This is a genomic window from Kitasatospora sp. NBC_01250 (genome assembly GCF_036226465.1).
Classification (GTDB): domain Bacteria; phylum Actinomycetota; class Actinomycetes; order Streptomycetales; family Streptomycetaceae; genus Kitasatospora.
This window is the reverse complement of sequence record NZ_CP108476.1, coordinates 4,514,321-4,571,030: the sequence shown is the minus strand read 5'-3', so window position 1 is coordinate 4,571,030 and position 56,710 is coordinate 4,514,321. Positions and strand designations below refer to the sequence as shown.

The 56,710-nt window shown below is 72.3% G+C and carries 50 protein-coding genes and 1 tRNA gene (2 of these 51 cut by a window edge); 31 read left to right on the top strand and 20 right to left on the bottom strand.

Features of this window, described 5'->3' with window-relative positions:
* Positions 1-421, top strand: the final stretch of a protein-coding gene (locus OG500_RS18965; RefSeq protein WP_329581810.1) for a hypothetical protein. 695 nt of this gene lie to the left of the window's left edge; 421 of the gene's 1,116 nt are visible here — the last part of the coding sequence; the start codon falls outside the window, past its left edge; its stop codon occupies positions 419-421.
* Between the two features lie 84 nt (positions 422-505).
* Here OG500_RS18965 and OG500_RS18960 read toward each other — a convergent pair whose 3' ends face one another.
* Positions 506-1,720, bottom strand: a complete 1,215-nt coding sequence (locus OG500_RS18960; RefSeq protein ID WP_329581807.1) for an alpha/beta hydrolase family protein — start codon at positions 1,718-1,720, stop codon at positions 506-508.
* A gap of 134 nt (positions 1,721-1,854) precedes the next feature.
* On the opposite strand from OG500_RS18960, the gene OG500_RS18955 reads away from it, so the two are divergent.
* The 5 genes from OG500_RS18955 to OG500_RS18935 all read left to right on the top strand — a co-directional run bounded on the left by OG500_RS18955 (position 1,855) and on the right by OG500_RS18935 (position 6,786).
* Positions 1,855-2,472 (top strand): TetR-like C-terminal domain-containing protein, encoded by a 618-nt coding sequence (locus OG500_RS18955; protein WP_329581804.1) that lies wholly within the window; start codon positions 1,855-1,857, stop codon positions 2,470-2,472.
* 204 nt (positions 2,473-2,676) lie between these two features.
* Positions 2,677-4,143 (top strand): MFS transporter, encoded by a 1,467-nt coding sequence (locus OG500_RS18950; protein WP_327067883.1) that lies wholly within the window; start codon positions 2,677-2,679, stop codon positions 4,141-4,143.
* 226 nt (positions 4,144-4,369) lie between these two features.
* A complete protein-coding gene (locus OG500_RS18945; protein WP_329581800.1) occupies positions 4,370-5,563 on the top strand; it encodes a cytochrome P450 in 1,194 nt (397 codons plus the stop codon).
* A 55-nt stretch (positions 5,564-5,618) separates the two neighbouring features.
* Positions 5,619-5,993 (top strand): PaaI family thioesterase, encoded by a 375-nt coding sequence (locus OG500_RS18940; protein ID WP_327071600.1) that lies wholly within the window; start codon positions 5,619-5,621, stop codon positions 5,991-5,993.
* Between the two features lie 163 nt (positions 5,994-6,156).
* Positions 6,157-6,786: a helix-turn-helix domain-containing protein gene (locus OG500_RS18935; RefSeq protein WP_329581797.1), complete on the top strand. Its 630-nt coding sequence runs from the start codon at positions 6,157-6,159 to the stop codon at positions 6,784-6,786.
* Between the two features lie 81 nt (positions 6,787-6,867).
* On the opposite strand, the gene OG500_RS18930 is transcribed toward OG500_RS18935, so the two are convergent.
* From OG500_RS18930 to OG500_RS18895, 8 genes are all read right to left on the bottom strand, one after another.
* A complete protein-coding gene (locus tag OG500_RS18930) occupies positions 6,868-8,427 on the bottom strand; it encodes an MmgE/PrpD family protein (RefSeq protein ID WP_327067880.1) in 1,560 nt (519 codons plus the stop codon).
* A 123-nt stretch (positions 8,428-8,550) separates the two neighbouring features.
* A complete protein-coding gene (locus OG500_RS18925; RefSeq protein WP_327067879.1) occupies positions 8,551-8,919 on the bottom strand; it encodes a nuclear transport factor 2 family protein in 369 nt (122 codons plus the stop codon).
* 153 nt (positions 8,920-9,072) lie between these two features.
* A complete protein-coding gene (locus OG500_RS18920; protein ID WP_327067878.1) occupies positions 9,073-10,023 on the bottom strand; it encodes a diacylglycerol/lipid kinase family protein in 951 nt (316 codons plus the stop codon).
* 177 nt (positions 10,024-10,200) lie between these two features.
* Positions 10,201-10,962 (bottom strand): thioesterase II family protein, encoded by a 762-nt coding sequence (locus OG500_RS18915; RefSeq protein WP_327071599.1) that lies wholly within the window; start codon positions 10,960-10,962, stop codon positions 10,201-10,203.
* Between the two features lie 20 nt (positions 10,963-10,982).
* On the bottom strand, positions 10,983-11,996 hold the full coding sequence (locus OG500_RS18910; RefSeq protein WP_327067877.1) for an LLM class flavin-dependent oxidoreductase: 1,014 nt from the start codon (positions 11,994-11,996) through the stop codon (positions 10,983-10,985).
* 49 nt (positions 11,997-12,045) lie between these two features.
* On the bottom strand, positions 12,046-13,632 hold the full coding sequence (locus OG500_RS18905) for a fatty acid--CoA ligase (RefSeq protein WP_442789180.1): 1,587 nt from the start codon (positions 13,630-13,632) through the stop codon (positions 12,046-12,048).
* Positions 13,633-13,668: 36 nt separating this feature from the next.
* Entirely contained in the window at positions 13,669-19,428 is a 5,760-nt protein-coding gene (locus OG500_RS18900) for an SDR family oxidoreductase (protein ID WP_329581792.1), read from the bottom strand.
* A gap of 57 nt (positions 19,429-19,485) precedes the next feature.
* Entirely contained in the window at positions 19,486-19,833 is a 348-nt protein-coding gene (locus OG500_RS18895) for an acyl carrier protein (protein WP_327067874.1), read from the bottom strand.
* A gap of 265 nt (positions 19,834-20,098) precedes the next feature.
* Here OG500_RS18895 and OG500_RS18890 point away from each other — a divergent pair, with 265 nt between their 5' ends.
* The 12 genes from OG500_RS18890 (at position 20,099) to serS (ending at position 32,462) form a co-directional block, all read left to right on the top strand.
* Complete coding sequence (locus OG500_RS18890; protein ID WP_327071598.1) at positions 20,099-21,769, top strand: aldehyde dehydrogenase family protein; 1,671 nt, start codon at positions 20,099-20,101, stop codon at positions 21,767-21,769.
* 39 nt (positions 21,770-21,808) lie between these two features.
* On the top strand, positions 21,809-22,945 hold the full coding sequence (locus tag OG500_RS18885; protein ID WP_327067873.1) for an acyl-CoA dehydrogenase family protein: 1,137 nt from the start codon (positions 21,809-21,811) through the stop codon (positions 22,943-22,945).
* A gap of 43 nt (positions 22,946-22,988) precedes the next feature.
* Positions 22,989-24,302 (top strand): aspartate aminotransferase family protein, encoded by a 1,314-nt coding sequence (locus OG500_RS18880; protein WP_327067872.1) that lies wholly within the window; start codon positions 22,989-22,991, stop codon positions 24,300-24,302.
* Positions 24,289-24,771, top strand: coding sequence for a type II toxin-antitoxin system RatA family toxin (locus tag OG500_RS18875; protein WP_327067871.1), 483 nt, complete (start codon positions 24,289-24,291; stop codon positions 24,769-24,771). The genes OG500_RS18880 and OG500_RS18875 overlap by 14 nt, the downstream gene beginning before the upstream one ends.
* A gap of 24 nt (positions 24,772-24,795) precedes the next feature.
* Entirely contained in the window at positions 24,796-25,407 is a 612-nt protein-coding gene (locus OG500_RS18870; protein ID WP_329581787.1) for a hypothetical protein, read from the top strand.
* A complete protein-coding gene (locus tag OG500_RS18865; protein ID WP_329581784.1) occupies positions 25,404-25,991 on the top strand; it encodes a flavin reductase family protein in 588 nt (195 codons plus the stop codon). The genes OG500_RS18870 and OG500_RS18865 overlap by 4 nt, the downstream gene beginning before the upstream one ends.
* Positions 25,988-26,971: a VlmB-like protein gene (locus OG500_RS18860; RefSeq protein ID WP_327067868.1), complete on the top strand. Its 984-nt coding sequence runs from the start codon at positions 25,988-25,990 to the stop codon at positions 26,969-26,971. Before OG500_RS18865 ends, OG500_RS18860 begins: the two co-directional genes overlap by 4 nt.
* On the top strand, positions 26,968-27,981 hold the full coding sequence (locus tag OG500_RS18855; RefSeq protein ID WP_329581781.1) for a beta-ketoacyl-ACP synthase III: 1,014 nt from the start codon (positions 26,968-26,970) through the stop codon (positions 27,979-27,981). The genes OG500_RS18860 and OG500_RS18855 overlap by 4 nt, the downstream gene beginning before the upstream one ends.
* A gap of 63 nt (positions 27,982-28,044) precedes the next feature.
* Complete coding sequence (locus tag OG500_RS18850) at positions 28,045-28,278, top strand: acyl carrier protein (protein ID WP_327067866.1); 234 nt, start codon at positions 28,045-28,047, stop codon at positions 28,276-28,278.
* The gene (locus OG500_RS18845) at positions 28,278-29,498 is read left to right on the top strand and encodes a beta-ketoacyl-[acyl-carrier-protein] synthase family protein (protein WP_329581776.1); all 1,221 of its coding nucleotides are present in this window, start codon (positions 28,278-28,280) and stop codon (positions 29,496-29,498) included. The genes OG500_RS18850 and OG500_RS18845 overlap by 1 nt, the downstream gene beginning before the upstream one ends.
* 41 nt (positions 29,499-29,539) lie before the next feature.
* Positions 29,540-31,183, top strand: coding sequence for an APC family permease (locus tag OG500_RS18840; protein WP_329581774.1), 1,644 nt, complete (start codon positions 29,540-29,542; stop codon positions 31,181-31,183).
* Positions 31,176-32,462: a serine--tRNA ligase gene (gene serS, locus OG500_RS18835; protein WP_329581772.1), complete on the top strand. Its 1,287-nt coding sequence runs from the start codon at positions 31,176-31,178 to the stop codon at positions 32,460-32,462. The genes OG500_RS18840 and serS overlap by 8 nt, the downstream gene beginning before the upstream one ends.
* Positions 32,463-32,782: 320 nt before the next feature.
* On the opposite strand, the gene OG500_RS18830 is transcribed toward serS, so the two are convergent.
* Positions 32,783-33,508, bottom strand: a complete 726-nt coding sequence (locus OG500_RS18830; protein ID WP_329581770.1) for an AfsR/SARP family transcriptional regulator — start codon at positions 33,506-33,508, stop codon at positions 32,783-32,785.
* A gap of 467 nt (positions 33,509-33,975) precedes the next feature.
* Between OG500_RS18830 and OG500_RS18825 the strand changes: the two genes are divergently transcribed.
* The 3 genes from OG500_RS18825 to OG500_RS18815 all read left to right on the top strand — a co-directional run bounded on the left by OG500_RS18825 (position 33,976) and on the right by OG500_RS18815 (position 37,406).
* Positions 33,976-35,322, top strand: a complete 1,347-nt coding sequence (locus OG500_RS18825; protein ID WP_329581768.1) for a radical SAM/SPASM domain-containing protein — start codon at positions 33,976-33,978, stop codon at positions 35,320-35,322.
* A gap of 201 nt (positions 35,323-35,523) precedes the next feature.
* The gene (locus OG500_RS18820) at positions 35,524-36,135 is read left to right on the top strand and encodes a helix-turn-helix domain-containing protein (RefSeq protein WP_329581766.1); all 612 of its coding nucleotides are present in this window, start codon (positions 35,524-35,526) and stop codon (positions 36,133-36,135) included.
* The gene (locus tag OG500_RS18815) at positions 36,132-37,406 is read left to right on the top strand and encodes an MFS transporter (RefSeq protein ID WP_329581763.1); all 1,275 of its coding nucleotides are present in this window, start codon (positions 36,132-36,134) and stop codon (positions 37,404-37,406) included. The genes OG500_RS18820 and OG500_RS18815 overlap by 4 nt, the downstream gene beginning before the upstream one ends.
* Positions 37,407-37,738: 332 nt before the next feature.
* On the opposite strand, the gene fabI is transcribed toward OG500_RS18815, so the two are convergent.
* From fabI to OG500_RS18790, 5 genes are all read right to left on the bottom strand, one after another.
* Entirely contained in the window at positions 37,739-38,509 is a 771-nt protein-coding gene (gene fabI, locus OG500_RS18810; protein ID WP_329581760.1) for an enoyl-ACP reductase FabI, read from the bottom strand.
* Positions 38,510-38,573: 64 nt separating this feature from the next.
* On the bottom strand, positions 38,574-39,959 hold the full coding sequence (locus OG500_RS18805) for an MFS transporter (RefSeq protein ID WP_329581757.1): 1,386 nt from the start codon (positions 39,957-39,959) through the stop codon (positions 38,574-38,576).
* Positions 39,960-40,139: 180 nt separating this feature from the next.
* Positions 40,140-41,243 carry a fatty acid desaturase family protein gene (locus tag OG500_RS18800; RefSeq protein WP_327067855.1) on the bottom strand — a complete coding sequence of 368 codons (1,104 nt, stop codon included), beginning with the start codon at positions 41,241-41,243 and terminating at the stop codon, positions 40,140-40,142.
* A 287-nt stretch (positions 41,244-41,530) separates the two neighbouring features.
* Entirely contained in the window at positions 41,531-41,713 is a 183-nt protein-coding gene (locus OG500_RS18795; RefSeq protein WP_327067854.1) for a hypothetical protein, read from the bottom strand.
* Between the two features lie 88 nt (positions 41,714-41,801).
* Positions 41,802-42,794 (bottom strand): DUF2156 domain-containing protein, encoded by a 993-nt coding sequence (locus OG500_RS18790; RefSeq protein WP_327067853.1) that lies wholly within the window; start codon positions 42,792-42,794, stop codon positions 41,802-41,804.
* A 174-nt stretch (positions 42,795-42,968) separates the two neighbouring features.
* Here OG500_RS18790 and OG500_RS18785 point away from each other — a divergent pair.
* A tRNA-Gln gene (locus OG500_RS18785) sits at positions 42,969-43,065 on the top strand.
* Positions 43,066-43,507: 442 nt separating this feature from the next.
* Here OG500_RS18785 and OG500_RS18780 read toward each other — a convergent pair.
* Positions 43,508-43,855, bottom strand: a complete 348-nt coding sequence (locus OG500_RS18780; protein WP_327067852.1) for a hypothetical protein — start codon at positions 43,853-43,855, stop codon at positions 43,508-43,510.
* Positions 43,856-43,998: 143 nt separating this feature from the next.
* On the opposite strand from OG500_RS18780, the gene OG500_RS18775 reads away from it, so the two are divergent.
* The 7 genes from OG500_RS18775 (at position 43,999) to OG500_RS18745 (ending at position 50,713) form a co-directional block, all read left to right on the top strand.
* A complete protein-coding gene (locus OG500_RS18775; protein WP_327067851.1) occupies positions 43,999-44,994 on the top strand; it encodes a helix-turn-helix transcriptional regulator in 996 nt (331 codons plus the stop codon).
* Positions 44,995-45,551: 557 nt separating this feature from the next.
* Entirely contained in the window at positions 45,552-45,734 is a 183-nt protein-coding gene (locus OG500_RS18770) for a hypothetical protein (protein WP_327067850.1), read from the top strand.
* A 339-nt stretch (positions 45,735-46,073) separates the two neighbouring features.
* A complete protein-coding gene (locus OG500_RS18765) occupies positions 46,074-46,841 on the top strand; it encodes an AfsR/SARP family transcriptional regulator (RefSeq protein WP_329581750.1) in 768 nt (255 codons plus the stop codon).
* A gap of 171 nt (positions 46,842-47,012) precedes the next feature.
* Positions 47,013-48,557 carry an acyl-CoA carboxylase subunit beta gene (locus OG500_RS18760; RefSeq protein ID WP_329581747.1) on the top strand — a complete coding sequence of 515 codons (1,545 nt, stop codon included), beginning with the start codon at positions 47,013-47,015 and terminating at the stop codon, positions 48,555-48,557.
* Positions 48,558-48,568: 11 nt separating this feature from the next.
* Positions 48,569-48,760: an acyl-CoA carboxylase epsilon subunit gene (locus OG500_RS18755; protein ID WP_327067847.1), complete on the top strand. Its 192-nt coding sequence runs from the start codon at positions 48,569-48,571 to the stop codon at positions 48,758-48,760.
* A gap of 109 nt (positions 48,761-48,869) precedes the next feature.
* On the top strand, positions 48,870-49,628 hold the full coding sequence (locus OG500_RS18750) for a serine hydrolase (RefSeq protein ID WP_327067846.1): 759 nt from the start codon (positions 48,870-48,872) through the stop codon (positions 49,626-49,628).
* A complete protein-coding gene (locus OG500_RS18745; protein ID WP_329581742.1) occupies positions 49,625-50,713 on the top strand; it encodes a serine hydrolase domain-containing protein in 1,089 nt (362 codons plus the stop codon). The genes OG500_RS18750 and OG500_RS18745 overlap by 4 nt, the downstream gene beginning before the upstream one ends.
* A 110-nt stretch (positions 50,714-50,823) precedes the next feature.
* Here OG500_RS18745 and OG500_RS18740 read toward each other — a convergent pair whose 3' ends face one another.
* On the bottom strand, positions 50,824-51,219 hold the full coding sequence (locus OG500_RS18740) for a hypothetical protein (RefSeq protein ID WP_329581738.1): 396 nt from the start codon (positions 51,217-51,219) through the stop codon (positions 50,824-50,826).
* A gap of 43 nt (positions 51,220-51,262) precedes the next feature.
* Complete coding sequence (locus tag OG500_RS18735) at positions 51,263-52,552, bottom strand: cytochrome P450 (RefSeq protein WP_329581735.1); 1,290 nt, start codon at positions 52,550-52,552, stop codon at positions 51,263-51,265.
* Positions 52,553-52,742: 190 nt separating this feature from the next.
* On the opposite strand from OG500_RS18735, the gene OG500_RS18730 reads away from it, so the two are divergent.
* Positions 52,743-53,747 (top strand): ketopantoate reductase family protein, encoded by a 1,005-nt coding sequence (locus OG500_RS18730; RefSeq protein WP_329581733.1) that lies wholly within the window; start codon positions 52,743-52,745, stop codon positions 53,745-53,747.
* A 74-nt stretch (positions 53,748-53,821) separates the two neighbouring features.
* On the opposite strand, the gene OG500_RS18725 is transcribed toward OG500_RS18730, so the two are convergent.
* The gene (locus tag OG500_RS18725) at positions 53,822-54,823 is read right to left on the bottom strand and encodes an Lrp/AsnC family transcriptional regulator (protein ID WP_327067841.1); all 1,002 of its coding nucleotides are present in this window, start codon (positions 54,821-54,823) and stop codon (positions 53,822-53,824) included.
* 158 nt (positions 54,824-54,981) lie between these two features.
* Here OG500_RS18725 and OG500_RS18720 point away from each other — a divergent pair, with 158 nt between their 5' ends.
* On the top strand, positions 54,982-56,454 hold the full coding sequence (locus OG500_RS18720) for an MFS transporter (protein ID WP_329581729.1): 1,473 nt from the start codon (positions 54,982-54,984) through the stop codon (positions 56,452-56,454).
* Positions 56,455-56,549: 95 nt separating this feature from the next.
* Here the strand turns inward: OG500_RS18720 and OG500_RS18715 are convergent, their stop codons facing one another.
* Positions 56,550-56,710, bottom strand: partial view of a DUF4132 domain-containing protein gene (locus OG500_RS18715; protein ID WP_329581726.1) — the 3' portion only. The gene runs 1,579 nt beyond the window's last position; 161 of the gene's 1,740 nt are visible here — the last part of the coding sequence; the start codon falls outside the window, past its right edge; it ends in the stop codon at positions 56,550-56,552.

The following is a 56,710-nucleotide window of genomic DNA, read 5'->3' as shown; positions in this document are numbered from 1 at the left end:
GATCCAGGCGGCGCTGGTCGCGCTCGTGCTGGACATCGACACCCCCGCCCTCCGTGACCTCGCCGGCCTGACCCGCTGCGAGGAGTCGCAGGCCCGCGATCTCTTCGTGAGGGTCGTCGAGGAACTCGGCCTCGCCGAGGGGATCCCGGTGGCTGACGAGGATGCGCGCTGGGCTCTGGTGCGCTGGTGGTTGCAGCTCATCGACAACGGCAGCATGAACGCGATCGAGGGCGGCAGGCTGATCACGTACGAGGGCTGGCAGCCGCTCGGGTGTCCGGAGGCCCTGGTGCCGTTCCGTGTCTGGACCAGCGAATACGACGACTGGGAGGACGGCTGGGGCACGCCCCGGGGCGTCTTCGGGCAACGGATCGCCGACGAGGCCAGGGCTCTCCTTGCCGGGCCCTGGCCGCCGATGGGGTGAGCACGGGCGACGGTTTCCGTCGCCGTGCGCGGCCCGGCTCGGGAGGGTGGTCCTCGGGAGGGTGATCCCTGGGCCGGGCCTCTGTCAGCTGGTGGGGTGGGTGGTGGACAGGGTGGTGTCGAGCCAGTCGAAGGTGAGTTGCTGGAAGCGGGCCATGGCGCCCATGTGGCAGTGCTCGCCGGCGCCCTCGGCCTCGGGGAGGGTGATGAGGGTGTGCGGGCAGGTGAGGGCGGCCTGGACCTCCTGCGGCTGGCCGTGGAAGAACTGGTCGTTCTCGGCGTCGAGGACGAGGGTGGGGCAGTCGATGAGGTGGGCGACGCCGTCGAGGGTGTAGTCGGTGGTGCGGCGGACGTAGTCGGCGGGGGAGGTGGCGCCGAAGGTCCAGACGCCGTTGCGCAGGGCCCAGCGGAGCTGGGTGCTGGTCCGCATGAGCAGGTTCAGGACGGGGTTGGCGAGGTCGTCGCGGCCGCTCTGGACCCAGTCCCACAGGAACGGCGGCATGAAGCGGGTGTGGGCCTGGCCGAAGCTGTAGAGGCCGTCGTCCAGGACCAGGGCGGCCAGGCGGTGGTCGTGGGCGGCGGCGCGGGCGACCAGGTAGCCGCCGAGGCTGTAGCCCAGCAGGACCAGGCGGTCGGGGGCGATCTCGGGGCGGGTCAGCGCGTAGTCGACCACCGGGGTGACCACGGCCTCCCAGTCCGGGCGGAAGACCATGCCCTGCTCGCGCAGCGCCGCCCCCTGGCCCGGGCCGTCGTAGGCCAGCACGTTGTAGCCGCGGCGCAGCGCGGCGGCGCCGATGACGAAGTAGGCCTCCTCCAGGGTCGAGTCGAAGCCGCTGGTGAAGACGACGGTGGGGCGGGGGGTGCCGGAGTCGTCGACGAGGAAGAGGTAGCCGGGCAGGCTGGTGTCCTCGTAGGGGATGCGCACGGCCTCGACGGGGGTGTCCATCAGGGAGGCGGCGGTCGCGAAGGTCTCGCGGGAGAGGCCGGAGAGGAGCTTGACCTCGGGGTCGTCGGCGGGGTCGTCGCGGCGGTAGAACTCGGCGGTGCGGTAGTAGTTCGAGGCGCGCAGCAGGGCCTCGCGGGCGCTGACCCGGTGGCCGGTCGCCAGGGCGCGGTTGCCGATGGCGTGGACGCGCTCGGCGGTGCTGCGCCACTCGCGCAGCCAGGCCTCCTCGTCGCCCTCGGGGATGTTCCGGGCGGCGGTGACGACCTCGCCCAGGTCGGCGCCGCCGTCGTTGGCGAAGCCGGCGGCGCGCAGGGCCTCGAAGGAGAAGGACTCGTCCTCGAACAGGAATCGCATGGGGTGCTCCTGAATGGTCGGGCTGGCCGATGGGGTGCTTTATCGAGACGGAACGGGTTCGTCTCGGCTACGGGAACGACAGTAGCCCTCGCCTAGTCGAGACGCAAGCGTTCCGCCTGGTGTAGGTTCGGGGCATGTCCAGCTCACTCACGCCCCAGACGCCCGCCCCCGAACGCCGGCTCCCCGGCGGGCCCGTGCTCCAGGACTCGGTGACGGCGGCGATCTCGGCCGCCTTCTTCGAGGAGCTGGCCTCGGTCGGCTACGCGCGGCTCTCCCTGGAGGCCGTCGCCAAGCGGGCCGGGGCGGGCAAGGCCGCGATCTACCGCCGTTGGCCGTCCAAACTGGAGATGACCGTCGCCCTGGTCTGCGCGGTCGCGGTCGACGGACCCGAACTCGCCGACAGCGGGAGCCTGCGCGGCGACGTGCTCGCCCTCCTCACGGAGTCCGCCGCCGCGCTGCGCCACCGGCTGCCGTCGAAGATCATCCCCGACCTGCTCGCCGAGGCCACCCGCAACCCCGAGCTGGCCCAGGCGCTCTTCGGCGCCGTCCGCGACACCCGCCGTGCCAAGGCCACGAGCATGCTGGAGCGGGCGGTCGCACGCGGCGAACTCCCCGAGGACGTCGACCGCGAACTCGCGCTCGACTTCCTCGCCGGCCCCCTCTACTGGCGCCTCGCGGTGGTCCACACCCCGACCGGGCCCGACTACCTCGACCGGCTCGCCGACAAGCTGCTCGCCGCCTTCGCCGCCTGATGAGGAGAGGGGCGGACCGGCTGCGGCCGGGGGTGCGTGCGCTGCGTCATCGGATGTCAGCGCCGCGTCAGCGGGCTTTGGTTGCATGGACGGGTGTGGGCGCCGTGTGACCTCGCTGGGGGCGAGAGCGGAAACGGGTCGGACGGAGTCAGCGCTGTTTCTTCACAGTGATTGCCCCAAGTCATGACTCAGGGAGGGCTCGACATGACCACCGAAGCAGAAGTGAAAAGCGGCGCGGCCGAGGCTGCGGCGCCCCCGGAGGGTTCGGCGGGCAAGCCGGCCTGGGGGGCGCTCCTGGTGGTGCTGGCCGGTCTGTTCATCACCAATCTTGATTTCTTCATCGTCAATGTGGCCATCCCGTCGCTGCAGAAGGGGATGCACGCGAGCCCGGCGCAGATCCAGCTCGTCGCCGCCACCTTCAACATCGGTCTGTCGGCCATGCTGATCACCGGTGGCCGGCTGGGCGACCTCTACGGACGGCGGCGGATCTTCTCGGTCGGCCTGGCGCTGTTCGCCCTCTCCTCGCTGGTGTGCGGCATCGCGCCGAACATGATCGAGCTGATCATCGCCCGCGGGGTCCAGGGTGCGGCTGCCGCGCTGGTGATCCCGCAGGTGCTGGGCATCCTGACCACGGCCTACGAGGGCAAGAACCGGGTCACCGCGTTCAACGCCTACGGGCTGGCGCTCGGTGCCTCGGCGGTGTTCGGGCAGCTGGTCGGCGGTCTGCTGATCAAGGCGAACATCTTCGGCCTGGACTGGCGGACCATCTTCCTGATCAACGTGCCGATCGGTGTGGTGGTCCTGCTGCTGGCGCCGAAGAAGGTGCCCGAGTCGAAGTCCGACGGCCGCACCGGGCTGGACCTGGTCGGTTCCGTCCTGGTCACCGCGGGCCTGACCGCGATCGTGCTGCCGCTGGTGCTCGGCCGCCAGCAGGGCTGGCCCACCTGGACCTGGGAGTGCCTGATCGCCGCGGTCCCGCTGCTGGCCGCCTTCTGGCTGCTGCAGCGCCGGCTGGTGGCGCGTGACAAGTCGCCGCTGGTCAACCCCGCGATGTTCGGTGACCGCTCGTTCAGTGTCGGGGTGGCGGCCATCTTCGGCGTCTTCTCGGTGATGGCCTCCTTCTTCCTGGTGCTCGCGCTCTACCTGCAGGAGGGCCGCGGCACCGGGGCGCTCACCTCGGGTCTGCTCTTCATGCCGCTGGGCCTGGGCTTCTTCCTCGCCTCCACCCAGGCTCCCCGGGTCGCGGCGAAGCTGGGGCGGCAGGTGCTGGCGCTGGGCGTGCTGGTGCAGGCGCTGGGCTACGTGGCGCTCGCCGAGACCGCCTCGGAGCTGCACCACAGCGGTTCGGTGGTCTGGTGCATCCCGGCGATGGTGATCTGCGGCGCCGGCATGGGCCTGGTCGTCGCGCCGCTCACCTCGCTGGTGCTGGCGGGTGTCCGGCCGCAGTACGCGGCCGCCGCCTCCGGGGTGTTCTCCACCGCGCAGGAGATGGGCAACGCCGTGGGCATCGCGATCATCGGCGTGGTCTTCTTCACCGTGGCCGGCCACCACAGCGGCACCAACGGCTACCCCGGCGCGTTCGGTACCGCCCTGTTCGTGCAGGCGGGGATCTGCGTGCTGGTCGCCGCCCTGGTGCAGTTGCTGCCCCGGCCGTCCGCCCCGCAGGGGTGAGCTGAGCAGAACGGTGCAGGACCGCCTGGCCGGCGGGGGCTTCGGAGCAGACTCCGGAGCGCCCGCCGGCCTTCGCGCGTGCTGCGGGGAGCGTGATGCAGGGGCCACGTGCCGGGGGCCGGGGGAGCGGGAGCGAGTCAGTCGGAGATCAGTTCGAGGTCAGAGCATCGGCGCAGCATGGTGGTTGTCCACTGATGCCACCCCACCGCAGCCAGAGGTACCAGCCGTGTCTGACACCATCGAGGCGTTCTCCGCCTGGCCCATGCCGCGTTCCTGCCCCTACTCGCCGCCCGACGCCTACCGCGCGCTGCGCGACCAGCCGCCGCTGAAGGTGCGGATACGGGACGGTGAGGCCTGGCTGGTGACGCGGCACGACCAGGTGCGCCAGGTGCTGACCGACCCGCGCTTCAGCGCGGACGACCAGCAGCCCGGCTTCCCGATCCGCATCCAACTGCCGCCCGAGCCCGGCGTCATGTCCTTCAACCGGATGGACGACCCGGAGCACGGACGGCTGCGCCGGATGGCGATGACCGAGTTCACCGCCCGCCGCACCCGCGCCATGCGCCCGGAGGTCGAGCTGCTGGTGGACCGGCTGCTCGACGAGCTGGCGGCGGGCCCGCGCCCGGTCGACCTGGTCGACAACTTCGCCGTCCGGCTGCCCTCGCTGGTGATCGCCCGGATGCTCGGCGTCCCGGAGGAGGACGAGCACGCCTTCACCGAGCAGAGCCGCACCATCCTGTCCCAGGAGGCCAGCGGCGAGGAGATCCTCGCGGCCTTCGTGGAGATGTCCCAGTACCTGGACCGCCTGACCACGCAGAAGGAGCGCGACCCGCAGGACGACATGCTCAGCCGGCTGGCGCAGCGGTACGTGGCGACCGGCGAGCTGACCCATCAGGAACTGGTCGCCATGGGGCGGTTCTTCCTGGTGGCCGGCCACGAGACCACCGCGCACCAGATCAGCCTGAGCGTGCTGAGCCTGCTGCGCGACCCCGAGCAGCTGGCCCACCTGCGCGAGGACCCCGAGCTGTTCAGGCCGGCCGTCGACGAGCTGCTGCGCTACTGGTCGATCTCGCAGGACAACCAGGTGCGGGCGGCGATCGAGGACGTCGAGCTCGGTGGCGCCCGGATCGCCAAGGGCGAGGGCGTGATCGTGGCGATCCCCAGCGCCAACCACGACGAGTCGGTCTTCCCCGACGCGCACCGGCTGGACGTGCAGCGGGACGCGCGGGCGCACATCGCCTTCGGCCACGGCCCGCACCTGTGCCCGGGCGCACCGCTGGCCAGGATGGAGCTGGAGGTCTGCCTGCGCGCGCTGTTCACCCGGTTCCCCACGCTGCGCCTCGCGGTGGACGAGGCGAAGGTGGACTTCCGGGAGAACACCATCGTCTACGGTCTGAACCAACTGCCCGTCACCTGGTAGGGAGTGACCCGTGTCGTCGTCCGAAGCCGTGCCGCCCGAGGCCCTGCTCGAACTGATGCCGTACGCCGTCGGGCTCGGGGTGCGGCTGTCCGCCGCCTCGGCCGGCGAGGTGCGCGGCGAACTGGACTGGGCGCCGCGGCTGTGCACCGCGGGCGGGGTCCTGCACGGCGGCGCGCTGATGTCGCTGGCGGACGCGGTGGGCGCGGTGTGCGCCTTCCTCAACCTGCCCGAGGGGGCCTCGACCAGCACGGTGGAGTCCTCGACCCACTTCTTCCGGGCGGTCCGCGGCGGGACGGTCGCCGCGCTCGCCACGCCGCTGCACACCGGGCGCTCGTTCGTCACGGTGCAGACCGAGCTGTACGGCGAGCAGGGGCGACTGGTGGGCCGCACCACGCAGACCCAGGCGGTACAGGTGCGCCGGCCGGACTGAGCGCGCCCAAAGGCCCGTTGGACGCGGCCGGCGGACAGGGAGAACCCGTCCGCCGGCCGCGTCAGAGGCGTGTCAGCGCCGCGCACCACACTGGTCCCGCCACGCACCGGGGCAGCTGAGCGCCCAGGGCCGGTCCGGCTGTGATCCAGGAGGTGTGGACGCCTTGCCCAAGCAGGCTCGGGGCCTGAAGACGCGCGGCCTGGTGCTCGACGCCGCCGCACGGGAGTTCGCGCAGTACGGGTACGCCGAGGCGAACCTGCAGCGGATCGCGGACCGGATCGGCATGACCAAGGGCGCGCTCTACGCCCACTTCGCCACCAAGGAGGAGCTGGCCGAGGTCTTCGCCGGCCATCTCGCCCAGGCGGGCGAGGAGTTGCTGGCCGACCAGCAGATCGGCTCCGGGGAGCCGCTGGAGGGGCTGCGGGCGCTGATGCTGGGCGCGGCCTCGCTGCTCCAGCAGGACGACTGGGCGCACGCGGCGTTCCGGCTGGCCGTGGAGGAGGCGTGCGCGACGGGCGTACCGCCGGCGCTGCCGGTCCGGATCGGCTGCGCGGTACGGCAGTTGGTGGCGCGGGCGCAGCAGGGGCGGGGGTGCGGGGCGGCGGTGGACCCGGCGGTGCCGGCGGACCTGGTCGTGGCGGTGCTGTTCGGGGCCTACGGGACCGGGGCGGCGCTGGAGCGGGCGGGGCTGCGCACGAGGGTGGCGGGGCTGTGGGAGCTGCTGGCCACGACGCTGGGCGCGGCCGGCAGCGCCGGCGCCGCCCGGACCCGCGTGGAGCTCTGGCGGTACTGACGGCGGCCGGCGGCACGGACAGTGACACGGACCGAGGCACGGACTGCGGCACGGACCGCGGCACGGACAGCGGCCGGCCGGTCAGCCCAGGAACGCCGCCTCGACCCAGCGGCGCACCGCGCGCGGACGCATCCGGTGCAGGCTGGCGGCGGTGTCGGCGACCCGCTGCGGGCCGCCCACGGAGAGGAACTTCTGGCGCATCATCTCGGCGTGGTTCACCCGGGTGTCCGGCCCGGCCGCGCCGATCGGGATGAGGCGGGAGCGGGTGATGGTGCGGCCGTCCTTCATCCGCACCACGACGCGGGCGCCGGTGGCCTTGGTCGACCCGGTGAAGTCGGGGGTCTCGCCGCCGAGGGTGCCCACCAGCTCGACCAGTTCGTCGCCGCCGAAGCCGCGCAGCCAGGGCAGCGCGCGGGCACCGGCCTCGCGCACCGCCTCGCCGAACGGCGCGTCGGAGGCGAAGAGTTCGCGGGTCATCGCGGTGTCGTGCTCGAGCCGGATGCGGCGGGCCAGGTTCCAGCGGGCGGGGTCGTCCAGCAGTGGCGAGGAGAAGTCGTCCACGCCGAACTCCCCGGTCAGCAGCGTGGTGGCGACCGGGTAGGGCACGTCCAGCACGAGTGCGCCCAGCGGGGATCCGGGGCCGCAGATGTAGGCGGAGGCGCGCTGGCCGGCGAAGAGCGTGTAGAGCGAGGCCTCGACCACGATGTCCGCGACGTCCTCGGGGCGGATCGGCCCCAGGACCCGGTGGATCTCCGCGGCGCAGTCGATCGCCGCGTCGATGCCGGGGCCGCCGGGGTGCACCTTGAACGAGAGGGTGTCGGTGTGCCAGCGCCGGCCCAGTCCCTTGGCGACCGCCTGGGGGAGCGGGACGGTGGCGAACCGGGCGAGGAAGCCGTCCTCGTGCTCGATGATGTCGGGGGCGCCGCGCAGTCCGGCGATCGCGCCGTCGCAGGCGTCCATGGCGGTGCGCACCGGGGTGAAGGTGTTGAACAGGCGCGCGTCGCTCGCCAGGAAGCCGCGCATCAGCGGCCAGTTGGGCATGGCCAGGGCGAGGCCGAAGGCGTCCTCCCAGACCCGGCCCGGCGCCCGGTCGCAGTGCAGCCGCCCGGCGACCGCGCCGGCCAGGTGGGTGTGCACCGCGCTCTGGCCGCGCAGCGGGCCCAGGGTGGCCGAGGCGGTGATCCGCGCGGCGCACTCGTTGGCGGCCACCACCGCGGTGAGCAGCGAAAGGCCGTCCAGCTGGCGCGCGTAGGCGTAGGCGAGCGGGACGGCGACGGTGGAGTTGGACAGGTGGCCGGCGTAGGCGGTGTCGTCCAGGTTGAGCCAGGAGCCGAGTGCCGCGAACATGGCGGCGGAGGCGCGGGGGTCGGGCTGCAGCGGGTGGCCGAAGGCGGCGACCAGCCGGCGGCCCAGCGGGTGTGCCAGCCCGGCGCGGATCGAGGCCGCCTGGGAGAGCACCTGACTGGCCGCCAGTTTCAGTACCCGGCAGGGTATGTCGGTGGGGCGCAGGGCCGCGGCCCACTGCGCCAGCTCCCGCAGCGGGGTGTCGGCCGAGGCCCTCGGGTGGCGCGGCCCGCCGCCGGGTCGTTGCCACTCCTCGCAGAGGGCGGACAGCACGTCCTCGCTCAGGACCGACGCCATGACTGTGTCACATCCCTTGTCCGGTACGGGTCTTGACAGCAGAGCGGGAGCTGCCGGGTACGGGGGTGGGACCCGGCAGCTCCACGCGGTGGTCGGGGCGCCCTCAGGCGGCGCCCCGACCGGTCAGGCGGCCGGCAGCTTGTCGAGGAAGCCGTAGACGCCGGTGATCCGGCCGTCCTCGTTGGTGACGGCGACGTCGAAGCCGATCGCGATCGGCTCGGCACCCGCCTCGGTCACCAGGCCCCACTGGAACCGGGCGATGTTGTGGTGGGTGTCGACGGTGCCGAGCAGCTCGAAGGAGAGGCCCTTGAACTGGTCGCGGGCGCCGGTGAGGACGGCCGCGATGCCCTCGTGGCCCGCCACGGCGGCCAGCGGGTCGATGTACGGGGCGTCCGCGGTGAAGAGCTCGGCGATGGCGGCTGCGCGGTTGTCGGCGTCCGCCTCGTTCCAGATGGCGAGGTAGCGGTTGACGGTCTCGACCAGGTCGCTCATGGTGTGTCCCTTCGGTACGGGGTTCGCATACGGGTAACGGGTGGCGCAACGGTGTGCCGCTGGTGCGGCGGCGCGGTGCGGATGGCTGCCGCACCGGGGTGACCGGCTGCCGCGGGTGCACGCTCGGGCGTGCCGACGGCGGTGCCGGAAGCTCTATTCGGCCGGTGCCCAGGCGGCCAGGGCACCGGGCATGACCTCGAAGGTCGCGCGGGAGCCGAGGTCCTCCTGGTACTCCCCGTCGTGTTCGAGGGGGAGCCGCTCACCGTCGGTGCGCTCGACGGTGATCCGCCGGCCGCGGGCGTAGACGGTGGCGGGGTGGGTCAGGTGGGCGGCCTGGAGGGTGAGGGCCGGCACCTCGGCGGCCGGCACGTCGCCGATGACGCAGACGTCGAGCAGGCCGTCGTCGAGCAGCGAGTGCGGCAGCACCAGGTACTGCCCGCCGCGGTAGCGGCCGCCGCCGACGTTGGCCAGCGTGGTCGGGCCCTCGTGCACCACCTTGCCGTCGACGGTGACCCGGCCCGGGTAGGGCCGGTAGCCGCGCGCGGTCTCGGCGTAGGCCCGGGCGTAGCGGGCCCGGCCGCTCTCCGGCACGCTGCGGGCGGTGATCAGCGAGTCGGCGATCACGCCGGAACAGCCGCCGAGGTAGACCACCCGGTCGGTCTCGACGAGTCTGGCCAGGTCGAGGCGGCGCAGCCGGGAGCCGCCGCCCGGGCCGGAGTCGGCCAGCACCGACTTGAGGGTCTCGGCCCAGAAGCGGTCGCCCCACAGCATCCGGTAACCGGAGTTGCCGGTGCCGCCGGGGACGACGAACAGGGCCGCCCGGCTGCCGGCGGCCTCGACCAGCCCCTGCACCACCTCGCGCACGGTGCCGTCGCCGCCGATCGCGACGACGAGGTCCGGTGCGCCCTCGGTGCGCTCCAGGGCGCGGCGGACCGCGGTGGTCGCGTCACCGGGGCCGGTGGTGCTGTGGACCTCGGCGTGCCGCAGGTAGTCGGCGCAGAGTTCCTCGACCTCGTAGACCAGCTGCGGGTTGTGCGAGCCCGAGGCCGGGTTGGCGACGATGAGGGCCCGGGACGGGCCAGCCGCGTGGATGGGATCGGCCATCTCCGGGACTCCTCCTTCGGTCGATGGATCCAGTCGGTGCATCGGGTGGCGGGCCGGGGTTCCGGTGTGGCCGCCGCATCGCTTCTGTTCCGACTATGGCGAACGGTCCTGACGGCGGCCTGACGCGCGACTGACTGAGCGTCAGTTCATGCACGCGCCAGGCCCAGGGCCGCCGTCTCAGCGGGACGCCACCAGGCGCTGCAGCCGGTGCGCGAAGTGGCTGGTGACGGCCTGGGCGTGGCTGTCGATGTAGAAGTGGCCGCCGGCGTACTCGTTGTGGCCCAGGTAGCTGGGGGTGCGCTCGGCCCAGTGGCTCATGGCGTCCGGGCGCTCCTGCAGCGGGTCCGAACGGCCGCCGTAGGAGGCCAGCGGGCACTCGACCTTGGCGCCGTCGTCGACGTACTGGGCGGCCACCCGCAGGTCTGCCCGCAGCGCCGGCACGACCAGGGCGAGCATCTGCGGGTTGTCGTAGACCTCGGCGGGGAACGAGCCCAGCTTCTTGATCCACTCGACCATCTCGGCGTCGGGCATCCGGCTCTGCTCCTCGGTGGGCTGGAAGAAGCCCTCCGGGGACCAGCCCGACATGCCGATCATGATCGGCTTCGGGCCGCCCTCCTGCTCCAGCTTGATGGTCAGCCGGAACGCCAGCTGGGCGCCGAGGCAGTGGCCGAAGAAGGCGAAGGGACGGTCGTCCAGGTCGTCGAGGACGGCGTCGTAGAGCGCGTCCAGCAGCGGGTCCCAGTCCTCGTAGCTCTCCTCGTAGCGCCGGTTGTGCCGGCCGGGCAGGGTCACCGCCTGCGGGGCGATGTCGGCGGGCAGCAGGGACTCCCAGTCGCGGTAGATGACCGCGCCGCTGCCGGCGTGCGGCAGCATGAACAGCCGCACGGAGGCCTCCGGCGAGGGTTCCACCGGATGGAACCAGTGGCCGGCCTTCGACATCTCCTGGCCCAGGACAACGGTCACGATGCACTCCCAACGGCGATGGTCGGTGCGCCGAGCGCGCGCACTGCGGGCAGCAGCACCTCGGCGATCTCCTGAAGGTGCGGTTGCGGGTCGTAGGACCCGATCCGGATCACGATGTGGCGGGCGCCGGCCCGCACGTAGCCGGCCAGCCACTCGGCGCAGCGCTCGGCGCTGCCCCAGCCGTAGGCCTGGATGGCGGCCATCTGTGCCAGCGAACGGCCGTAGTAGTGGCCGATGTAGTGCTCCAGCTCGGCCTTGGCCGCGGCCTCGTCGCGGTTGACGGTGATCGTGGCGTAGAGCGCGGGGGTCACCGCGTCCGGGGCGCGGCCGGCCTCGACGCTCAGCTCGGCGAGCCGCTCGCGGGCGCTCGCGTAGGCCTCGGTGGAGGGCAGGAACGGCAGCCAGCCGTCGTAGTCGCGGGCGACCCGGGCCAGCACCTTGGGCGTGTCGCTGCCGGCCAGCCAGAGCGGCGGGCCGCCGGGGGTGCTGGGTCGCGGCAGCCGGTCCAGGCCCTCGGCCTGCCAGTACCTGCCCTCGAAGGAGGTCGGCGCGCCGGGCTCGCCCGCGTGCCAGGCCCGCCGCCACAGCGCGGTGATCTCGTCCAGCCGGCCGACCCGGCCGGCGAAGGAGGCGCCGACCGAGGCGAACTCGGCCTCGGTCTCGGGCATCGGGAAGCCCGAGCCCAGGCCGAGCACCAGGCGGCGGGCGGCCACGTGGTCCAGGCTGGCGATCAGGTTGGCGCCGATCAGCGGGTGGCGCAGGGCGGGGGTCAGCGCGGCGGTGCCGACCGTGATCCGGCTGGTCACCGCCGCGGCGGCGGAGAGCACGACCAGCGGGTCCAGCCGGGGGCGGGCGGTGAGCGAGTCGCCCGCCCAGAGCGAGTCGAATCCGAGCGACTCGGCCTGCCGTGCGAAGTCGAGCAGCGGCGCGGCCGAGTAGCCGCCGCTGATGGCCTGCTCCCGGGTCGGCAGCAGGATGCCCAGCTGGGGTGGCCCGGCGGACGAGGACATGACGGTCTCCGATCGTGGAAGGGCTGATGATGCGTCAGAAACGTTGCCTTCAAACGGCTTTCTGCAGGCCCTCACGGACGGTGCGGCGCAGCACCTTGCCGGAGGGATTGCGCGGCAGCTCGTCGACGATGTGGTAGCCGGTGGGGATCTTGTAGTCGGCCAGCCGGCCGCGCAGCGACAGCATCAGCTCGCGCGCGGTGGCGGTGTGGCCGGGGCGCAGCACCACGCAGGCGTGCACGCTCTCGCCCCAGCGGGTGTCGGGCAGGCCCACCACGGCGGCGTCGGCCACCGCCGGGTGGTTGCCCAGCTCCATCTCCACCTCGACCGGGTAGATGTTCTGGCCGGCCACGATGATGGTGTCGTTCATCCGGTCGCACAGGTAGACGTACCCGGCCACGTCCAGGTAGCCGGCGTCGCCCATGTGCAGCCAGTCGCCCACCAGGGTCCGCGCCGTCGCCTCGGGCAGGTTCCAGTAGCCGAGCATCCGGGAGGGGGTGCGGATGCAGATCTGCCCGATCCGGCCGGGCGGCAGCTCCTCGCCGTCCGGGCCGATCACCTTGACCTCGTTGCCCGGGCAGGGCCGGCCCACCGAGCGCAGCCGCCCGACGCCCGGGCGGTGGTCCTCGGGCGGCAGGCAGACCGCCACGCTGCCGGTCTCGGTGCTGGCGTAGATCTGGGTGAACTCGCAGCCGAAGGCCGCCAGGCACTCCTGCAGCAGCAGCTCCGACATCGGCGCCGCGCCGTAGGCGATCTTGCGCAGCGAGGCGAAGGAGACCGGCCCCGCCTCCCGTTCGGCCATCAGCATCTGCAGCATGGCCGGGGCGGCGAAGGTGATGGTGACCCGCTGCTCGCGGATCAGCCGCACCGCCTCCTGCGGGATGAACTGCGGCATCACCACGTTGACCGCACCGGCGTTGAAGCCGTGCATGAACCAGCCGATGCCGGCGATGCCGAAGCCGGGCAGCGAGATCAGGCTGACGTCCTCGGCCCGCCAGTCGATCCAGTCCACGCCGTGCTCGCGCATCGCCGCCGGCAGGGTGAAGAAGCTGCGGTGGGCGAGCACCGCGCCCTTGGGCAGGCCGGTGGTGCCGCTGGTATAGATCTGCACCACCGCGTCCTCGGGACCGGTGCCCGGGTCGAGGTCGGTGTCGGGCGCTGCGGCGTACCAGGCGCGCAGGCCCGCGCCGCGGTCCGCCGCGCCCCCGGGGCCGGTGCCGTCCAGCACCACCACGGTCCGCAGGCCGGGCAGCTGGGGGCGGACCGACTCCAGGGCGGCGGCGAACTCGGCGTCCACGTAGGCCAGGACGGCGCCGGAGTCGCGCACGATGTGCTCCACCTCGGGAGCGGTCAGGCGCCAGTTGACCGGCACCGTCACCGCCCCCGCCTTGGCGCCCGCCAGCAGCGCCAGGTAGTAGTACTCCGACTCGCGGCCCAGGTAGGCCACCCGGTCGCCGCGCCGCACCCCCGCCGCGAGCAGGGCGTGGGCGGCCCGGTTGCTCTCCCGGTGCAACTGCCCATAGCTGGTGGTCCGGTCCTCGCAGACGATCGCGGCTCGCTCGGGCCGGGCATCGGCGTGCCCGCGCGAGGTGTGGACCAGCGTCCACGTCTGGGTGTCTTCCACTGTCTGTCTCCGCATGTGTCGAAGGTGTCGGCCGCGGCGCTGGCGGACTGCTCAGGCGGCGGCCGGGGCGAGCTGCTCCTCCAGGAAGGCGCTGAGCTGACGCACCGTGGGGTGGTCGTACGTCAGGGAGGCGGGCAGCGGCAGTCGGAAGGCGCTCTCCAGGCCGGTCTTGACGGTCTGGGCCATCAGCGAGTCCAGCCCGAGCGAGAGGAACTCGGCGTTCGGCGAGAGTTCGTCGCCCTCCTCCAGGTGCAGCACGTCGGCGACCTTCTCCCGCACCAACTGGTCGATCAGGGCCAGACGTTCGGGCTTGGGCAGGGCCGCCAGGGCCTGCGGCTCGAAGCTGCCGTCCGCCGCCTGGCCCTGGCGGGCCAGGCGGTCGTAGAGGGCGTCCTCCACGCCGCCGACCATATAGCGGTCCCAGTCGAACTCGCCGACCAGCCGCTGGGTGCGCGGCCCGTCCCAGAGCCGGGCCAGGGTGGCCAGCGCCCGGGTGGGGGAGAAGAACCGGACGCCGCTGCGCTCGATCTCCGCGATCAGGTGCTCCTCCAGCCGGGCCGACATGCCGACCCGCGCCCAGGCCGCCCAGTTGACGGACAGGCCCGGCAGGCCCTGCCGCACCCGCCACTCGGCGAGGCTGTCGAGCGCGGCGCCGGCGGCGGCGTAGTGGCCCTGGGTGGCGCCGCCGAGCACGGCGGCGATGGAGGAGTACGAGGTGAAGAACGCGAGCTCCGGGAAGGACGCCGCGGCCTCGTGCAGCAGCCAGCCGCCGTAGGCCTTGGCCGCCAGCTGCTCCTCGAACGCCTCCCAGGTCAGGTCGGCGATCAGGGTCTTGTCGAAGGAACCGGCCGCGTGCACGATGCCGCCCAGCGGGTGGGCCGCGGTGCGCAGCAGGGCGGTCAGCCGCTCGACGTCCTCGCGGCGGCTCACGTCGGCCCGCACCACCTCGACCTCGGCCCGCTCGGCGAGCGCGGCCAGCACCGCGGCGGCCTCCTCGGTGGGCCGGCCGCTGCGGCTGACCAGGGTCAGCTGCCGGGCGCCGAGGTCGACCAGCTTCGCGGCGGTGACCAGGCCGAGGCCGCCGAGGCCACCGGTCACCAGGTAGTTGCGGTCGGGGCGGACGGTGACGGCGGTGCCGTCCGCGGGCGCGGGGCGCAGGCCGGTGAGGTCCACCCAGGCCGTCGTGCCGCGCGCCGCGGTGCGCAGCGCCTCGCCGGTCTCCTCGGGCAGGTAGGTCTCGGCCCCGGCCGGCAGGGCGGCGGGCTCGACGGCGGCGCAGGGCACGAGCAGGGTGCTGCGGAAGGCGCCGTCCCAGCGCACCAGGACCTCGGTGCCCGGGGCGTGGTCCGCCTGCGGGCCCGCGGCCCGCACGATGCCGCGGGCGAGCGAGCCGAGCACCGGTCCGCGCTCGCCGCTCTCGGCCCGCGCGGTGTCCAGCGCCACCGCGGCGTCCTCGGCCGTCAGGGCGACGGCGGTGACCTCGACCCGCAGCTGGTCGCCGCTTGGGGCGTCCACGTCGGTGTGTTCGAGCGCCAGGTCGGACAGGTCCCCGGTGGCCGGGGCGCGCAGCTCGACCTCGCCCGAGGCGGGGGCGGCGGTGTCGCCGGCGACCAGTCGGCGCACGTAGCGGCGGCCGGCGCGCAGCGCCACCTGGTGCTCGCCGGCGGGCTGCGCGGCCAGCTCGGCGGCCAGCGGCGCGAGCGGGCCGGCCGGGTCCGACCCGGTCTGCGGTGCGGGGTCCAGGGCGGCGTCCAGCGCGGGGTCCAGGTCCACCAGCGTCACCCGGTACTGCGGGTACTCGCTGAGCAGCACCCGGCCGAAGCCCCACAGGGTGGCGGCGGCCAGGTGTCCGCCGGTGCCCTGCGGATCGCCCGGCAGCAGCGTGGCGCCCTCGGTGACCAGCCACAGCCGCGGTGGGCGGCGGGCCGCGGCGCCGGCCAACGCGGCGGGCAGCGCGAGCAGGTCGCGGTAGTTGGCCTCGCACTCGGCGCGCAGCCGCTCCAGCGAGGGGACGCTGTCGTGCTGCGGGCGCCAGACCCAGCAGACGTCGGTGACGGCGGGTTCGCGCAGCGCCTCGGCCAGGCCGGCCGTATCCGCGCACCGGGTCACCGTGACCTCCGCTCCGGCGGCGGCCCGGAAGCCGTCGAGCGCCCGGGAGGCGTGCGCGCGCTCGCGGTCGAGCAGCACGACGTGCCGGGCGGTGGGGCCGGCGGCGGGCGGCAGGACCCGGCGCAGCCAGAGCGGCCGGTGCAGGAAGCTGCGTGCTCCGGCGCGGCCCTCGGGACGCTCCAGCTCGACCCCGCGCAGCTCGGCGACCGGCCGCCCGTCCTCCAGCAGCAGCAGGTCCGCGCGGTGGCGGCCCGCCTCGGTGGTGACCCGGGAGAGGACCAGCAGCTCGCCGCCGCGCGGCTTGCGGTGCAGGGTCAGGCCGCCGATCGCGCGCGGCTGGAGCACCGGGCCCTCGGGGTGCAGGACGACGCCGGAGAGCAGGGCGGCGTGCAGCAGTTCGGCGGGCAGCTGCTCGACGGCGGTGCTGTCCTTGCCGCGCACCCGCGCGCTGAGCAGGCCGTCCTCGTGCCGGGTGACCTCCAGCAGCCGGCGGATCCGCGGGCCGTGCGGGTGGCCGACCGAGGCGAGGTCGGTGTGCAGGTCCTCCTCGTCGATCCGCAGCACGGCGGCGCCCAGCTCGTCCGGCGCCGGCCAGGCGGTGGCGGTGGCGGTGGCGATGGGGGCGTCGGGGGCGATCCGGGCGGTGGCGTGGACGCGGTCCGCGCCGTCGACGACGGTGACCACCTCGACCTCGGCGCTGCCGTCCGGGCGGCGCCGCAGCCGGGTGCGCACGGTGACGGGGTTCTCGGCCTCCAGCACCAGCGGTGCGTGCAGCCGCAACTCCTCGACGGCGCCGCGGGTGTGGCCCTCCACGGCGTCCTGGAGCGCGAGCAGCAGGTCGAGGTGGGCGGCGGCGGGCAGGGCCAGGCCGCCGTCCTCGGTGGCCAGGTCGGCGAGCGCGCCGAGGTCGTCGAGGACCAGGTCGGCGGCGAACTCCACGGTGCCGTCCTGCTGTTGCTGGTCCACCCGGGTGCCGAGCAGCGGGTGGTGGGCGGCGGCGCCGGTGGCGGCGGCGCGGCGCGGGCCGGGGGAGGGCAGCCAGTAGCGCTTGCGCTGGAAGGCGTAGGTGGGCAGCGGGATCCGGGCGGGGGCCACGGTCCCCTCGTGCAGCCGGTCGAAGGAGAGCGGCAGGCCGGCGGTGTAGTAGGCGCACAGCGCGTCCAGCACGGCGGTGCCCTCCTTGTCGCGCCGCCGCAGGCTGGGCAGCCACAGGTGCTCGGCCGCATCGAGGCAGCGCTGGGCGAGGGCGGTGAGCGCCGCCGAGGGGCCGATCTCGATCATCGCGTGGCGACCGCGCTTGGCCACCGCCCGGATGCCCGCCAGGAAGCGCACCGGCTCGCCGATGTGCCGCACCCAGTACTCCGGGGTGCCGATCTCGGCGAACCGCGCGGGGCGGCCGGTGAGGTTGGAGACCACGGTGATGGTCGGCTCGTGGAAGGTGATGTCCTTCAGGGCGGTGCGGAAGTCCTCGTAGACCTCCGTCATCAGCGGTGAGTGGAAGGCGTGCGAGACGGCCAGCCGGTCGGTCCGCACGCCGCGCTCGCGCAGCACCTCGGCGACCTGCTCCAGCGGCGCCACGGCGCCCGATATGACGCACTGCTCGGGCGAGTTGACGGCTGCCATGGCCAGGTCGGGGTGGTCGGCCAGCAGCGGTTCGACCTGCTCGGCCGGCGCGCTGACGGCCAGCATGCCGCCCGCGGCGGTGACCGCCTGCATCAGCCGGGCGCGGGCGGCGACCAGGGCCACCGCGTCGGGCAGGTCGAGCACGCCGGAGACCGCGGCGGCGACCACCTCGCCGATGCTGTGGCCGATCAGCACGCTGGGCTTGGCGCCCCAGTCGATCCAGAGCTGCGCGAGGGCGTACTCCAGGGTGAACAGGGCCGGCTGGGTCAGCTCGGTGCGGTTCAGCGCCTCCGGGTCGGGGGCGGTGCCGAGCAGCAACTCGCGGACCGAGCGGCCCAGATGGGGCTGGAACAGCTCGTCGCAGCGGTCGACCAGCTCGCGGAAGAGCGCGTGGCGCCGGTAGAGCGCGGCGCCCATGCCCGGGTACTGCGAGCCCTGGCCGCTGAACAGGAAGGCGATCTTGCGCAGGCCGGCCGGCCCCTCGTGCTCGGCCTGCTGGGTGCGCTCCAGCAGCTTGTCCAGGGCGGCGTGGTCGGCGACCAGTCCGGCCACCCGGTAGGGGAAGTGGGTGCGGTCGGTGTGGCCGGTGCGGCAGAGCGCGTCGAGCGGCACGTCGGGGCGCTCGGCGAGCAGCAGCCGGTAGGCGGCGGCCTGGTCGCGCAGTGCGGCGGCGCTCTTGGCGGAGAGGGTGAAGAGGTTCGCGGCGGGCGACTGCGCCTGCCCGGCGGCGCCCTGCTCGTCCGCGGCCGGCTGCGGGGCCTGCTCCAGGACGACGGCGCCGATCGTGCCGGCGAAGCCGAAGCTGTTGACGACGGCGCGCCGCACCGGGGCCTGCCACGGCTCGCACGCGGTGGGCACCCGGATCGGGTAGAGGTCCCAGGGGATGCGGCCGGAGGGGGTGGTCAGGTTGAGGTGCGGGAAGATCGTCGCCGAGCGGATCTGCAGCAGCGCCTTGATGACGCCGACCAGACCGGAGGCGGGCTCCATGTGGCCCAGGTTGGTCTTCACCGAGCCGACCAGCAGCGGGGCGGCGCTGGTGTGCGAGTCGGCGAAGGCGTCGCCGATGGCGCCGAACTCGATCGGGTCGCCCAGCGGCGTGCCGGTGCCGTGCGCCTCCACGTACTGGATGTCGGCCGGCTCCAGGTGGGCGGCGGCCAGCGCGGCGCGGATCACCTTCTCCTGGGCCGGGCCGTTGGGGACGGTCAGGCCGGCGCTGTCGCCGTCCTGGCCGACCGCGGTGCCGCGGACCACGGCGTGGATCCGGTTGCCGTCCCGCAGCGCGTCCGACAGCCGCTTGAGGACCAGCACCCCGCAGCCCTCGGCGCGCGCGTAGCCGTCGGCGGACTCGTCGAAGGTCTTGCAACGGCCGTCGGGCGAAAGCATGTTGGCGTTGGAGAACATCACCGGGATGCGCGGGTGGTGCACGGCGTTCACGCCGCCGCACAGCGCGATCTCGCACTCGCCGGCGCGCAGGCCCTGGGCGGCCAGGTGCAGCGCCACCAGCGAGGAGGAGCAGGCGGTGTCGATGCTCATGCTCGGGCCGCGCCAGCCCAGGAAGTACGAGATCCGGCCGGAGAGCGGGAACATGGTGATGCCCGAGGCGAGGTGGCCGTCCAGCTCGGTGTACGGCAGCGAGTCCAGCTCCAGGGCGTAGTCGATCGAGCTGGCGCCGACGTACACGCCGCCGTCGCCGCGGCGCAGCGGGGTCGGGTCGATGCCCGCGTGCTCCAGCGCCTGCCAGGCCGTCTCCAGCAGCATCCGCTGCTGGGGGTCCATGTACTGGGCCTCCTTCGGCGAGATGTTGAAGAAGGCGGCGTCGAAGCGGTCGACGTGGTCCAGGAACCCGCCGCCGGTGGTGTGGATCTTGCCCTTGTCCTCCGGGCTCTGCGGCGTGAACGCCGGGACGTCCCAACGGTCCTGCGGCAGCGGGCCGATGCCGGAACGCCCCTCCCGCAGGAAAGCCTCGAACTCGTCGAGCGAGTTGCTGCCACCCGGGAAGCGCAGACCGACACCGACGATGGCGATCGGTTCCGGCGGCTGCGGGTGCGTCACATCGGTCTTCGCTGCCACAGGCGGCATGCCTGGTCCTACCTTTCGGATGGGGGTTCGGTGCTCGGCGGCAGGTGCCGGTCGGTCTCAGCCGGCGAGCGCGTCGGTGAGGTGCTCGACCAGGCGCTCGACCGTGGGCTCGTTGAAGAGTACGTTCGCGTTGATCGCGAGGCCGAGCCGGGTCTCCAGGCGCTCGCGGATCTCGCTCAGCCGCAGCGAGGTGAGGCCGAGGTCGAAATAGCTCGTCTCCTGCGGAAGGTCCTCGTGCTCGGACATCAGCAGGTATTCCCGGAACATCTGCTGGACGACGGTCTCGACTTCCTCGCGTATTTCCAGCGGGGACAGCCCGCGCAGGTCGAGCGGCGCCGAGTTCTCGGTTTTCATGGCAGAGCCCCAATCCAGGGACAGCGAATGGCGGACCGGTGTGCGGATCATCCAAGCCGTCGGTGCTGACGCGGGACTGAGGTATCGCTGACGCGTTCGATTTCCGTACGTCAGAGGCATGTTGGGGCTGCTCGCCGGGCAGTCGGCGCGGTCGGCGCGGGTGGCGCAGGATCAGCAGGGCGTCAGCAACGAGTCAGATCCGATTGCGACCATCAAATCGCCCGAAAGCATGTTCTCCGGATCTGCAGCAGGCACCCGCGCCCAGGTTCCACCGTGCGACGGAACTATTCCGGAACCCCACTCGGAAAGGCTGATGATGCTTCGCGGAACTGTACAGGAGGGAAACGCCGAGGCGTACTCCCGATCAACCGGGACGGCCGGCCGGGCCGAATCCGTCAAGCAACTGAAGAGTTATGACCTCCTCATCGGGGGCAAGGACGTCCCGGGCGACGGCTGGGTCTACACCGTCAGCGGCAAGTCCCTGCTGGAGGACGTGTTCACCAGCGTGAGCCTCAAGCGCACCCTGGAGCAGGACCCGGAGTCCGAGGTCGCCCTCCACCCCTATGTGGTGGGGCGCTGCGCCGTCGCGAACGACGCCGCCATCGACTGGGCCACCCAGGCGGCGGCCGCCGCGGCGCCGCGCTGGGCCGCGGTCCCGCTGGAGCACCGGATGAAGCTCGGCACCCGGTTCCGCGAGGAACTCATCGCCCGCCAGGACGAGTTCCTGGAGATGCTGGTCGCCGAGTCGCACCCGGTGAAGCTGGCCCGCTGGGAGCTCAGCTGCCTGCTGCAGATCTACGCCCCCGGCAGCCTGCGCTGGTACACCAAGCAGATGCGGGTCGAGAAGGACTACGGCGACCGCAAGCTGATCCTGCACCGCCAGCCCGACGGCGTGGTCGGCTTCAACCCGCCGCAGAACGCGCCGCTGCCCAGCGCCGCCCTCTCCGTCCTCGCGATGATGGCCGGCAACGCGGTCGTGGTGCGCGCCCCGCGCAGCATCGCCCTGAGCACCATGTGGCTGCTGCGCGACGTGGTCGCCCCGCTGCTGGAGGAGCTCGACGCGCCGCCCGGCGTGCTCAACGCGATCTGCTCCAACCCCAAGCAGACGCTGGACCGTTGGGTCGCCGACCCGCTGATGGACGACATCTTCTACATCGGCGGCAGCCAGGAGGGCCTGAAGTTCGAGCAGGACTGCGTGGCCAACGGCACCAAGCCGATCCTGGAGCTGGCCGGCAACGACGGCATCGTGGTGTGGTCCGACGCCGACGTGAAGTACGCGGCCGAGGCCATCACCGAGTCCTTCTACGGCTCGGGCCAGATCTGCATGGTGCCGAACTACGTGCTGGTCCACCCGGCGGTGGCCGACGCGCTGATCGCCGAGGTCTGCGAGCAGGTCAAGAGCGTCAAGCCGGGCCTGCCCGAGGAGGAGGACGTGCTGCTCTCCCCGGTGCGCCGCAGCGAGCGCTTCTTCCGCCTGCTGCGCCAGGCGCTGGGCAACGGCGCCGAACTGCTGTGCGGCGGCAACCGGATGGAGGTGGACGGCACGGTCTCCGACACCGGCGTCTTCCTGCAGCCGACCGTGGTGAAGGTCTCCGGCCTCAAGGACGCCCGCAGCTTCGACGTGGTGCGCGAGGAGACCTTCTTCCCGCTCATCCCGATCATCGTGCCGGAGGCCGACGGCGACGACGCGCTGCTGGAGGCCTTCCTCGGCTTCGTCAACAGCAACGACTACGGCCTGCGCAACTCGCTCTGGGCGGGCTCGGACGAGGTGATCGACACCTTCGTGCGCCGGGTGGTCAACGGCGGCCTGCTGAAGGTCAACGACTCGCACATCGGGTTCCTGCCCTACCTCCCGAGCCACGGCGGCACCGGGCGCACCGGTGGCGCCTTCGGCGAGGCCAACTACCCCATGCTCAAGACCTCGCACGTCCAGGGCGTCAGCATCGCGCGCGGCGTGAGCCCGTACCGGGCGGTCTTCGGCGGCTGAGCGCGGTCGTCCCGTCCACCATCGATCGGAGGTAATCCGTTGCGTTCCCTCGACGCCGCCCGGGCCGTCTGTGAGCGGTACCACCCGGGCCTGCTCAAGGAGTTGGAGAGCATCCCGTTCGCCGAGCGGGAGAAGCCCGGCAGCCCGGTGATCGACCTGTTCCGGGTCTACGGCGGAGTGGGCCTGCTGGTGCCCGCCGAGTACGGCGGCCACGGCGCCGACCCGCTGGACGCGCTGTTGGTCCAGCAGGCGCTGGGCGCGATCTCGCCCTCGCTGGCCGCCGCGGTGACCATGCACCACTTCACCGTCGCCATGCTCTACTCGCTGGCCGGCCGCTCCGAGCGGCTCACCGACGCCCAGCTGAACCTGCTGCGCCGGGTCGTCCAGGACCAGCAGCTGCTGGCCTCGGGCTGGGCCGAGGGCCGGACCCAGCAGAACATCCTCACCCCGGCGGTCACCGCGCGGCCGGTGCGGGGCGGCTACCTGCTCTCGGGCTCGAAGAAGCCGTGCAGCCTGTCGGCGTCGATGAACCTGCTGACCGCCAGCATCGCGGTCTACAACGACGAGGGCCCCGCCGAGCTGGCGCTGGCCCTGGTGCCCGCCACGGCGCCGGGCCTGAGCGTGCACCGCTTCTGGGGCAACGAGCTGCTGGCCGGCGCCGAGAGCGACGAGGTGCGGCTCGCGGACGTGTACGTCCCCGAGGACATGGTGGTGCGGGCCGGCGCCGACGACCCGCGCCGGCTGGACGACCTGCAGACGGCCGGCTTCGTCTGGTTCGAGACGCTGATCAGCGCCGGCTACGCCGGTGCCGCCGCCGCCCTGGTCGAGCAGGTGATCCACCGCGAGCGCGGCGGCGCGCTGGAGCGGACCGACCTCGCCATCGAGCTGGAGGCGGTCCTGACGCTGCTGGAGAGCGCCGCCCGCGGCATCGGCCCGTTCCCCGACGACGACGCGGTGGCCCGCAGCCTGGTCGCCCGGTACTCGGTGCAGCGGATGCTGCCGCGGATCGCCGCGCGGGCCCTGGAGCTGCTGGGCGGGCTGGACTTCATCCGCTCGAACGACCACACCGCGGCCGCGGCGGCGGTCCAGGCGCTCGCCTTCCACCCGCCGGCCCGGGCCGCCGCCAGCGATCCGCTGCTGCGCTACTTCCGGGGCGAGGCCCTGGTGCTGGCCTGAGCCGACCCCGCACACCCCCACGCTTCCTTGGAGTGAGTACCTCGTGACCGTACTGCAGGAGACCGCCCCGGCCGCCGCCCCGGCCGATACCGAAGAGAAGATCCTGGGGCTCTACCGGGCCCATCTGAGCAAGGGCCGCGCCACCCTCGCCGAGCTCTTCGGCAGCCACATGGAGACGGCGTCCGAGGGCGCCTGGCTCACCACCAGCGACGGCGAGCGCTTCCTGAACGCCGGCGGCTACGGCGTGTTCATCATGGGCGCCCGCCACCCGATCGTGATGGAGGAGGTGGAGCGCCAGCTGCGCACCCACCCCACCGCCACCCGCATCCTGCTGGAGCCCACCGTGGCGCGGGCGGCCGAGGCGCTGGTCTCGGTCATGCCGCCGGGGCTGGACCGGGTGCACTTCGCGCTCTCCGGCGCCGAGGCGGTGGAGACCGGCCTCAAGCTGGCCCGGGCGGGCGGGTTCCGCCGCACCGTCTCGATGAAGGGCGGCTACCACGGCAAGACCATGGGCGCGCTGTCGGCCACCGCCAAGGAGGTCTACCAGGCCCCGTTCCGCCCGCTGGTGCCGGACTTCCTCCACCTGCCGTTCGGGGACGCCGACGCGCTGGAGGCCGAGCTGGCCGCCCACCCCGGCGAGGTCTGCGTGATCCTGGAGCCGGTCCAGGGCGAGGGCGGGGTCATCATCCCGCCGGCCGGCTACCTGAAGAAGGTGGAGGAACTGGTCCGCCAGTACGGCGGGTTCCTGATCCTGGACGAGGTGCAGACCGGCTTCGGCCGGCTCGGCACCTGGTGGGGCGCCGACGCCGAGGGCGTGGTCCCCGACGTGCTGCTGACCGGCAAGGCGCTGGGCGGCGGGGTGCTGCCGGTCTCGGCCGCGGTCGCCACCCGCAAGGCCTTCAAGCCCTTCGACAAGGACCCCTACGTCCACACCGCCACCTTCTCCGGCCAGCCGGTGCTGATGGCGGCCGTGCAGGGCGCCATCCGCGCCATGCACGAGGAGGACCTGGTCGCCAGGTCGGCCCGCCTGGGCGCCGAACTGCTGCCGCGGATCGCCGAGATCGCCCACCGCAACATCCCCGACCTGGTGGTGGACGTGCGCGGCCAGGGCACCCTGATCGGCCTGGAGCTGATCGAGGCGGGCCTGGCCGGCGAACTGCTGATCGAGCTGTTCAACCACGGCGTGGTGGCCAACCACTCCATGAACGGCAGCTCGGTGGTGCGGTTCACGCCGCCCGCCGTGCTCAGCGCCACCGACGTGGCGTTCCTGCTCAACTCCTTCGATCTGGCCACCCGCGACCTGGTCCGGGGCGCGGCCACTATGCCGGAAGGCGGTACCAAAAGTGCGGCACGTTGAACTGATCGCCCTTGTCCCCGGGCAGGAGGCCGCGGCGGTGCTGGACGCCGTGCGCCGCTGGGAGCGGTACCCGGAGCTCGCCCCGCACGTGAAGGCGACCGAGGTGCACGCGACGCTGCCAGCGCCGGTCGGCTCCTCCAGCTGGGAACTGCACTTCCGCAGCGGCCTGTTGCGCTGGACCGAGGACGACGTCTTCGACCTGGCGGGCAACCGGATCAGCTTCGAGCAGACCGACGGCGACTTCGACAGCTTCACCGGTGCCTGGACGCTGGCCCAGGAGGGCGACGACGTCCGGGTGACCTTCGAGGCGGACTTCGACTTCGGCATCCCGAGCCTGGAGGGCATCCTCGACCCGATCGCCGAGCGGGTCATCAAGGAGACCGTGGCCTGGGCGCTGACCGGGCTCTACCCGGACACCGAGGTGGTCGGGGGCATCGAACTGACCACTCCCGCCGCTGCCGCCGTGTAGCCGGTCGCCCACCAGGAGCTGATGATGGATCAGGCAAATCCCTTCGAGACGCCGAGGACCTACTCCCTGCACCGCGCGGAGTACCTGGTCGCCTTCGCCGTCACCACCGGCCTGCTGATCGCCCACCTCGACCAGGTGCGCTGGCTGCCCGCGGTCGCGCTGTTCCTGTACATCGACCTGATCGGCTACATCCCGGGCGCCCTCGCCTTCAAGCGCAGCGGCGGGCGGCCCGTCCACAAGGGCTACTACGTGGCCTACAACGTGATGCACAGCCTCATCACCCAGGGCGCGGTGGCCGCGCTGTGGTGCCTGCTGGTGAAGCCGGAGTGGGCGTTACTGGTGCTGCCGTTCCACCTCTTCGGGGACCGGGGGCTGTTCGGCAACTTCATGAAGTCCTTCGCGCTCCCCTTCGAGCCGGTGCGCCAGAGCGGCTACCTGCGACTGCTGGACGACCTCGGGGTCGCGCACCCCAAGCCGGTCGGGCACCACGGTGACGGTCCGGTGCCGGTGGGGCACGTCCCCGCCAGGGTCACCGCCACGGCCACTGCTACGGCCACCCCCACGGCCACGCCGAGGCCGGCCGCCGCGCAGCCGGTCGGCAGCCGGTCGGGCGCGCAACGGGAACCGGTGCGATGAGCGCCGCAGCCGCCAGTACCCTCGCGCCGGTGGACGGCCCGGCGCCGGCCGCCCGGCGCCCGGCCCGGCAGGACCCGGCCGAGCGCCGCCGGGCCCTGTACCATCTGGCCTCCCCGGTGTCGGTGCTCACCGTCAACCGGGACGGCCACCTGCACGGCACCACGGCCAGCACGGTCACCCTGATCTCCAAGGACCCGCTGCTGCTCGGGGTCTGCCTGCGGGTCGGCTCCTCCTTCGCCCAACTGGCCGGGGAGGAGGGCCGGTTCGCGGTCAACGTGCTCGGCGCCCAGCAGGCCGACCTGGCCCAGCGGTTCGCGAGCAGGCGCCCGGACGGCGGCGGGCAGTTCGCCGGCCTCCGGTGGTCCCCCGCCCCCTACGCGGGCGCCCCGCTGCTGGCCGGCGCGCTGGCCCACTACGTCTGCCGGGTGCACGGCACCCTCCCGCTGGGCGACAGCCTGGTGCTGCTCGGCCGGGTGGTGCACGCCACCGCCGTCGAGGACTCCCCGCTCCTCAGCTACTCCGGCGCCCTGTTCGCCGGGTCCCTGCAGCCGGTCCTGACATCGAAGGAGACATCCACACCATGAACCACTTCGTGGCGCCCGAGGCCGGCTGGGACACGGCTCCCGGCCTGCTCGACGGCGCGAAGGAACTCACCCTCGGCCCCGAGGAGTGCAACCTCGCCTACTGGTTCACCTCGGTGGCGCAGGGCACGCTCCGCGACCGCGGCGAGACCGGCCACCACCGCGACGCGGTGGTGCCGGACTTCCTCAAGGAGCCCGGCCCGCTGCGCGACGCGCTGGTGCTGGAGTTCGGCTTCCGCGGCCTGTCCGAGGAGATCGCCACCCGGCTGCTCGGCCACTACGTCGCCATCGCCCCCGGGGTTCCGGAACTGGAGTTCTACGCCACCCAGTTGATCGACGAGGCACGGCACGCCCGGGTGTTCCGCAACCACCTGGTGGAGCTGGGGCAGCCGGCCGCGACGCTGCTGCGCGACATCGACGAGATGGCCGCCGACTACCGGGCCCGGGTGCTGGAGCCGGTCGTCGACTTCACCCTCGACATCGTCCGGGACAAGGCCGACTTCCCCGGCGGCGTCGCGGTGTTCGCCATTGTCATCGAGGGCGTGCTGGCCCCCGCCGCCGAGCTGAGCGAGCGCAAGTGGACCCCGCTGTCGCCCGCCACCGGGGAGATCTCCCGCGGCACCGCGATCGACGAGATCCGCCACCTCACCGTGGCCAGCACCATCCTGCGCGACCACGTCGCCCGCCACCCCGAGTACCGGCCCCGGCTGCTGGAGATCCTGCGGGCCGGCGTCGAGCTCTGGGACGAGGTGCCCGACCGGGAGTTCGTGATCCACCGCGAGGAGCTGTTCCAGAAGGGCATGGCGCAGCACGCCGACCTGATCGGCGACTACGAGGTGTGGCCCGGCGTGCGCCTGCTCGACACCACGCCGGACCAGCGCTACGACATGGCCGAGCGGTGGACCGACGAGATGGCCGAGGCCCGGATGGCCTACATGGGCCTGCCGGTGGAAGTCCTCGCCTCACCGGGGGCCGACCGGTGACCCCTCGCCGTGGCCCCGCCGCGGTACTCGCCGGGCTCGGGGCGTACCTGCCGCCCCAGGTGGTCACCAACGAGGACCTGTCGCGCAGGCTGGACACCTCCGACGAGTGGATCCGCAGCCGCACCGGCATCGCCACCCGGCACGTGGTCACGCCCGGCACCGCCACCTCCGACCTGGCGGTCGAGGCGGGCTGGCGGGCGCTGAAGTCGGCGGGCGACGACCGGGTGGACGCGGTGGTGCTCGCCACCACCACCCCGGACCAGCCCTGTCCGGCCACCGCGCCGCAGGTCGCGGCCCGCCTGGGCCTGGGCCACGTGCCCGCCTTCGACGTGGCCGCGGTCTGCTCGGGCTTCCTGTTCGGGCTCGCCAGCGCCGAGGGGCTGATCGCCTCGGGCCTCGCCGAGCGGGTGCTGCTGATCGCGGCGGACGCCTTCACCACGATCATCAACCCCGAGGACCGCACCACCGCGGTGATCTTCGCGGACGGTGCGGGGGCGGTGCTGCTGCGGGCCGGCGAGGCCGGCGAACCCGGCGCGATCGGCCGGCAGATCCTGGGCAGCGACGGCGAGTCGAGCCACCTGATCGAGGTGCCGGCCGGCGGTTCCCGACAGCGCTCCTCGGGCCGCCCCGCCGCGCCCGGGGACGAGTACTTCCGCATGGTGGGCCGGGAGACCTACCGCCATGCGGTCGAGCGGATGACCAGCGTCTCCACCCAGGCCGCCGAGGCGGCCGGCTGGCGGCTGGACGAGGTCGACCGCTTCGTGGCCCACCAGGCCAACGCCCGGATCCTCGGCTCGGTCGCCGACCGGCTGGGGATCCCCGAGGACCGGCGGCTGAGCAACATCGCCCACGTCGGCAACACGGGGGCCGCCTCCATCCCCGTGCTGCTTGCCGAGGCCGCCGCCGACGGCGGCCTGCGGGCCGGTCACAAGGTCCTGCTCACCGCCTTCGGCGGCGGGCTCTCCTGGGGCGCGACCACCCTCGTCTGGCCCGAGGTCGCCGCCACCTGACCCCACCCCACACCTCACCCCACCACAGGTTCCACCCATCCGCGTCAACGAAAGGGAACTGCCATGCAGCTGGACCAGTTCAGGGAAATCCTGGTCGACACCCTCAAGATCTCGCCCGAGGCCATCACCCCGGAGGCCACCCGCGAGGACATCGAGCTCGACTCGCTGGCCGTGGTGGAGCTGTCGCTCCTGCTGAAGGCCGAGTTCGGCCTCGACATCAGCGACGACGAACTGCTGGAGGCCGAGACCGTCGCCGACATGGTGCGACTCATGGAGGAGCGGAGCGCGAAGGTCTGATGGCCGGCATCGACATCGCGGTCACCGGTCTGGGGCTGGTCACACCAGGCGGCGTGGGTGTCGAAGCGAGCTGGGCGAGCGTGTGCGGGGGCCGTTCCCCCGCCGCGCTCGATCCGGCTCTGGAAGGCAACCCGGTGCGGATCTCGTGCCGGGTGCCCGACTTCGATCCCGAGCGCCTGCTGAATGCCCGCCGGGCCCACCGCCTCGACAGGTTCGTACAGTTCGCCCTGGTCGCCGCCCGGGAGGCCATCGCCGACGCCGGCCTCGACCCCGCCACCTGGGACGGGGCGCGGGTCGGGGTGGTCCTCGGCTGCGCGGACGGCGGCCCGGGCACGGTCGAGCAGCAGCACCAGGTCCTGCGCGAGCAGGGCTCGGAGCGGGTCTCCCCGCTGCTGCTGCCCAAGCAGCTGCCCAACATGCTGGCGGGTCAGACCGCCATCGAGTTCGGCGCCACCGGGCCCAACCTGGTGGTCGCCACCGCCTGCGCCTCCGGCGCCACCGCCATCGGCACGGCCCGGGACCTGCTCGCCCTCAACCGCTGCGACGTGGTGCTGGCCGGCGGCAGCGAAGCCATGATCACCCCCCTGGTGATGGCCGGGTTCGCCCAGATGGGCGCGCTCTCCAAGCGCCAGGACGACCCGGCCACCGCCTCGCGCCCCTTCGACGCGGACCGGGACGGCTTCGTGGCCGGCGAGGGCGCCGGGATCCTGGTGATGGAGCGCATCGCCGACGCCCGGGCCCGTCGCGCACGCGTCCGCGGCCGGATCATCGGCTACGGCGCCACCGCCGACGCGCACCACATCACCTCCCCCCACCCCGACGGCGCCGGCATCGAGGCGGCCGTCCGCGCGGCCCTGGCCGACGCGGGCGCGGACCCCGAGGACGTGCAGCACGTCAACGCGCACGGCACCTCCACCCCGCTCAACGACCTGGCCGAGGCCCGGATGATGTACCGGGTGCTCACCGGCAGCCCGCTGGTCACCTCCACCAAGGGCGTCACCGGCCACCTGCTGGGTGCGGCCGGGGCGGTGGAGGCGGCGTTCTCGGTGCTGAGCGTGGAACGGGAGACGGTGCCGCCCACCGCCAACCTCTTCCTGCCCGACCCGCGCATCGACATCAAGCTGGCGCAGAACCTCTCCCACATGCCGATCGACCTGGCGCTGAGCAACTCCTGCGGTTTCGGCGGGCAGAACACCGTGCTCGCCATCGCACCCGCCTGACCCTCCCCCGGCCCACCCCCGCCCCTCCTCCTGGAGCTGCCATGCCCGACAACAGACCCACCCGCCGGCCGGAGGCCCCGGCCGCTCCGGCCGGCCGGCTGACCACCCGTCACATCCTCTTCCTCATCGTCGCCGCGGCGGCACCGCTGTCGGCCATGGTCGGCACGGTGCCGCTGGCGTTCGCCTTCGGGAACGGGGCGGGGGTGCCGGCGGCCTTCGCCTTCGCCGGCATCACCCTGCTCTGCTTCTCGGTGGGGTACGCGGTCAGCGCCCGCCGCACGGGCGGCTCGGGCGGCTTCTACGCCTCCACGGCGGCCGACCTCGGCCGGCCGCCGGCGGTGGCGACCGGATACCTCGCCCTGCTCTCCTACAACTGCGCCACCATCGGACTGGCCGGCGCGCTGGGCTACTTCACCCAGATCATCCTGGCCCAGCACGGCCTCAACCTGCCCTGGGAGTGGTGCGCCGCGGTGGGGATCGCGCTGGTGGCCGTCTTCGGCTACCGCGAGATCGGGGCCAGCGCCAGGCTGCTGGCCCTGCTGATGCTCGGCGAGATCGGGATCCTGTTCGCGCTGGACATCGCGATCCTGGTCAAGCACGGCACCCACGCGCTGCCGGCCTCCTCGTTCTCCGAGCACAGCATGACCGGCCCGGGCACCGGTGTGGCGCTGATGTTCGCGTTCGTCTCGTTCATCGGCTTCGAGTCGGCCGCCCTGTACGGCAAGGAGGCCAAGGACCCGCAGCGCAGCGTGCCGCGCGCCACCTACGGCGCGGTGCTGCTGATCGCCGGCTTCTACGCGCTGACCAGCTGGCTGGCGGTGGGCGCGGTCGGCACCGGCAAGCTCAAGGAGGTGGCCGGCAACGAGCTGGGCAACCTCTTCTTCGACCTCGGCAACAGCTACCTCGGCACGGTCGGCGGCACCTGCCTGCAGGTGATGCTCTGCACCAGCCTGTTCGCCGCCACCCTCGCGCTGCACAGCGCCGCCAACCGCTACGCCCAGGTGCTGGCGGCCGACGGGCTGCTCCCGGCCGGACTGGCCGAGCAGCACCCGAAGTTCGCCTCGCCGCACCGCGCCAGCGTGGTGCAGACCGTGCTGACCGTGGTGGTGGCCGCCGTCTTCGCGCTGGCCGGGCTCAACCCGTACACCTCGATGACCACCAGCATGCTGGGCCTGGGCACGCTGGGCATCGTGGTGCTCCAGGCGGTGGCCGCGCTGTCGGTGGTGGTGGCGCGGCTGCGCGGCGGCGCCCGCGGCGGGAGCTGGCTGCGCGAGGCGGTCATCCCGCTGCTCGGCTTCGCCGGGCTGGTCGCCTCGGTGTGGCTGGTGGTGGGCAACTTCAGCATGCTGACCGGTTCGACCAACGTGCTGGTGGCCGACCTGCCGTGGCTGGTGGTCGCCGTGGTGGTGTTCGGCCTGCTGGCCGCCGCCTGGCTGCGCTCGGCCCGCCGCGCGACGTACCAGCGGCTGGGCACGGCGCACCTGGTGACCGCGCCGGTCGCAGCTCCTGTTGCTGTCCCCGCTCCTGCTCCCGTCCCCGCTCCTGCTGCTGTCCCCGCTCCTGCTCCCGTCCCTGCTGCTGTCCAAGCGCCCGCGATCGATGTCGACGCCGACCTGGCGGCGGCGGTCGCGGCGGGCGCGGTCCTGTCCATGTCCCACGGTGATTCCGGAGAACGCCATGCATGATCCGCGCGAGCTGATCGAGAGGGACCCGGAGGCGGTGCGCCGCCTGGCCCGCCGCAGGTTCGCCTTCGACCGCGAGGCCTTCGCCGCCGCCTACCGGCGCCGGGCCGAGGCCCAGGGCGTGGTCGACGGGCTGCGCGCCGAGGCCAACGCCGCGGCGCGGGCCCGCAAGGCCGGCCCGCCGACCGAGGAGGCCAAGGAGGCGGCCCGCGAACTGCGCGCCCGCACCCAGCTGGCCGAGGCCGAAGTCCGCACTGCCGAGGAGGAGTTCGAGGAACTCGCGCTCGGGATCCCGAACATCCCGCTGGACTCGGTGCCCGACGGCGACTCCGAGAAGGAGGCGGTGGAACTGCGGCGGATCGGCCCGACCGTCCGCACCCCCGGCGTGACACCACGCCACCACGCCGACATCGGCGAGGACCTCGGCATCTTCGACACCAAGACGGCCGCCCGGCTCTCCGGCGCCCGGTTCCACCTCAGCCGCGGCGCCGGGGCCCGCCTGGAACGGGCCCTGTCGGACTTCTTCCTGGACCTGCACACCCAGGAGCAGGGCTACACCGAGTACGCGGTGCCCTACCTGGTGAACCGGGAGACGATGACCGGCACCGGCCAGCTGCCCAAGTTCGAGGAGGACCTGTTCGCGACCTCGGTCGGCGGTCGCGAGCTCTTCCTCATCCCCACCGCCGAGGTGCCGCTGACCAACATGGTGGCCGGCCAGACCCTGGACAGCCGCGAGCTGCCGCAGGCCTTCACCGCCCGCACCCCCTGCTTCCGCGCGGAGGCCGGCGCATACGGCCGCGACACCCGCGGGGTGCTGCGGCTGCACCAGTTCGAGAAGGTCGAGCTGGTCCGGATCTGCGCCCCCGAGGACGCGCCGCACCAGTTCGAGCTGATGGTGGGGCACGCCGAGCAGTGCCTGAAGCTGCTCGAACTCAGCTACCGCGTCGTCCAGTTGCCCGCCGGCGACCTGGGCTTCTCGGCCCGGGTCACCTACGACATCGAGGTCTGGCTGCCCGGCAGCGACTCCTACCGCGAGATCTCCTCGGTCTCCGACTGCGGCACCTTCCAGGCCCGCCGGGCCGGCATCCGCTACAAGACCCCGGACGGCCGCAAGGGCCCCGCCGCCACCCTCAACGGCTCCGCCCTCCCGATCGGCCGCACCGTCGCAGCCCTCCTGGAGCAGGGCCTCCAGGAGGACGGCTCGGTGCTCCTGCCGGACGCGCTGATCCTCTACACCGGCTTCCGCCGCCTGCTCCCGGGCGGCGGCACCTCGACGGACTAGGAGAAGGACCAGGGATCGCGCACAGCAGCAGGGCCCGGCCGGGGGAGATCCGGCTGGGCCCTGCTGCTGAAGGTCAGGCACGGGCAATGGCCAGCAGTGTTCCCAGTGAGCAGCTCCTCGGGTCTGCAGTGGTACAGCCCGGGAAGCGAAGCCCGTGTTGAGCGTCTATCCGCAGGCGAGGTTCGACACCTTGGTATCGCGGGAGGTGTGGCTCTTTGCTACAGCGAGTGCGTTCTTCATGGCTGCTTCCGTTGTCTCTGTGATGTGTCGTCGGGCGCGGGGACGCCGTTGCACCTGGGAGCGAGGGCGGGTCTGCGGGCTCACACCGCCACGAGACGCGCCGGGGTCCGAAGGAGCGCGCTGGTGGCGGGGCTGGGCCTGATGCCGAGTTCGTCATCCAGTTGCTGTTCGAACTGCTGGTAGCGGCGGTGGGCGGTGGCGATCTCTCCGGCTCGCACCATCGCCTCGATGGCGATTCTGCGCGGGCCTTCGCGCAAGGGATCGACCTCGGCCGCAGTGTCGGCGACCTCGGTGGCCAGGAGAAGTTCGCCGGCGTCGAGGCAGGCCCTGGAGAGATCTTCGAGGGCGCGCAGTCGACGGGTATCCCACTGCTCCTGGCCCGGGGTGAGCCATTCCTCGTCCCAGCCGGCGAGCAGGGGATGTTTGAAGTAGCTGCACCAGGGCCGCGCTGATTTGCGCAACTCGCCGTGGGGGATGCCCTGGCAGGCCCATGTGTCGTACAGGTCGGTGGCCGCCCGGTAGTCGAGATGGACATCGTCGGCGAGCGCAACGGACGTGGAACTCACTGTCAGCAGCCCGCCCCCAGGAACACTCCTGTTCAGCCGCCACAAGCCCTGCCGCAGTCGGGCGGATGCACGGCTGGCTGTCAGGTCGGGCCACAACCTGGTGGTGAGGACGTCGCGGCTGATCGGCCCGTCCTCCAGCGCGGCAGCGGCGAGGATCCGTTGTCCGGCGGGACTGATCGTGTGGACGTCGAGGCCGCTGCGACAGCTGAAGCTTGGGAGTAGGGACAGCGAGATGCGCACCAGTGGAACCTCCGTTGAGTGCCGATGAAACCCCGTCACCGAACGTGCCGAAAGTACTACGGTGCACGGACTATGCCTAGGTCGGCAAGATTTTTTGCGCAATCTCTCTTGTGTGTTGTGCCGATATGCGGTGCTTTGGAGCGAATGAGCAGTCAGCAGTAGCCAGTCCGAGGCGACTTGTGTAGAGGTGATGTGGCGACACCGCGGAGACGCTGGGGAGACGGCAAGGCGACGATGGCGAGACGCGGGCCGGGCAGAGTGATCTCCGCGGTCGCAGTTCGCGCCGCATCCAATGAGAGGGGAACGCCATGAAGAAGGCTCTGGCCACCGCGAAGACCAGCAACACTGCCAAGGGCAACGCGGGCAACTTCATCTGCGGCTGACCCTGGTCAGTAGCGCTGTTGAGGGGCTGTGGTCGCCTCCCGGGCGGCCACAGCCCTCCGCATGACCAGCTGAAAGAGGAGTCGATGGGTCAGAAGGTCAGTCGATACGTGGCGTTCAGCGACCACACCTACCGGGACAGCGACGGCGATGCATGGCAGCTGCTGTACGCGACGCGCACGGGGCTGGTACTGCCGGTCATGGCTGAGGTCGTCGGCCTGCTGCGAGAGGGTGACCTCGCTGCTCTGGCCGACGAGGTGCGCGAGGGTCTGACCGCGGCTCAGGCCCTCGTCGACGAGCAGAGCGATGAACTCTCGGACCTACTGGCCGAGCGTCGCGCCGCCGCGGCCGACCGCTCGAAGCTCACCTACGCCCTGTTGCCGACTTCCTACTGCAACATGGGCTGCACCTACTGCGGCCAGGCGCACACGCGCAAGCGTCTGGAGCCGAACCACCGGGACGCGGTCGTACGCCGGGTGGCCGCCGGCATCGCCCGGCCCACCACCAAGGCGGTCGAGATCGGATGGTTCGGTGGCGAGCCAATGGCCGGCTACCCGGTCATCCGGGAACTCTCCCGACCCCTGATCGAGGCCGCCGACGAGCATGGGGTGGACTACAAGGCCCACATCGTCACCAACGGCTCCCTGCTGACCATGGAGCGGTTGGCCACTCTGCACCACGAGTGCAGGGTCGTCCACGCCGAGATCACCCTTGACGGCCCGCAGCGGATCCACGACGTGCACCGCCCCCTGAAGAACGGCAAGGGCTCCTTCCAGCACATCGTCCGCGTGGTCCAGCAGGTCCTCCGCGAGCCTGGCCTGGAAGGCCTGACCATCGGCCTGCGCACCAACGTCAGCCGCGACAACGCCGCCTACGTGGAGGAGTACCTACGCCTCATGGCGGAGGCCGGCATGGCGGACGACCGCGTCGTATTCAGCATCCATGAGGTTCACTCCTGGGGCAACGATGTCAGTGAACTGCAGGTCGCCCGCGCGGGGTTCGCCGAGCAGGAGCTGGAGTGGATGCGCTTGATGACGGAGCTCGATCTGCGCTTCCAGACGCTGCCCGGCGAAGCCAAGAAGACGGTGTGTGTCGCTGTCACCCGCTCTGCCGAGATCATCAGCAGCACCGGCAACGTCTTCTCCTGCAGTGAGCATCCGCTGGTTCCCGAAGCCGAGCAGAACCGCGCTCTCGCTCACGTCGACACCCACCCGGTCCAGCAGGCCAGGCCGCTGGGTGAGTTCGACGACTGGTACGACAGCGTGGAACGCGGGGGCGAATCACCGTGCGACCGCTGCCTTTTCTTTCCCGTCTGTGGCGGATTCTGTCCCAAGCAGTGGCGCGAGGGCACTGTCACCTGTCCGTCGTTCAAGACGAACCTGCAGGGACGTTTCGACGTCACCGCTCAGCTGAACGAGATGCAGCCGATCTGATCCGCAGCGGGCAGCCGCTTCCACCAGGAGCGGTTGTGCGAAGCCGGGTACGCCCAACAATGCATATGGACAAGTCGTATGACTGCACATCAGCCAGGCTCGCGTGGGCCGTGAAGCCCGGTGGAGCCAGGTGAAGGCATACTCACCCAGAAGCACAAGAATTCTTGTGCAATCTTTGTCGGCAGCTCTACCCTCGGACGCATGGTGAGCGACGGCCGTACTCCCCCCATCAGCGACCTGCAGACCCTGCGGGCCATGACACACCCTCTGCGCTGGCGCATGTACGAACTGCTACTCACCCGAGGCCCCTCCACGGCCTCTCGCCTGGGGCAGATCGTGAGCGCGACACCCGGGCACCTCAGCTACCACCTGCACGAGCTGGCCCGCTACGGCTACGTCGAGGAAGCCCCCGAGCTCCAACAGGACGGCCGGGAGCGATGGTGGCGTGCCATCACCGGTGGCGTCCGCTGGTCCTCCGAAACTCTCGCCGACACAGAGGCCGGCCGTGAAGCAGAACGCCGGCTCGAGACCCTCATGCTCAACCGCCAGCACGAGCGGCTGCGCACCTGGTGGGACAGCCGGCCCACCGAGGAAGCAGCCTGGCAGCAGGCCGCCTACACCACCGACGCCGTCGCCACCCTCACCGCATCCGAACTCGAACAGATGACTCGGGAGATGCAGGACGTCATCTCCAAGTGGTGCGAACACGGCCGCAATGCGATCGCCGGCTCAACCCCTGACCAGGTCATGAGCGGCCCAGAAGCCCGCCGTCCCATCTTCGTCTTCGCTTATGCCTTCCCGGAGCAGCCATGACCAGCACACAGCCCGACAGCGGCCGGGACAGTCCGGGCCGAAACATAGGCAGCTTCATCAGTGCGTACACCCTGTCCATGACGGGTGATCAGCTCTGGCTTACCGCGCTGGGCTGGTCCGCCGGACAGCTCGGCAGACCCGTCCTCACCGGCATCGTTATGGGTGCGGGTACCGTCCCCCGCGCCCTGCTCATGCTCCTGGGCGGCAGCCTGGTCGACCGCCTGGGCATCCGCCAACTCGCCCTCTCCACCCAGGCAGCACGCATCGCGATCATGCTCGGCGCCACCCTGGCCGCAGCGGCGGCTCCTCACGCCTGGGTCCCGCTGCTCGCCGTCGCCCTGGTGTTCGGCGCGATCGACGCCATCAACGTTCCGGCCCTTGGTGCCGTCCCGGCCCTGATCGCTCCACCCGAGCAGCTTCCTCGCGTCACCGGTCTCCTCCAGACCATGCAGCGCGTTGGCACCGTGGCGGGAGGCCCTGCCGCAGGTCTCCTCATCGCACTCGGCGGAACCGCCGGCGCCACCACCGCCTGTGCCGTTGTCTTCGCGCTCGCCCTGGTCGCCCTCCTCAGAGTCCGCCTGCCCGAACGCCCGGAACCCACCGAACACACCAACACCGGAGCCAAAGCAGGCATCCGCTACATCCTGTGCCACCCCGTGCTGGCGATCCTCATCGTCACGATCGCCTGCCTCAACTTCACCATCATGGGGTCCTTCAGCGTCGGCCTGCCCCTGTTGATCCACAACCACCACTGGCCGGCCACCACTTTCGGAGCCATCCAAGGAAGCTTCGGAGCCGGTGCCGTCATCGGTGCCATGACCGTCGTCCTACGCCGCCCCACACGCCATGCCGCTGTGGCAGGCCTGAGCTGGGTCGCCTTCCAGACGCCCCTGCTTGTCGCCCTCGGATACGTCAACCAGCCAGTCGCCACTGCCCTGGTCGCCGCAGCTGTCGGCTTTACCCTGGGCCCGGCCAGTTCCCTGCTCATCGGCCTGGTCCAGGCAACCGCCGACAAGAGCTACATCGGCCGCGTCATGAGCCTCGTCAGCTTCACCACCGTGGGACTCACCCCTGTCTCCTTCCTGCTCTTCGCCTCCATAGCCCGCGCCACGAGCATCAGTACAGCCTTCCTCATCAGCGGAATCCTGGAAGCAATCGTCGTGGCCCTGGCTCTCGCCAACCCCGCACTGCGCGCAGCCCGGCTGCCCGACCCCAGGCAGCCTGACGAGGCCCCCGAGGCGTCCGAGCAAGACCTGGCCACCGCCAAGTGAGGCAGCGACTCGTCACCCAACCCCGGCGGTGTGCCGGGATGCGCGAACTCCCGTCAGCACAATCTGCTGGGTGAGCCACGTGAGCGAGCCGCCCCGATAGGGCCGACGCCTGGCGGGCCGGGACTCCGGTGCACCAGCGCGTCCAGGTCGGCGACGCCGAGGCCGTGCAGGACATGCGGGCGCGCCTGTACCGCTTCCGCGACGCGCCGGATGTTGGAGCGCTGGACGAGCGGGCAGCAACTCTTGAGCAAGGACCGAGGGCACCCTGAGAAAGGCGCCGCCCACCCGGCCCCGGGTGGGCGGCTACGTGAGGCCCCGCAACTGCGCGGCTCCTACACCCCCATCGCGTGGACGCCGCCGTCGACGTGGACGATCTCGCCCGTCGTGGCGGCGAAGAAGTCCGACATCAGCGCCACCGTGGTGCGGGCGGTCGGGGCGGGGTCCGTCTGGTCCCAGCCGAGCGGGGCGCGGGCGTCCCAGCCGTCGGCCAGGTCGGCGAAGCCGGGGATGGACTTGGCGGCCATCGAGCGGATCGGGCCGGCCGCCACCAGGTTGCAGCGGATGCCGCGGCCGCCCAGGTCGCGGGCCAGGTAGCGGTTGGTGGACTCCAGGGCCGCCTTGGCCACGCCCATCCAGTCGTAGCGCGGCCAGGCGACCTGGGCGTCGAAGGTGAGGCCGACCAGGGCGCCGCCGCGTTCCATCAGCGGCAGGCAGGCGATCGCCAGTGACTTGAGCGAGTAGGCGGACACGTGCACGGCGGTGCCGACGTCGGCCCAGGTGCCGGTGAGGAAGTCGAAGGCGCCGGCCGGGCCGAAGGCGATCGAGTGCAGCACGCCGTCGAGGTGTCCGTCGTCGCCGGTCAGCTCGCGTACCCGGTCGGCGAGGGAGTCCAGGTGCGCCTGGTCGGTGACGTCGAGCTCCAGCACGGGCGCGGGTTTGGGCAGGCGCTGGGCCATCCGTTCGATCAGGCTGAGCCGGCCGAAGCCGGTGAGCAGCACCTCCGCGCCCTCGTCCTGGGCGATCCGGGCGGCCTGGAAGGCGATGGAGGACTCGGTGACCACGCCGGTGATCAGCAGGCGCTTGCCCGCGAGCAGGCCGCTCATCGGGTCACCGGGCCGGAGGCTGTGGTGTTCGTCATCATGGGAAGTCCCTTTCGTGGGTGGGGAGTCACTCGGACAGCGGCCGGTCGACCGAGACGCCGGTGGTGCGCCCGCCCAGGCTCAGCACGGCGACGACCATGACCACCGTGGTGGCCGCGATGACGGCGAAGAGGGCGTCGGCGCCGTCGTGCTGCAGGACCGGCAGCAGGACGAACGGCAGCGAGCCCGCGGCGAGCTTGGAGAGCGAGTACGCGGCCCCGGAGGCGCCGCCGCGGATCTCGGTCGGGTACTGCTCGGAGAGGTAGACGTGCGAGACGCTGGAGAAGACGTTGCTGCACAGCGTGTAGCCGAAGCCCAGCAGGACGATGAGCACCGGCGAGCCGGCCACCCCGAAGCCGAGCCCCGCCACCGCCATCGCGGTGGCCGCCAGCACCAGCAGGGTGCGCCGTTCCATCCGCTCGACGATCGGCACCGCGAGCGCGGAGCCCACCGGGTAGCCGAGGAAGCACAGGGCGGTGAAGCCGAGGCCCGCCACGATGCCGTAGCCCTTGGCCGCGAGGATCTCGGGCACCAGGGTGCCGAAGCCGTAGTAGCCGACCACCGAGAGGGTGCACAGGATCCACAGCATCACGGTGCGGCGCCGCAGCCCCGGATCGAAGGCGCCGCGGACCCGTTGCGCGGGAGCCACCGCCGCCGGCGCCTCGGCGACGGCCGCGGTGGGCCGCCCACCAGCCTGCCCGGCCTCCATCACGGCGACCAGCGCCTCGGCCTCGGCGACCCGGCCGCGCGCGGCCAGCCAGCGGGGCGACTCGATCAGGTTGCGGCGCAGCACCCAGACCACGGCGGAGCCGAGCGAGCTGATCACGAAGAGCCAGCGCCAGCCGGCCAGGCCCAGTGGCGACAGCGGCACCAGCCACAGCGCCGCGAAGCCCACCGCGGGCACCCCGCAGTAGGCCAGGGTGTAGGCCCAGGCGATGAACCGCCCGCGCCGGGAGGCCGGTAGGACGTCGGCCAAGTAGCAGTCGGCCAGCGCCTGTTCGGATCCGATGCCGATGCCGGCCACGAACCGGGTGGCGATCAGCCAGGTGGCGTTCGGCGAGAAGGCGCCCAGCAGCGAGAAGCCGGAGTAGAGCGCGAGGTTGAACAGGAAGGCCCGGCGTCTGCCGAACCGGTCGGCGAGTCGGCCGACCACCAGCGAGCCGAGGAACTGGCCGATGAACGCCGAGGCCAGCACGAACTTCAGGGTGGTGGCGTCCATCGCGAACTTGTGCTGGAGCACCTTGCCGATGGTGCCGGAGAGGTTGTTCTCGAAGGTGTCGAAGAGCAGCCCGGCGCCGATCGCGGCGGTGAGCCGGCGGTGGACCGGGCCGATCGGCATCCGGTCCAGCCGGGCACCGATCGAGGCCGGGGAGGGGCCGGGGGAGAGGCGGGGGCCGGTGAGGGTCTGGGACATGGTGAACGACTCCTGGGAAGCAGATCGCCCGGGACCGCAGGACGGTCCCGGGCTCTTCGGCCCGGAGACCGGGACGAACGACGGCTCGCGGTACAGCGGGAGTTGGGGGAACTCGGGAGTGGTGGGGCACTCGGGAGTCGGGGCACTCGGGAGGGAGGGGTGGGGGTGGGGGAGCGCGGCTCAGGCCGCCTGCCGCAGGGCCGCGTCCGCCTCCCCGCTGCGCACGGGGGCGCTGACCTCGTGCAGGAACGAGGCCACCTCGCGGTACGAGGCCCAGAAGCCGACCTCGTGGTACGGCATGCCGCGCTCCGCGCAGTACTCGCGGGTGAGCACCCGGGCCCGTCCCAGGTGGTTCTGCGGCATGGCGGGGAAGAGGTGGTGCTCGATCTGGTAGTTGAGACCGCCGTAGAGGAAGTCGATGAGCCACGAGGGCCGGATGTTGCGGGAGGTCAGCACCTGGCGGGCCAGCCAGTCGAGGGTCTCCGCCTCGCCGTCGCGCACCTCCATGCCCTTGTGGTTGGGCGCGAAGATCATGCCGAAGTAGACGCCCAGCACGGCGTACTGCACCAGGATGAAGGCGACCGCGAGCACCGGGCTCAGCACGGTGAAGACGCAGGCCAGGTAGCAGACCGCGCGGGCCACCAGCAGGACGGTCTCCAGCACCGGCCGCTTGGTCTTGCCCTGGGCGATGGACTGGAAGGCGGTGCGGTTCATCTTGAACGACTCCAGCACCAGCAGCACGAAGAACAGCACGCTCTGGTAGCGCACGATGAAGCGCTGCACACCGGTCCGGGTCCGGTACTGCTTGATGTCGAAGATCGCGGTGCGGCGCCCGATGTCCGGGTCCATGTCGAGGTGGTTGGGGTTGCTGTGGTGGCGGTTGTGGTGGTTGACCCACCAGCCGTAGCTGACGCCGTTGACCAGGTTGGCGTGGAAGTAGCCGACGACCGAGGAGACCTTCTTGTTGTGGAACATGGCCTTGTGGCCGGCCTCGTGCCACATGAAGGCCGACTGGCCGCCGCACAGGCCCATCCACAGGGCGACGACCAGCTGCCACCAGGAGTCGCCGATGAGGAAGAACGCGGCCAGGCCGGCCACGATCAGGCCGGTGTTGAGGATCAGCCGCCGCACGTAGTACCCCTGGTCGAGGTCCATCAGCCCTTCGGCCTTGACGCGGGCGAGCAACTCGGAGAACGTGGCGGACGCGCCGGCGCGCGGCGGCGCTGCGGCCGGGGACCCCGGCCCCGCCGCGCGTGTTCGGGTCTGGACAGGCTGAGGCTGCATGGATGCTCTCCTTGCGAGATGGAGCCGCCGGCAGGCGGCTGCGGTGCCGCACCCGGGAGCGCGGATGGACGAGCGGCGCGGCGAGGAGCCGGCTGGCGGTGCCGCGGCGCGCAGCGGCTGGTCGTGCTGCGCCGCAGCGCCCGGGAGATCGGGCCGGCCGGGGCGGCGCACAGGGGTGCCGCCCCGGCCGGACGTCGAGCGGACTCAGCGAACAGGGTTCTCGGTCGGCCTGATGTGGCTCTGACGCTCGACTGATCAGCGCGGCCGGCCTGCGAACTGACGGAGCGTCAGGCGGCTTCCGCGGTGGCGCGCAGTGCGGTGTCGAGCTTGCGGACGATCTCGTCGCCGGCGGCGGCGACGTCGGCGTCGTCGGGTGCACCGATGACGCCCATGAGCCCCTCGACCATGGCGTGTTGGAGGGTCTCGATCGGGTCGGCCGCCGCGGCGGCCGGGGTCTGGTCCTCGGACATGTCGGGCTCCTCTGCGTAAGTTGGCGGACCGGGTGGACTAGGCCGTGTCTCACAATTCGCGCGCCTGACGGGAATTGTGAGACACGGCCTAGAACGCCCCGCAGGCCCGGAAGATGTGCGCGAAGGAGGCCAGGGACGCCTGCCCGTCGAAGGCGACGTACTCGGGGATGGTCAGGTCCGGGGCCCACTTCTGCTTGTAGTTCAGCTGGGTCTGAGCCGGGTACAGGGCCGCGCCCTCGGCCCACAGGGCGTGCATCAGCCACTGGAACGCGGGGCTGTACCCCTCGATCTCGTAGCCGGCGTCCAGGCCGGTGAACGGGGTGAAGCCGAAGTGCAGCCACTCCACGCCCTCGCTGCGGAAGACCTCGGTGGCGTGCGCGTTGATGGCCTCCATCAGGCCCGGCGAGCCCTCCGGCAGTCGCCGACTGAGGTCGTGCATCCAGCCGGCCCGGTCGCCGTAGACCGGGGAGTAGGAGATGTAGGCGACCGGGGCGCCGTCGATGGTGCCGACGAAGAGCCGGCGCTGCGCCTGCGCCTCGCCGCCGATCTGGCCCACCAGGAACTCCAGTTGGCTCGCCCCGCCCTTGGAGGCCAGCCAGGCGCCGTCGATCGTGCGGATGCCGTCGGCCCACTCCTCGGCCGGCACCTCGCTGATCTGGAGCCCGTTGCGCAGGGCGCGCGAGATCTTGTTGCGCAGTTGCATGAAGCGCGAGCCGCGCAGCGTGTGGTCGGGGATCCGGACCGCCCAGGAGGCGCCGACCTGGTTCACGGTGAAGCCGCGGCGCGCGTAGCGCTCGGCGTCGTGCCGCTGCAACTGCACGCCGACCAGGCGCAGTTCCTGCTCACGCACATGGTCGATGAAGTGCTCGGCGAGGGCCTCGTAGTCGTCCGGCGCGGCGAACGGTCCGCCGAACTGCACCACGTGCCGGCCGGTGCGCCGGTAGACGATGACGCCGTCACGGCCGGGCACCGTGAACGCGCTGTTTCCGCTGTTGAGCGCCAGGAATGAGCTGGGATTCTCGGCCTGGGTGTGCTGCCGCACTGCTGCGAGAATCGGATCGGCGGTAGCCGTCAGGGACATGGAATCGCATCCTCTCGCGAAGGGTGGATGTCGGTGAGAGTAGAGCACAGGCGGCCATTTCAGGGAAGGGTTGAATTCACTCTCGAATTCGCGTCAGAGGAACGTCAGTTGGGCGTCAGAAGAGGCTGCCAGAGTTGTTCTCGTGAACGGCGCGGGAAACCGGGCCGGGAACACGGAGAGGTGCCCGGAGTGGTTGATCGGGGGCCGGGCCCTGGCCCGGTCGGGTGACGTCAGGTTGCCCGCGCAGGTTCGAATCCTGCCTTCTCCGCCACGCCGTCCGTCGGTGCCGGGACCGCCTCGCGTCCGCGGCGCGTCCGCGGAGGTGACGGTGCGCCAACCGCCCGAGGGTCTACCGCCCTTCGGGCGGTTCTGCGTTTTCGGCCCTGGTGCGGAGCGGTCGCAGGCCTCACGCAACGCGCGGCACAGGCGCCTCATCTGACTCGTACTCAGCAGGCCTGCACACGCTGCCCGGTGGGCGTGACAGCGGAGTGACGGCGCCATCGTGATTCACTACGATAATGATCGTTGTCATGGGATAGGCATGCCCACGGTGGCCGCATAAGGACGCCGTGGTGTCAAGTGGCGGGGTGGTGCGGGAGCATTAGCGGGCAACAGTAAAGCCCCGCGCCGTGGTGCGGACGCAGGGCGGGCGACCAGCCCGATTCGGATCATGCACCTGACAAATACGCAGGTCGGCCATCCGGATCGGACCCTTAGAACGGTGGGGAGGGATCTTGGCAATCCGGATCGGTTATGGGCAGACGTCCTCCTGTCACGGGATCTTCGAGCAGTGGAACCTCGCTGCGCAGGATGAGGCATCCCCGCAGTTCGGGACAGGTCGCGATGGCGCGCTCGCAGACGGCCGATGCCGTCTGCTCGGCTTCGTCGAGACGAGCCGATAAGAGGAATAGCCCCACCACCGGGCCGCCGACCGCCTCCGGATGGAAGGTGACGTGCTCCACCGCCTCGTCGGGGGCTATACAGCCGGCCACGAGCCCCGCGACGTGATCAGGCAGCCGCCGCCCTGCGGGAGGTCGGAGCTGGACGTGAACAAGGTACATGTCCCGATCGTGGATCCATGACAATCCACTCCACAAGCAGTCATGGTGGACGGTTTAGGTCATTGCAGAAAGCGTCCAACTCGGGCAGGTGCATGCTAAAAAAAAGCTAGTGTTTCGTTACGCGAAGGGTAGGGGGAGGCGAAGTGCTCGAGTCGTTGGGCATCGATCGGCATGCTGAGCTGGTGTATCGCGCGATGCTGGCCCATCCAAGCGAGGGTGTGGCCGCTCTGGCGGCACGGTTGCAGCTCACGGAAAGTGAGATTCGCAGCAGCCTCGACCAACTCAGCGTGCTGGCCCTGATCCAGCCGTCGCCAGATGAGCACATCGGTTTCCGCGCGATTCGGCCGGAGATGGCCATGGAACTCCTGCTGGCCCGGCAACACGTGGATCTGGCGGCCCAGCAGATGCGCGTCGAGGCGTCCCGGGCCGCCGCGGCCCAGCTCATCGCCGAGTGTTCCGCACTGCCGACCCCCTCGGGAGACACCGACTCCGAGCACCTGGTCGGTCCCAACGCCATCCGGGAGCGTCTTGGCCAGATCGGCCGGACCATCGAGCAGGAGGTGATGACCCTCGCGCCCGGCGGCGCTCATCCGGTGGCGGACCTCGAGGCCAGCCGCGGTCCCAATGCGGCCCTGCTCGAACGTGGCGTTCGCATGCGGACGATCTATCTGGAGAGCATTCGCAACGACAAGCCGACGCTCGATCACGTGGCCTGGCTCAACCACCGGGGCGGCCAGGTGCGGGTGGCTCCCGCGCTGCCGGTGCGCATGATCATCATGGATCGCAGGCACGCCCTGCTGCCCATCGACACCAACGACGCGCGCATCGGAGCGGTGCTGCTGCGCGGCCAGGGCACCGTCGCGGCCCTGTGCGCGCTCTTCGAGAACATCTGGGACGCCGCGACCCCCCTCGGGGTCGCGCCCTCGCGCGACATCGAGGGGCTGCCGCGCCAGGAGGCCGTGGTGCTCCGGCTGCTCACCCAGGGGCTCACCGACGAGGCGATCGCCAAGCGGCTGGGCATCTCCCCGCGCACCGCCCGTCGGATCGCGGCGGACCTGATGACCCGGCTGGAGGCCCGCAGCCGCTTCGAGGCCGGCGTCCACGCCGTTCAGGACGGCTGGCTGCCCAGCACCCGGTAGTACCCCGGATCCCGCGTCACCCGGCACCCGTGTCCGCCCCCGCCTCCCGGGCGTCCGCGGCGTGCCGGTGACCGCCCGCACAGCCCGCCGGTGACCGCCCGCGCAGCCCGCCGGCGGCCGGACGGGCGTGCCCGCCCACGTCTCTTCGACCGCCGGCGGGCTGTCGTGTTCCGGCTCGGGAGAAGAGTGCGATCCGCCTTTCTGTTCGCGCCGTATGAACGGCTGTCCGGTATTTGCCGAGGGGCACGGATCCGCTGGGCCGGAACGGGCCGGGGGTGGCGCCGAGGACGGTTCGGGACATAGCTTGACGGTGCCATGGCGTGGCCGGTGACCAGCGGATTCATGCACGCGGCGGTCGGCCCGGGGATGGCCGTGCTGGACGGCTTATGCCACTGCAGGTTCCGTCCATTGGAGATCTCTTCCATCGCTTCCCGGGGTCCGCCACAGTAGAGCCATCGGCAAGGGGGACCAGTCAAATCGGGCGGTGAATATTCGTCCCGCCAATGACTCCTCCACGCAGTCGCTGCCGTCATTCAATCCCACAAAGGAGGCCCACTATGAGCACGTTCCGAAACGCCAAGATATACGCGACCGGAATTCTCGCCGCTCTCATTCTGGTCTGCGCTCCGATGGTGATCGGCGGGGCGTCCGCTTCCGCCGGGACGGTTGCCGGCGGGCAGGCCACTGCCCCCGCCCCGTCCACCTCCGCGTCCCCCGACGACCTGACCTGGGGTCCGTGACGTCCCGTACGCCGGCCCGCGGGCCGGGCGACGGTGCCGAGGGCTCCCGCCCTGCGCCGGGCACCACCCGCTCGAACGCTGCTGGAGTCAACTCGCTTCGTATTGCACCGATCTGACTTTCCGTAATACCTTCCCGGGAGAATGTATCCGCCATGATGCGAGTGGGGGTGTGAGGCCTCCGCTCGGCCTCCCGGCGCCGAGCGCCATGGCCGGCGACCCCCGCGGACCGGAGCGGGGCCGTACCGGCCACAGGGTGGCGTGACGCGAACCAGGCCAGACATCGTCTGTTTGATGAAGAGCCAAGGGGGCAGCATGCTGAGTTTTTCCATCCTCGGAGCCTTGGAGATCAGAACCCCCCTGGGGGCCGCCGAGATCTCCGGTGCCCTCCAGCGCACGCTCGTCCTGACCCTGCTCGTCAACGAGGGCCAGTCCATCTCCGGCGAGAGCCTGATCGACGAGATGTGGGGTGACGCCCTCCCGGACAACGAGTCGAACGCACTGCAGGCGCATGTCAGCCGACTGCGACGGAAGTTGAAGGCCCTGGAGCCCGACTGCCCGGGGGCCCGCCTGACCATCCATCCGTCCGGGTACCGGCTCTGTCTGCGGGACGCGGTGCTGGACGCCGTCGAGTTCATCAAGGCGGTGCGCCAGGCCGAGGCCCTCGCCCAGACGGATGCGGGGGCCACCGCGGCGCTGCTGCGCGACGCGCTGGCCATGTGGCGGGGACCGGTGTTCGGCGGCTTCACCGGCGGCCCGGCCTGCCAGCTGGCCCGGGCCCGGTACGAGGAGCACCGGATGCGGGCGATGGAGCTCTGCTTCGACGCGGAGCTGCGGCTGGGCCGGCACGCCGCGATCCTCCCCGAGCTCCAGGACGCCCACCGCAACCACCCGTTGCGCGAGCGCTTCTGCGAGCAGCTGATGATCGCGCTCTACCGCTCCGGGCGGCAGGCGGACGCGCTGGGCTTCTACCGCCTGATGTGGCAGAACCTCTCCGAGGAACTGGGAATCGAACCCTCTCCCGCGCTGAAGCGCCTGGAGCACGCGATCCTCTCGCACGCGCCGCACCTGGACGAGAGGGCGCTCACGCCGGCTCTCCAGCTGGTCTGAATCCGTTCGGCGCAGGGGCGCGCCGGTCACCGCGGTCGTGTGTCAGTGCCCGGTCAGCGCCGGCTGGCACGATCACTCGACAGGAAGTGGAATCCCGTTGATCGGGACGGGAGTTCACATCTGTTCCTGGACCGTACCGCGTCCCGTGCCCGGCCGAATGGAAGGGAAGAGATGATATCCCAGATCGAGGAGCTGGCACATATACGGCAAGAGGTGCTGGCCGGACCCAGCGCGCGGGCCACCGCCGCGCAGCTGGCCAAAGGAAAACTGACGGCACGTGAGCGCATCGCCCTGCTGCTGGACGAGGATTCGTTCTGCGAAGTGGAGCCGCTGCGCCGGCACCGGGCGACCGGCTTCGGTCTGGAGCTGAAGAAGCCCTACACCGACGGCGTGATCACCGGCTGGGGAACCGTCGGCGGGCGGACGGTCTTCGTCTACGCCCACGACTTCCGGATCTTCGGCGGCGCGCTGGGCGAGGCGCACGCGGCGAAGATCCACAAAATCATGGACATGGCGCTCAACGCGGGCGCGCCCCTGGTCTCCCTCAATGACGGTGCGGGAGCCCGGATCCAGGAGGGCGTCACCGCGCTGGCCGGCTACGGCGGCATCTTCCGCCGCAACACCCGGGCCTCCGGGGTGATCCCGCAGATCTCCGTGATGCTCGGGCCGTGCGCGGGCGGTGCGGCCTACAGCCCGGCGCTGACCGACTTCGTCTTCATGGTCCGCGACACCTCGCAGATGTTCATCACCGGGCCCGACGTGGTCCGCGCGGTGACCGGCGAGGAGATCAGCCAGAACGGGCTGGGCGGTGCCGACGTCCACGCCGAGCGCTCCGGGGTGGCCCACTTCGCCTACGACGACGAGGAGTCCTGCATCGCCGAGGTGCGCTACCTGCTGTCGCTGCTGCCGCAGAACAACCGGGAGACCCCGCCCGCGGAGAGCTGCGACGATCCGGCCGACCGGCGCTGCGAGGCGCTGCTGGACCTGGTCCCGGTCGACGGCAGCCGCCCCTACGACATGCGCAAGGTGATCGAGGAGATCGTCGACCACGGCGAGTACCTGGAGGTGCACGAGCGCTGGGCCACCAACGTCATCTGCGTGCTGGCCCGCCTCGGCGGCCGGGTCGTCGGCATCGTCGCCAACCAGCCGCAGTCGCTGGCCGGCGTCCTGGACATCACCGCCTCCGAGAAGGCCGCCCGCTTCGTCCAGCTCTGCGACGCGTTCAGCATCCCGATCGTCACGCTGCTGGACGTGCCCGGCTTCCTGCCCGGGGTCGACCAGGAGCACGGCGGCATCATCCGGCACGGCGCCAAGCTGCTCTACGCGTACTGCGACGCCACCGTGCCGCGGATCTCGCTGATCCTGCGCAAGGCCTACGGCGGGGCGTACATCGTGATGGACTCGCAGTCCATCGGCGCGGACCTTACCTACGCCTGGCCGATCAACGAGATCGCCGTGATGGGCGCGGAGGGCGCGGCCAACGTCATCTTCCGCCAGCAGATCGCCGAGGCCGACGACCCGGAGGCCAAGCGGGCCGAGCTGGTCAAGGCCTACCGCACCGAGCTGATGCACCCCTACTACGCCGCCGAGCGCGGCCTGGTGGACGACGTGATCGACCCGGCCCAGACCCGTCAGGTGCTGATCCAGTCGCTGGAGATGCTGCGCTCCAAGCACGCCGACCGCCCGTCCCGCAAGCACGGCAACCCGCCGCAGTAGGGGGCCGGGCGATGACGGCGATCGAGATCCAGGTCCTGCGGGGCCGGGCGACGGCGGAGGAACTGGCCGTGCTCACCGCCGTGTTGCTGGCGCGTGCCGCGGCCGGAGCGGCCCCGCGCGCCACCGGTGCCGGCAGCGCCTGGCAGCCGGACACCTTCGAGGCCCCGCACAGCTGGCACAGCCGCGCGGAGCGCGGCGGGTGACGCCGGGCGCGTCGGCATTGACGGGGACCGGGGCGCTCCGTCACGGTGAGGGGCGTCACGGTGCGGGTGCCGGCGGGCGCCTGCCCGGGCGAACCGAACGGAGGCGTGGATGCTGTCTGTTGCCGCTGGGCCACTGCACGGCCGACCGGTGGTGCTGCACAACGCCCAGGAGCCGCACGAGGCGGCCAGCACCATGAAGGTCGCGGTGCTGGCCGCGCTGCACCGCAGCGGACTCGACCTGGACGCCGAGGTGCCGGTGGTGAACCGGTTCGAATCCGCGGTCGGCGGCAGTTTCGCCAACGACCCCGGCTACGACAGCGATCCGGAGCCCTGGCAGCGCATCGGGCAGGGCCGGGCCCCGCTGCGCTGGCTGGCCGAGCGGATGATCACCCACTCGTCGAACCTGGCCACCAACCTCTGCCTGGCCCAGGTCGGCGGGGCGGCGGTCGCCGGGGCCTGGCGGGCGGCCGGTGCGACGCACAGCGCGAGCCCGCGCGGCATCGAGGACGCCCGGGCCCGTGCGGCCGGGGTGCGCAACGAGGTCACCGCGCTGGACCTGCTCCGGCTGGTGCGGTCGCTGGAACCGGAGCCGCTCGGGCTGCTGGAGCGCAACACCTGGCGGGTGGACCTGGCGGCCGGGCTGCCGCCCGGCACCCGGATCGCCTTCAAGAACGGCTGGTTCACCGGCGTGCGGCACAGCGTGGGCCTGGTGCGGCCGCCCGACACCGCGCCCTATCTGCTCGCGGTCTGCTACACCGGCCCGCTGGCCTCGGGGGACGCCGAGGGGGACCCGGCCGCCGCCCTGCTGGCGCGCCTGTCCGCCCGGGCCTGGGCGCGGCGCCACGAGTTGGCGGGCGGGCGGCCGTGACCGAGCCGACCTGCTGCTGGGCGCCCGACACCGAACGGATCCACCGACTGCTGGCCGAGGGTGTGCGCGAGCACGTGTACCCCGGCGCGGCCTGGGCGGTGGGGGACGCCGGCGGACGCCTGACGGGCGGCGCGGTGGGCGTGCCGGATCCCCGGCGGCCCGAGCGGCCGATGCGGGCGGACACCCTCTTCGACCTGGCCAGCCTGACCAAGGTCCTCGCCGTCTGGTCCGTCCTCGGCGCCCTGTGGGAGGACGGCCGGCTGCCGCTGGACCAGCCGATCGGGAGCTACTGGCCCGAGCCGGCCGGCCACCCGCTCGGCCGGGTCACCGCCCGCCAACTGCTCACGCACACCGCCGGGGTGCCGCTGCGGACCCAGCTGGAGGCGCTGTACGGACGCGACCCGGCGGCGATCCGCACCGGCGTGCTGCGGGCGGCCCCGCACCGGCCGCCCGGCGAGGCGGTGGAGTACACCGACCGGGCCGCGCTGATCCTCGGCTACCTGGTGGAGCACCTGACCGGCGAGCGGCTGGACCGGCACGTCACCGAGCGGATCTGGGACCCGCTCGGCATGCACGCCACCCGGTTCGGCCCGCTGCCCGCCGCGGCGGCGGCCCGCTGCGCGCCCACCGAGCTGGACCAGGCGAGCGGGGAGCACTGGCAGGGCACCGTGCACGACCCCTCGGCGCGGCTGCTCGGCGGGGTCTGCGGCATCGCCGGGGTCTTCTCGACCGCCGACGACCTCGGCGTCTACCTGCGCCACCTGCTCGCCCCCGGTGCCGGGCGGACCACCGGCGGACGGGCCGGTGCCGACCGGGTCGGCGTCGGCGCGGCCTGGACGGCGGAGTCGTTGCGCGTCCAGACCGGCCGATTGGAGCCGCAGCGCGGGCTGTTCTGGCACCTGGCGCCCGGTACCGGCCCGGCCGAGGGGGTCTGGACGCACTACGGGTTCACCGGCACCGCCCTGTGGCTCGTCCCGGGGCTGGGCCGCTGGGCGGTGCTGCTGACCAACAAGGTGTTCTGGACGCGCGAACGCCAGCCGCTCACCGACATCCGCAACACCTTCCGCGCGCTGGTCTGCGCCTGACCGGGAGCTGTGCCTGACCGGCCACTGCGTCTGACCCGGTGCTGCGCCGACGCGGCCGCTGCGTCTGACCCGGTGCTGTGGTCAGGCGCAGCGGCCGGCGCGGCGGCGGGCTACTGGTCGTCCGAGTAACTGAGGTCGCCGACCGTCCAACTGCTCACGTCCGCGATGGCGATGCGGTACATGCCGCCGGTGTGCGGCAGCCCGAAGCTGCCCTGCAGGATCCGGGCGAGGTGCAGGTGCAGGTGGGTCGGCTCGCCGGCGGCCCGCTCGGCGACGTGCGTGGTGGCGCTGCCGGGTGCGGTGGGGGCCGCGAAGAGGGCGGCGAAGGGCTTGAGGTGTTCCGAGGTCGCGAGCACCTCGGCCACCCGCTCGCGCCACAGGCTCTCCGGTGCCAGCCGGCCGGTGATGACCGCTCCCGGCACGACCACTGTCATGGGCATCTGATTGCTGCGCTCGGACTCCACCATGGCGGCGATGTCGACCAGCAGACCATCAAGTTTCGACATGGCCGACAGAGTAGTGCCTGCGGCCCTGCCGCGGGCCGGTGCGTCACCAGGTCACCAGCAGGCGGTGGACGCCGTAGATGATCATGTCGTCGCGGAACGGGACCTGCTCCAGCGGCTCGGCCAGGCGCAGGCCGGGGAACCGGGCGAAGAGCGCGCCGAGGGTGATCTGCAGTTCGGCGCGCGCGAGTTGCTGGCCCAGGCACTGGTGCGGTCCGTGGCCGAAGGCCAGGTGCGCGGTCGGCGGGCGGGTGATGTCCAGGTGCTCCGGGTCCGTCAGCGGTTCGCCGGCGCCGGGCAGCCCGAGCCCGAGTTCCGGGTCCCGGTTGGCGGCGGGCAGCGCGACGACCACCTGCTCGCCGGCGCGGATCGACCGACCGCCCACGGTGGTGTCCTGGGTGGCGAGCCGGAGCAGGCCGAACTGGATGATGGTCAGGTGGCGGAGCAGCTCCTCCACCGCGCCCTCGCCCAGCGCGGGCTGCGCGCGCAGGGCGGCGAGCTGCCCGGGGTGCTGGAGCAGGGCGAGCGCGCCGAGCGAGATCATGTTGGCGGTGGTCTCGTGGCCGGCGATCAGCAGCAGCGAGCCGAGCACGGTGAGGGCCTGGTCGTTCAGCGGGCCCTCGGGATCGGCGTCGGCCTCCGCGACCAGCGTGCTGAGCAGGTCGGCGCCGGGGGCCAGCCGCTTGGCGGCGACCAGTTCGGACAGGAAGGCGCCCAGCTCCAGCCGGGCCTGCACGGACTGCTCCGGTGTGACGTCGATGGTCAGCAGCTGCCCGGCCAGGCGCTGGAAGGTGGCGCGGTCCTCGTAGCGCACCCCGAGCAGCTCGCAGATGACCAGCGAGGTGACCGGGAGCGCGAGTTCGGCCACCAGGTCGACCGGTGCCCCGCCGCCGGCCGCGGCCGCGCGCTCCATCGCGGCCAGGTGCTCCTCGACGATCCGCTCGATCCGCGGCCGCAGCTGCTGCACCCGCCGGACGGTGAACGCCCGCATCACCGGTCGCCGGTAGCGCCGGTGCTCGGCGCCGTCCAGGCGCAGCAGCGCTCCCGGCAGCGCCTGCTCGGGCAGCGGGACGAGGGTCCGGCGCACGTGCGGGGAGCCGGTGCTGAGCCGGGAGCTGAAGGCGGGGTCGGCCAGCACCGCCCGGGCGTCGGCCCAGCGGGTGACCAGCCAGCCGGAGCCGCCGCTGGGGAAGGCGATCCGGCTGACCGGCTGGTCCTCGCGCAGTCGCGCGTACGCGGGGTCGGGGTCGAACGGGCAGCCGCGCCGGCGGGGGAGCGACGGAAGATCTGATGGTTCGTCAGACAGGGCCGGACCGGCCTGGGTTGGCTGCGTCATACGGTCCACCATAGAGAAAGTGGCAGAACTGTCAATATTTTTCCCACGGCCTTCGGCCCGGCCCCCGGGCGGCTCCCGGCCCGGCCCGGTGAAGCGGCGGGCACGAACGGTACGGTGACCTGGTCTGCGGCGGGGCGCGCGGGGGTACCAGGACCTGCCCCGCACGGGAACGACGAGGGGAGCCAGGGAAATGCGGTACATCATCATCGGCGCCGGCGCGATCGGCGGCACCATCGGCGGGCGGCTGTACGAGAGCGGGCACCAGGTGGTCCTGGTGGCGCGCGGCAGCCAGTACCAGGCCCTGCACGAGCAGGGATTGGCGCTGACCACCCCCGACCTGGGCACCCGGGTGCTCCCGGTGCCGGTGGCCCAGGGGCCGCAGGGGGTCGAACTCGCGCCGGAGGACGTGCTGGTGCTCGCGGTCAAGACGCAGGACACCGAGGCGGCGCTGGTCGCCTGGGCGGACCGTCCGGTCGCCGGCGGCGGCACGGCGGGCGAGCGGCTGCCGCTGGTCATCGCGCAGAACGGGGTGGAGAACGAGCGCCTGGCGCTGCGCCGTTTCGCCCGGGTGTACGGCATGTGCGTGCTGCTGCCGGCCAGTTACCTGGCGGCCGGCTCGATCACCGCCCCCTGCACCCCGTACACCGGGATGCTCACCCTGGGCCACTACCCGCCGCGCGCCGAGGCGGACGGGACGCTGCGCGCGATCGGCGAGGACCTGGTGAAGGCCGGCTTCCTCGCGCCGCTGGCCCCCGACGTCATGTACTGGAAGTACGGCAAGCTGGTCACCAACCTGGTCACCACCGTCGAGGCGCTCTGCGGCACGGGCGGCGACCCGGCCGCCCAGCGGGTGGCCCGGGAGGCGGTGGCGGAGGCGGACCGGGTGCTGGACGCCGCCGGGATCGCGCGGGCGGACGCCGCCGAGATGGCGGACATGCGCACCGGCAAGGTGGAGAAGCCGCCGGTCTCGGGGGCGGCGACCGGCGGCTCCTCCTGGCAGAGCCTGGCCCGCGGCACCGGCTCGATCGAGGCCGACCACCTGAACGGCGAGATGGTGCTGCTCGGGCGGCTGCACGGGGTGCCGGTGCCGGTCAACGAGGCGCTCCAGCGGCTGGCGAACGCGAGCGCGCGCGAGCGCCGGGCCCCGGGCAGCCTGACCGGCGAGGAGCTGGCCGCCGCGGTCGGCCTGGTCTGAGCGCACCGGGGTCGCTGCCGCCCAGGGCCGCTCTTTCGGATCTTGCCGGGCGCGCAAGATCCGAAAGAGAGGCCCTAGCGGCGTGCCAGCGGCAGCGGCCCCGGGCCCTTGACGAGCCGCATGGTCGGCGCGGTCTCCAACTGCCGCACCGCGGGCAGCGAGGCGATCCTGGTGGTCAGGTAGGTGTAGAGGGCCTGCGCGTCCCGGGTCAGGACGACCGCGTGCAGGTTGGTCGCCCCGGTGGTCGCGCAGGCGTAGGCCACCTCCGGGTGTTCGGCCAGCGCCGTGCCGGTGGCGGCCAGCTCGGCCGGCGCCACCGAGAGCCAGAGCATGGTCTGGGCCCGCACGCCGAAGAGCCGCCAGTGCACCTCCAGGTCGTAGTAGAGCACCCCGCAGGCCTCCAGCTCCTCCAGCCGGCGGCGCACCGTGCTGAGCGACCAGCCGGTGGCGGCGGCGAGTTCGGCCGGCGGGGTGCGCCCGTCCACGGCCAGTGCGTCGAGCAGCCGCCGGTCGGCCGCGTCGAGCACCGGGGGCGGTCCGCTCGGCGGTCCGGTGGGCACGGTGGCGGCGGCGGGCAGTGGGCCCAGCGCCGCCACCTGCTCGGCGCTGAGCGTGTCGGTCTTCATCACCATGCTCATCGCGCCGCCGAAGAAGGTGTGCAGCACGCAGTGCGCGGTGACGCCGACCACGCTCGGGGTGCGCGGCAGCCGCTGGAGCAGCAGCGAGTGGTCGGCCTGGTCGGGGTGGGCGCGGGTGGAGCAGTTGATCTCGGTGCCGCCCGAACTGAGCGTGACCCAGGAGGTGTCGTTGCGCCGGGCCAGTGCCTCGGCCACCGAGGAGGCCGCGTCGGGGGTGCACTGCACCCGCACGTGCCAGCGCACCTCGCCCAGCGCCTCGGGGTGGGTCAGGCCCAGGACCCGGATCCGGCCGCTGCCGCGCAGCCGGGTGTAGCGGCGGGCCACGGTCTGGTCGGAGACGCCGAGCACGGCCGCGATCCGGCTGAAGGGCGCTCGGGCGTTGAGTTGGAGGGCGTGGACCAGCTCGCGGTCGATTCTGTCGAAGGTGTCGGAATCCACCGCTCCAGCGTAGGTGATGTCGAAATCCACCGGGGCTGGTCGGCCGGCTGAGGAAACCCCGCCTCGACGGCGCAGGGTGGGCACCGATCGACATCGTCCGGGCCGCCGGCGGGTGGCAGACCCGCCAGTGGCCCTCTGCTCTGACCGGAGAGAACACCGTGCGCAAGTGGATACCGTTGGCAGCCATCTGCCTGGGCGCCTTCATGCTGCTCGTCGACGTCAGCATCGTGAACGTGGCCCTGCCGAAGATGTCCGTCGACCTGCACTCCTCCTTCACCTCCCTGCAGTGGGTGGTGGACATCTACGCGCTGACCCTGGCCGCGCTGCTGATGGCGCTGGGCTCGCTCGGCGACCGGCTCGGCCACCGGCGGCTCTACCTCGGCGGCCTGGTGCTCTTCGCCGTCGCCTCGCTGACCTGCGCGCTGGCGCCCGACGCGGCCACCCTGATCGCCTCCCGCGCGGCCCAGGGCATCGGCGGCGCCGCGATGATGACCTCCACCACCGCCCTGCTGAACGGCGCCTACCAGGGCCGTGACCGCGGCACCGCGTTCGCCGTCTGGGGTGCCGTGAACGGCGCGGCGGCCGCGGTCGGCCCGGTGCTCGGCGGCCTGCTCACCGACCAGTTCGGCTGGCGTGCGATCTTCATGGTCAACGTGCCGGTCGCGGTCCTCGCGCTGGCGATGACCCTCGGCTACCTCAAGGGCGGCTCGGGTGTGGCCCGCGGCCGGATCGACCTGGCCGGTGCGCTGAGCTTCACCGTCTTCGCCGGCTCGCTCGTCTACGGGCTGATCGAGAGCGGCGACAAGGGCTGGGGCAGCGTGCAGGTGCTCGGCCCGCTCGCCCTCGGCGTCCTCGCGCTGGTGGTCTTCGCGGTGGCCGAGCTGCGCGCCGGGCACCCGCTGCTGGACCTGGCGCTGCTGCGCAACCGCACCTTCCTGGGGCTGACGGTGGGCGGCCTGCTGCTCAACGCCGCTGCCTTCGCCCAGCTCACCTACGTCTCGATCTGGCTGCAGCAGGCGCTGGACCTGACACCGCTCAACGCGGGCCTGGCCGTCTGCCCGCTGGCACTGGCCTCCTTCGCGGTGTCGCTGGCCACCGGCAAGGCGGTGCACCGGCTCGCGCCGCAGCTGCCGATCGGCGTCGGCCTGCTGCTGATCGGCGGCGGCACGCTGCTGCTCGGCCTGGTCTCGGCCGGCTCCAACTGGACGGCCCTGCTGCCCGGTCTGCTGGTCAGCGGGGTGGGCGTGGGCCTGGCCACCCCGCAGCTGATGTCCACCGCGCTGGCCTCGGTGCCGCGCGAGCGGGCCGGGATGGCCAGCGGCGCGGTCAACACCGGTCGCCAGCTGGGCTATGCGCTCGGCATCGCGCTGCTCGGCACGGTGTTCCAGGACCGGGTGCGGCAGTTCACCGGGCACGCCGCCGGCCGCCCCGACCTGCACGCGGCCTTCGCGGCCGGGCTGGACCGGGTCTTCCTGGTGGCGGGCTGCGCCGGTCTGGTGGCCGGGGTGCTGGTGCTGGCGCTGGTGCGCCGCCCGGCACCGGTCCCCGGCGCCTGGGCGCCCGGCCAGGCCGCGGCGGCCCCGGCGGACGCGGCCCCCGCGGTTGCGGCTGCGACTGCGGCGAAGGCCTGACACCGAGGCCGGCCCCGCGCCGCCCGTCCCGGATCACCCGATCCGCGGCGGGCGGCGCTGCTGTTCGGGCCGACCGGCCCTCGTGCGGCGCTCCCTCACACCTGCGGCACCGGTTGCGCCAGCCCGCGCCGGGCCAGCTCGGCCCGCCAGGCGGCCGCCTGCTCCGCCTCGTCCGCCGCCGGGGACCAGAGCCGCACCAGCGTGTCGTCGGCCAGTTCGTGCATCCGCCCCGCCAGGTCGCGCAGCATCCAGTGGG

Coding starts and splice junctions, on each gene's coding strand:
- OG500_RS18960 (WP_329581807.1), bottom strand. CDS start 1,720: ATGCGATTCCTGTTCGAGGACGAGTCCTTCTCCTTCGAGGCCCTGCGC.
- OG500_RS18955 (WP_329581804.1), top strand. CDS start 1,855: ATGTCCAGCTCACTCACGCCCCAGACGCCCGCCCCCGAACGCCGGCTC.
- OG500_RS18950 (WP_327067883.1), top strand. CDS start 2,677: ATGACCACCGAAGCAGAAGTGAAAAGCGGCGCGGCCGAGGCTGCGGCG.
- OG500_RS18940 (WP_327071600.1), top strand. CDS start 5,619: ATGCCGTACGCCGTCGGGCTCGGGGTGCGGCTGTCCGCCGCCTCGGCC.
- OG500_RS18930 (WP_327067880.1), bottom strand. CDS start 8,427: ATGGCGTCGGTCCTGAGCGAGGACGTGCTGTCCGCCCTCTGCGAGGAG.
- OG500_RS18925 (WP_327067879.1), bottom strand. CDS start 8,919: ATGAGCGACCTGGTCGAGACCGTCAACCGCTACCTCGCCATCTGGAAC.
- OG500_RS18920 (WP_327067878.1), bottom strand. CDS start 10,023: ATGGCCGATCCCATCCACGCGGCTGGCCCGTCCCGGGCCCTCATCGTC.
- OG500_RS18915 (WP_327071599.1), bottom strand. CDS start 10,962: ATGTCGAAGGCCGGCCACTGGTTCCATCCGGTGGAACCCTCGCCGGAG.
- OG500_RS18910 (WP_327067877.1), bottom strand. CDS start 11,996: ATGTCCTCGTCCGCCGGGCCACCCCAGCTGGGCATCCTGCTGCCGACC.
- OG500_RS18905 (WP_442789180.1), bottom strand. CDS start 13,632: ATGCGGAGACAGACAGTGGAAGACACCCAGACGTGGACGCTGGTCCAC.
- OG500_RS18900 (WP_329581792.1), bottom strand. CDS start 19,428: ATGCCGCCTGTGGCAGCGAAGACCGATGTGACGCACCCGCAGCCGCCG.
- OG500_RS18895 (WP_327067874.1), bottom strand. CDS start 19,833: ATGATCCGCACACCGGTCCGCCATTCGCTGTCCCTGGATTGGGGCTCT.
- OG500_RS18890 (WP_327071598.1), top strand. CDS start 20,099: ATGCTTCGCGGAACTGTACAGGAGGGAAACGCCGAGGCGTACTCCCGA.
- OG500_RS18870 (WP_329581787.1), top strand. CDS start 24,796: ATGGATCAGGCAAATCCCTTCGAGACGCCGAGGACCTACTCCCTGCAC.
- OG500_RS18865 (WP_329581784.1), top strand. CDS start 25,404: ATGAGCGCCGCAGCCGCCAGTACCCTCGCGCCGGTGGACGGCCCGGCG.
- OG500_RS18860 (WP_327067868.1), top strand. CDS start 25,988: ATGAACCACTTCGTGGCGCCCGAGGCCGGCTGGGACACGGCTCCCGGC.
- OG500_RS18850 (WP_327067866.1), top strand. CDS start 28,045: ATGCAGCTGGACCAGTTCAGGGAAATCCTGGTCGACACCCTCAAGATC.
- OG500_RS18845 (WP_329581776.1), top strand. CDS start 28,278: ATGGCCGGCATCGACATCGCGGTCACCGGTCTGGGGCTGGTCACACCA.
- OG500_RS18840 (WP_329581774.1), top strand. CDS start 29,540: ATGCCCGACAACAGACCCACCCGCCGGCCGGAGGCCCCGGCCGCTCCG.
- serS (WP_329581772.1), top strand. CDS start 31,176: ATGCATGATCCGCGCGAGCTGATCGAGAGGGACCCGGAGGCGGTGCGC.
- OG500_RS18825 (WP_329581768.1), top strand. CDS start 33,976: ATGGGTCAGAAGGTCAGTCGATACGTGGCGTTCAGCGACCACACCTAC.
- OG500_RS18820 (WP_329581766.1), top strand. CDS start 35,524: ATGGTGAGCGACGGCCGTACTCCCCCCATCAGCGACCTGCAGACCCTG.
- OG500_RS18815 (WP_329581763.1), top strand. CDS start 36,132: ATGACCAGCACACAGCCCGACAGCGGCCGGGACAGTCCGGGCCGAAAC.
- fabI (WP_329581760.1), bottom strand. CDS start 38,509: ATGAGCGGCCTGCTCGCGGGCAAGCGCCTGCTGATCACCGGCGTGGTC.
- OG500_RS18805 (WP_329581757.1), bottom strand. CDS start 39,959: ATGTCCCAGACCCTCACCGGCCCCCGCCTCTCCCCCGGCCCCTCCCCG.
- OG500_RS18800 (WP_327067855.1), bottom strand. CDS start 41,243: ATGCAGCCTCAGCCTGTCCAGACCCGAACACGCGCGGCGGGGCCGGGG.
- OG500_RS18795 (WP_327067854.1), bottom strand. CDS start 41,713: ATGTCCGAGGACCAGACCCCGGCCGCCGCGGCGGCCGACCCGATCGAG.
- OG500_RS18790 (WP_327067853.1), bottom strand. CDS start 42,794: ATGTCCCTGACGGCTACCGCCGATCCGATTCTCGCAGCAGTGCGGCAG.
- OG500_RS18780 (WP_327067852.1), bottom strand. CDS start 43,855: ATGTACCTTGTTCACGTCCAGCTCCGACCTCCCGCAGGGCGGCGGCTG.
- OG500_RS18770 (WP_327067850.1), top strand. CDS start 45,552: ATGAGCACGTTCCGAAACGCCAAGATATACGCGACCGGAATTCTCGCC.
- OG500_RS18760 (WP_329581747.1), top strand. CDS start 47,013: ATGATATCCCAGATCGAGGAGCTGGCACATATACGGCAAGAGGTGCTG.
- OG500_RS18755 (WP_327067847.1), top strand. CDS start 48,569: ATGACGGCGATCGAGATCCAGGTCCTGCGGGGCCGGGCGACGGCGGAG.
- OG500_RS18750 (WP_327067846.1), top strand. CDS start 48,870: ATGCTGTCTGTTGCCGCTGGGCCACTGCACGGCCGACCGGTGGTGCTG.
- OG500_RS18740 (WP_329581738.1), bottom strand. CDS start 51,219: ATGTCGAAACTTGATGGTCTGCTGGTCGACATCGCCGCCATGGTGGAG.
- OG500_RS18735 (WP_329581735.1), bottom strand. CDS start 52,552: ATGACGCAGCCAACCCAGGCCGGTCCGGCCCTGTCTGACGAACCATCA.
- OG500_RS18730 (WP_329581733.1), top strand. CDS start 52,743: ATGCGGTACATCATCATCGGCGCCGGCGCGATCGGCGGCACCATCGGC.